The organism is Pedococcus sp., assembly GCF_036000045.1.
Taxonomy (GTDB): domain Bacteria; phylum Actinomycetota; class Actinomycetes; order Actinomycetales; family Dermatophilaceae; genus Pedococcus.
In genome coordinates, this window is the sequence record NZ_DASYGF010000060.1 from 1 (window position 1) to 57671 (window position 57671).

Annotated in this window: 50 protein-coding genes (1 of these 50 running past the window's edge); 16 read left to right on the top strand and 34 right to left on the bottom strand. The window is 71.6% G+C overall.

Features of this window, described 5'->3' with window-relative positions; translation table 11 throughout:
• Nucleotides 1-174: 174 nt before the first annotated feature.
• Nucleotides 175-2385 (top strand): NADP-dependent isocitrate dehydrogenase, encoded by a 2211-nt coding sequence (locus VGN50_RS09200; protein ID WP_327444455.1) that lies wholly within the window; start codon nt 175-177, stop codon nt 2383-2385.
• Between the two features lie 76 nt (nt 2386-2461).
• Nucleotides 2462-2872 (top strand): nitroreductase family deazaflavin-dependent oxidoreductase, encoded by a 411-nt coding sequence (locus tag VGN50_RS09205; RefSeq protein ID WP_327444456.1) that lies wholly within the window; start codon nt 2462-2464, stop codon nt 2870-2872.
• An 8-nt stretch (nt 2873-2880) separates the two neighbouring features.
• Here VGN50_RS09205 and VGN50_RS09210 read toward each other — a convergent pair whose 3' ends face one another.
• Nucleotides 2881-3357, bottom strand: a complete 477-nt coding sequence (locus VGN50_RS09210) for an NUDIX domain-containing protein (protein ID WP_327444457.1) — start codon at nt 3355-3357, stop codon at nt 2881-2883.
• 101 nt (nt 3358-3458) lie between these two features.
• Here VGN50_RS09210 and VGN50_RS09215 point away from each other — a divergent pair, with 101 nt between their 5' ends.
• Nucleotides 3459-4451 carry a malate dehydrogenase gene (locus VGN50_RS09215; protein WP_327444458.1) on the top strand — a complete coding sequence of 331 codons (993 nt, stop codon included), beginning with the start codon at nt 3459-3461 and terminating at the stop codon, nt 4449-4451.
• Nucleotides 4452-4550: 99 nt separating this feature from the next.
• Here VGN50_RS09215 and VGN50_RS09220 read toward each other — a convergent pair whose 3' ends face one another.
• Together VGN50_RS09220 and VGN50_RS09225 are read right to left on the bottom strand one after the other, a co-directional pair.
• A complete protein-coding gene (locus VGN50_RS09220) occupies nt 4551-4820 on the bottom strand; it encodes a DUF3017 domain-containing protein (protein ID WP_327444459.1) in 270 nt (89 codons plus the stop codon).
• Between the two features lie 16 nt (nt 4821-4836).
• Nucleotides 4837-5718, bottom strand: a complete 882-nt coding sequence (locus VGN50_RS09225) for a bifunctional methylenetetrahydrofolate dehydrogenase/methenyltetrahydrofolate cyclohydrolase (protein WP_327444460.1) — start codon at nt 5716-5718, stop codon at nt 4837-4839.
• Between the two features lie 114 nt (nt 5719-5832).
• Here VGN50_RS09225 and VGN50_RS09230 point away from each other — a divergent pair, with 114 nt between their 5' ends.
• Nucleotides 5833-7014, top strand: coding sequence for a CoA transferase (locus VGN50_RS09230; protein ID WP_327444461.1), 1182 nt, complete (start codon nt 5833-5835; stop codon nt 7012-7014).
• 44 nt (nt 7015-7058) lie between these two features.
• Here the strand turns inward: VGN50_RS09230 and VGN50_RS09235 are convergent, their stop codons facing one another.
• The 4 genes from VGN50_RS09235 to VGN50_RS09250 all read right to left on the bottom strand — a co-directional run bounded on the left by VGN50_RS09235 (nt 7059) and on the right by VGN50_RS09250 (nt 10670).
• Nucleotides 7059-7223, bottom strand: coding sequence for a hypothetical protein (locus VGN50_RS09235; protein WP_327444462.1), 165 nt, complete (start codon nt 7221-7223; stop codon nt 7059-7061).
• Between the two features lie 35 nt (nt 7224-7258).
• On the bottom strand, nt 7259-7834 hold the full coding sequence (locus VGN50_RS09240; RefSeq protein ID WP_327444463.1) for a hypothetical protein: 576 nt from the start codon (nt 7832-7834) through the stop codon (nt 7259-7261).
• A gap of 421 nt (nt 7835-8255) precedes the next feature.
• Nucleotides 8256-9560, bottom strand: a complete 1305-nt coding sequence (locus tag VGN50_RS09245; protein WP_327444464.1) for an acyl-CoA desaturase — start codon at nt 9558-9560, stop codon at nt 8256-8258.
• 9 nt (nt 9561-9569) lie between these two features.
• Complete coding sequence (locus tag VGN50_RS09250) at nt 9570-10670, bottom strand: ferredoxin reductase (protein WP_327444465.1); 1101 nt, start codon at nt 10668-10670, stop codon at nt 9570-9572.
• A gap of 85 nt (nt 10671-10755) precedes the next feature.
• Here VGN50_RS09250 and VGN50_RS09255 point away from each other — a divergent pair, with 85 nt between their 5' ends.
• Entirely contained in the window at nt 10756-11970 is a 1215-nt protein-coding gene (locus VGN50_RS09255) for a helix-turn-helix domain-containing protein (protein WP_327444466.1), read from the top strand.
• A 54-nt stretch (nt 11971-12024) separates the two neighbouring features.
• Here VGN50_RS09255 and purH read toward each other — a convergent pair whose 3' ends face one another.
• The 7 genes from purH to VGN50_RS09290 all read right to left on the bottom strand — a co-directional run bounded on the left by purH (nt 12025) and on the right by VGN50_RS09290 (nt 20083).
• Entirely contained in the window at nt 12025-13659 is a 1635-nt protein-coding gene (purH, locus tag VGN50_RS09260) for a bifunctional phosphoribosylaminoimidazolecarboxamide formyltransferase/IMP cyclohydrolase (protein WP_327444467.1), read from the bottom strand.
• Complete coding sequence (gene purN, locus VGN50_RS09265; protein WP_327444468.1) at nt 13656-14303, bottom strand: phosphoribosylglycinamide formyltransferase; 648 nt, start codon at nt 14301-14303, stop codon at nt 13656-13658. The genes purH and purN overlap by 4 nt, the downstream gene beginning before the upstream one ends.
• A 57-nt stretch (nt 14304-14360) precedes the next feature.
• Nucleotides 14361-15596: a DUF6350 family protein gene (locus VGN50_RS09270; RefSeq protein WP_327444469.1), complete on the bottom strand. Its 1236-nt coding sequence runs from the start codon at nt 15594-15596 to the stop codon at nt 14361-14363.
• A 196-nt stretch (nt 15597-15792) separates the two neighbouring features.
• Nucleotides 15793-16686: a succinate--CoA ligase subunit alpha gene (sucD, locus tag VGN50_RS09275; RefSeq protein ID WP_327444470.1), complete on the bottom strand. Its 894-nt coding sequence runs from the start codon at nt 16684-16686 to the stop codon at nt 15793-15795.
• Between the two features lie 19 nt (nt 16687-16705).
• Nucleotides 16706-17899, bottom strand: coding sequence for an ADP-forming succinate--CoA ligase subunit beta (gene sucC, locus VGN50_RS09280; RefSeq protein WP_327444471.1), 1194 nt, complete (start codon nt 17897-17899; stop codon nt 16706-16708).
• Between the two features lie 155 nt (nt 17900-18054).
• A complete protein-coding gene (locus VGN50_RS09285; protein ID WP_327444472.1) occupies nt 18055-19065 on the bottom strand; it encodes a DUF3048 domain-containing protein in 1011 nt (336 codons plus the stop codon).
• Nucleotides 19066-19111: 46 nt separating this feature from the next.
• A complete protein-coding gene (locus tag VGN50_RS09290; protein WP_327444473.1) occupies nt 19112-20083 on the bottom strand; it encodes a threonine dehydratase in 972 nt (323 codons plus the stop codon).
• 44 nt (nt 20084-20127) lie between these two features.
• On the opposite strand from VGN50_RS09290, the gene VGN50_RS09295 reads away from it, so the two are divergent.
• Nucleotides 20128-22041, top strand: coding sequence for an alpha/beta fold hydrolase (locus VGN50_RS09295; protein WP_327444474.1), 1914 nt, complete (start codon nt 20128-20130; stop codon nt 22039-22041).
• Nucleotides 22042-22047: 6 nt separating this feature from the next.
• Here the strand turns inward: VGN50_RS09295 and VGN50_RS09300 are convergent, their stop codons facing one another.
• Nucleotides 22048-22449 (bottom strand): cobalamin B12-binding domain-containing protein, encoded by a 402-nt coding sequence (locus VGN50_RS09300; RefSeq protein ID WP_327444476.1) that lies wholly within the window; start codon nt 22447-22449, stop codon nt 22048-22050.
• A 164-nt stretch (nt 22450-22613) separates the two neighbouring features.
• Here VGN50_RS09300 and VGN50_RS09305 point away from each other — a divergent pair, with 164 nt between their 5' ends.
• Both VGN50_RS09305 and VGN50_RS09310 read left to right on the top strand, forming a co-directional pair.
• Complete coding sequence (locus VGN50_RS09305; protein ID WP_327444477.1) at nt 22614-23615, top strand: lipase family alpha/beta hydrolase; 1002 nt, start codon at nt 22614-22616, stop codon at nt 23613-23615.
• Between the two features lie 102 nt (nt 23616-23717).
• Nucleotides 23718-24557, top strand: coding sequence for a M23 family metallopeptidase (locus VGN50_RS09310; RefSeq protein WP_327444478.1), 840 nt, complete (start codon nt 23718-23720; stop codon nt 24555-24557).
• Between the two features lie 60 nt (nt 24558-24617).
• On the opposite strand, the gene pcrA is transcribed toward VGN50_RS09310, so the two are convergent.
• Nucleotides 24618-27053 (bottom strand): DNA helicase PcrA, encoded by a 2436-nt coding sequence (gene pcrA, locus VGN50_RS09315; RefSeq protein WP_327444479.1) that lies wholly within the window; start codon nt 27051-27053, stop codon nt 24618-24620.
• A gap of 45 nt (nt 27054-27098) precedes the next feature.
• On the opposite strand from pcrA, the gene VGN50_RS09320 reads away from it, so the two are divergent.
• From VGN50_RS09320 to VGN50_RS09330, 3 genes are read left to right on the top strand one after another with little or no spacing between them, the layout of a single operon-like run.
• Nucleotides 27099-27920 (top strand): uracil-DNA glycosylase, encoded by an 822-nt coding sequence (locus VGN50_RS09320; protein WP_327444481.1) that lies wholly within the window; start codon nt 27099-27101, stop codon nt 27918-27920.
• Between the two features lie 36 nt (nt 27921-27956).
• Nucleotides 27957-28937 carry a quinone oxidoreductase gene (locus VGN50_RS09325; RefSeq protein WP_327444482.1) on the top strand — a complete coding sequence of 327 codons (981 nt, stop codon included), beginning with the start codon at nt 27957-27959 and terminating at the stop codon, nt 28935-28937.
• Nucleotides 28938-28962: 25 nt separating this feature from the next.
• Nucleotides 28963-30054 carry a DNA polymerase IV gene (locus VGN50_RS09330; protein ID WP_327444483.1) on the top strand — a complete coding sequence of 364 codons (1092 nt, stop codon included), beginning with the start codon at nt 28963-28965 and terminating at the stop codon, nt 30052-30054.
• A 34-nt stretch (nt 30055-30088) separates the two neighbouring features.
• On the opposite strand, the gene VGN50_RS09335 is transcribed toward VGN50_RS09330, so the two are convergent.
• The 4 genes from VGN50_RS09335 to VGN50_RS09350 all read right to left on the bottom strand — a co-directional run bounded on the left by VGN50_RS09335 (nt 30089) and on the right by VGN50_RS09350 (nt 35088).
• Nucleotides 30089-30445 carry a hypothetical protein gene (locus VGN50_RS09335; RefSeq protein WP_327444484.1) on the bottom strand — a complete coding sequence of 119 codons (357 nt, stop codon included), beginning with the start codon at nt 30443-30445 and terminating at the stop codon, nt 30089-30091.
• Between the two features lie 34 nt (nt 30446-30479).
• Entirely contained in the window at nt 30480-32975 is a 2496-nt protein-coding gene (locus VGN50_RS09340; RefSeq protein WP_327444485.1) for an ATP-binding protein, read from the bottom strand.
• An 81-nt stretch (nt 32976-33056) separates the two neighbouring features.
• Nucleotides 33057-33734, bottom strand: a complete 678-nt coding sequence (locus VGN50_RS09345) for a response regulator transcription factor (protein ID WP_327444486.1) — start codon at nt 33732-33734, stop codon at nt 33057-33059.
• A complete protein-coding gene (locus VGN50_RS09350) occupies nt 33724-35088 on the bottom strand; it encodes a PspC domain-containing protein (RefSeq protein ID WP_327444487.1) in 1365 nt (454 codons plus the stop codon). The genes VGN50_RS09345 and VGN50_RS09350 overlap by 11 nt, the downstream gene beginning before the upstream one ends.
• Before the next feature lie 125 nt (nt 35089-35213).
• Here VGN50_RS09350 and VGN50_RS09355 point away from each other — a divergent pair, with 125 nt between their 5' ends.
• Nucleotides 35214-36473 (top strand): PspC domain-containing protein, encoded by a 1260-nt coding sequence (locus tag VGN50_RS09355; RefSeq protein WP_327444488.1) that lies wholly within the window; start codon nt 35214-35216, stop codon nt 36471-36473.
• A 5-nt stretch (nt 36474-36478) separates the two neighbouring features.
• The gene (locus VGN50_RS09360) at nt 36479-36865 is read left to right on the top strand and encodes a hypothetical protein (RefSeq protein WP_327444489.1); all 387 of its coding nucleotides are present in this window, start codon (nt 36479-36481) and stop codon (nt 36863-36865) included.
• Here VGN50_RS09360 and VGN50_RS09365 read toward each other — a convergent pair.
• Both VGN50_RS09365 and VGN50_RS09370 read right to left on the bottom strand, forming a co-directional pair.
• On the bottom strand, nt 36862-37587 hold the full coding sequence (locus VGN50_RS09365) for an NUDIX hydrolase (RefSeq protein WP_327444490.1): 726 nt from the start codon (nt 37585-37587) through the stop codon (nt 36862-36864). The two genes, VGN50_RS09360 and VGN50_RS09365, sit on opposite strands and share 4 nt — an antisense overlap.
• Nucleotides 37584-38729, bottom strand: a complete 1146-nt coding sequence (locus VGN50_RS09370; RefSeq protein ID WP_327444491.1) for a glycosyltransferase family 4 protein — start codon at nt 38727-38729, stop codon at nt 37584-37586. The genes VGN50_RS09365 and VGN50_RS09370 overlap by 4 nt, the downstream gene beginning before the upstream one ends.
• Before the next feature lie 35 nt (nt 38730-38764).
• On the opposite strand from VGN50_RS09370, the gene VGN50_RS09375 reads away from it, so the two are divergent.
• Nucleotides 38765-39592, top strand: a complete 828-nt coding sequence (locus VGN50_RS09375) for a PIG-L deacetylase family protein (protein ID WP_327444492.1) — start codon at nt 38765-38767, stop codon at nt 39590-39592.
• The gene (locus VGN50_RS09380; protein ID WP_327444493.1) at nt 39589-40638 is read left to right on the top strand and encodes a lysylphosphatidylglycerol synthase transmembrane domain-containing protein; all 1050 of its coding nucleotides are present in this window, start codon (nt 39589-39591) and stop codon (nt 40636-40638) included. Before VGN50_RS09375 ends, VGN50_RS09380 begins: the two co-directional genes overlap by 4 nt.
• Before the next feature lie 30 nt (nt 40639-40668).
• Here the strand turns inward: VGN50_RS09380 and VGN50_RS09385 are convergent, their stop codons facing one another.
• Together VGN50_RS09385 and VGN50_RS09390 are read right to left on the bottom strand one after the other, a co-directional pair.
• Nucleotides 40669-41364 carry a response regulator transcription factor gene (locus VGN50_RS09385; protein ID WP_327444494.1) on the bottom strand — a complete coding sequence of 232 codons (696 nt, stop codon included), beginning with the start codon at nt 41362-41364 and terminating at the stop codon, nt 40669-40671.
• On the bottom strand, nt 41361-43940 hold the full coding sequence (locus VGN50_RS09390; protein WP_327444495.1) for a sensor histidine kinase: 2580 nt from the start codon (nt 43938-43940) through the stop codon (nt 41361-41363). Before VGN50_RS09390 ends, VGN50_RS09385 begins: the two co-directional genes overlap by 4 nt.
• Nucleotides 43941-44073: 133 nt before the next feature.
• Between VGN50_RS09390 and VGN50_RS09395 the strand changes: the two genes are divergently transcribed.
• Nucleotides 44074-44808, top strand: coding sequence for a DUF4118 domain-containing protein (locus VGN50_RS09395; protein WP_327444496.1), 735 nt, complete (start codon nt 44074-44076; stop codon nt 44806-44808).
• Here the strand turns inward: VGN50_RS09395 and VGN50_RS09400 are convergent.
• The 10 genes from VGN50_RS09400 to VGN50_RS09445 all read right to left on the bottom strand — a co-directional run.
• A complete protein-coding gene (locus VGN50_RS09400) occupies nt 44795-45538 on the bottom strand; it encodes a cobalamin biosynthesis protein CobB (RefSeq protein ID WP_327444497.1) in 744 nt (247 codons plus the stop codon). The genes VGN50_RS09395 and VGN50_RS09400 overlap by 14 nt on opposite strands.
• Nucleotides 45535-46836, bottom strand: a complete 1302-nt coding sequence (locus VGN50_RS09405; protein WP_327444498.1) for a MurT ligase domain-containing protein — start codon at nt 46834-46836, stop codon at nt 45535-45537. Before VGN50_RS09405 ends, VGN50_RS09400 begins: the two co-directional genes overlap by 4 nt.
• Nucleotides 46837-46930: 94 nt before the next feature.
• On the bottom strand, nt 46931-47626 hold the full coding sequence (locus tag VGN50_RS09410) for a lysophospholipid acyltransferase family protein (RefSeq protein WP_327444499.1): 696 nt from the start codon (nt 47624-47626) through the stop codon (nt 46931-46933).
• Between the two features lie 31 nt (nt 47627-47657).
• Complete coding sequence (guaA, locus tag VGN50_RS09415; RefSeq protein ID WP_327444545.1) at nt 47658-49268, bottom strand: glutamine-hydrolyzing GMP synthase; 1611 nt, start codon at nt 49266-49268, stop codon at nt 47658-47660.
• A gap of 75 nt (nt 49269-49343) precedes the next feature.
• Nucleotides 49344-49682 (bottom strand): DUF3817 domain-containing protein, encoded by a 339-nt coding sequence (locus VGN50_RS09420; RefSeq protein ID WP_327444500.1) that lies wholly within the window; start codon nt 49680-49682, stop codon nt 49344-49346.
• Nucleotides 49675-50415, bottom strand: a complete 741-nt coding sequence (locus tag VGN50_RS09425) for an SURF1 family protein (RefSeq protein ID WP_327444501.1) — start codon at nt 50413-50415, stop codon at nt 49675-49677. The genes VGN50_RS09420 and VGN50_RS09425 overlap by 8 nt, the downstream gene beginning before the upstream one ends.
• A 233-nt stretch (nt 50416-50648) precedes the next feature.
• A complete protein-coding gene (locus tag VGN50_RS09430) occupies nt 50649-52382 on the bottom strand; it encodes a GMC family oxidoreductase (RefSeq protein ID WP_327444502.1) in 1734 nt (577 codons plus the stop codon).
• Nucleotides 52379-53971, bottom strand: a complete 1593-nt coding sequence (locus VGN50_RS09435; protein WP_327444503.1) for a succinic semialdehyde dehydrogenase — start codon at nt 53969-53971, stop codon at nt 52379-52381. The genes VGN50_RS09430 and VGN50_RS09435 overlap by 4 nt, the downstream gene beginning before the upstream one ends.
• A gap of 43 nt (nt 53972-54014) precedes the next feature.
• On the bottom strand, nt 54015-56774 hold the full coding sequence (locus tag VGN50_RS09440) for a penicillin acylase family protein (protein WP_327444504.1): 2760 nt from the start codon (nt 56772-56774) through the stop codon (nt 54015-54017).
• A gap of 80 nt (nt 56775-56854) precedes the next feature.
• Nucleotides 56855-57671, bottom strand: the 3' portion of a protein-coding gene (locus tag VGN50_RS09445; RefSeq protein WP_327444505.1) for a GuaB3 family IMP dehydrogenase-related protein. It continues 305 nt past the right edge of the window; only the last 817 of its 1122 coding nucleotides appear in the window; its start codon lies off the right edge, out of view; it ends in the stop codon at nt 56855-56857.

Below are 57671 nucleotides of genomic sequence, written 5' to 3' on the forward strand. Positions count from 1 at the left end.
GATTCGTCCTCCATCAGCCGCCGTATCCGCTGAGCCGGCCCTCGTCCTTTCGACCGAGCGCAGCCCCGGCCTGGACGGGACGTGGACGTCGAGCGCCGGCGCCGGTTCGATAGCCTGAGCACGCTTGCGCCCGACCGCCCAGGGCGGTCCACATCTCAGGGAAAGAGCCGCTCCATGGCCAAGATCATCTACACGCTCACCGACGAAGCGCCGATGCTGGCGACCTACTCGTTCCTGCCGGTGATCGAGGCCTTCGCCAGAACGGCCGGAGTCGAGGTCGAGACCCGCGACATCTCGCTCGGCGGTCGCATCATCGCGGCGTTCGACGACCTGCTTCCCGAGGACCAGCGCATCGGCGACGCCCTGGCCGAGCTGGGCCAGCTGGCGACCACGCCCGAGGCCAACATCATCAAGCTCCCCAACATCTCCGCCTCCGTGCCCCAGCTGAAGGCGGCCATCGCCGAGCTGCAGGCGCAGGGCTATGCGCTTCCCGACTACCCCGACGAGGCGACCACCGAGGAGCAGCGCGACGCCCGCACGCGATACGACAGCGTCAAGGGCAGCGCGGTGAACCCCGTTCTGCGCGAAGGCAACTCAGACCGCAGGGCCCCCGCCGCCGTCAAGAACTACGCCCGCCGGCACCCGCACTCCATGGGTGCGTGGTCGCCCGACTCCGCGACCAATGTGGCCACCATGGGCCAGGGCGACTTCCGCTCCAACGAGCAGTCGGTCGTCATGCGCAGCGCCGACACCCTCACCATCCAGCTCGTCGGCGCCCACGGCACCACGGTCCTCAAGGACGGCCTGACGGTCCTCGAGGGCGAGGTCGTCGACGCGACCGTCATGCGGGCCGCCGCCCTCGACGCGTTCCTCACCGCGCAGATCGCGCGCGCCAAGGCCGAGGGTGTCCTGTTCTCGGTGCACCTCAAGGCGACGATGATGAAGGTCTCCGACCCGATCATCTTCGGCCACGTCGTGCGCGCGTTCCTGCCCGAGGTGTTCGCCAACTACGGCACCCAGCTCGCGGCGGCCGGCCTCTCCCCCAACAACGGCCTCGGCTCGATCCTCGACGGCCTCGACGGCCTCGACAACGGCGCGGAGATCCGTAGCGCCATCGAGGCCGGCCTCGCGGCCGGCCCTGAGCTGGCGATGGTGAACTCCGACAAGGGGATCACCAACCTCCACGTCCCCAGCGACGTCATCGTCGACGCCTCGATGCCCGCCATGATCCGCACGTCGGGCCACATGTGGGGCGCCGACGGCGAGGAGCACGACACCCTGGCGGTCATCCCCGACAGCTCGTATGCCGGCGTGTACCAGGCCGTGATCGAGGACTGCCGCGCGCACGGCGCCTTCGACCCGACCACCATGGGTTCGGTGCCGAACGTCGGGCTGATGGCCCAGAAGGCCGAGGAGTACGGCAGCCACGACAAGACGTTCGAGATCTCCGAGCCCGGCACAGTGCAGGTGGTCAACGCCGCGGGCGAGGTGCTCATGGCGCACGACGTCGCGCCCGGAGACATCTGGCGCGCCTGCCAGACCAAGGACGCCCCCGTCCGCGACTGGGTGAAGCTCGCCGTGACCCGGGCCCGCGCCTCACAGACCCCCGCGGTCTTCTGGCTCGACCGCGAGCGCGCCCACGACGCCAACCTCATCGCCAAGGTCGAGGCCTACCTCGCGGACTACGACACCGAGGGCCTCGACCTCCAGATCATGTCCCCGGTCGACGCAGCGACGTTCTCCGTCGAGCGCATCCGCAAGGGCGAGGACACCATCTCGGTGACCGGCAACGTGCTGCGCGACTACAACACCGACCTGTTCCCCATCCTCGAGCTCGGCACCAGCGCCAAGATGCTCTCGGTGGTGCCCCTGATGAACGGCGGCGGCCTGTTCGAGACCGGCGCGGGCGGCTCCGCTCCCAAGCATGTCCAGCAACTGCTCAAGGAGAACTACCTGCGCTGGGACAGCCTCGGCGAGTTCCTCGCCCTGGCCGAGAGCCTGCGGCACATGTCCGCCACGACCGGCAACGCCCGCGCCGCGGTCCTCGCCGACACCCTCGACCGCGCCACCGAGCGGCTGCTCAACGAGAACAAGTCCCCGGCCCGCAAGGTCGGCCAGATCGACAACCGTGGCAGCCACTTCTACCTGGCGCTGTATTGGGCCCACGAGCTCGCCGACCAGAGTGAGGACGCGGCGCTGGCCGGGGCGTTCGGCACGGTTGCGCGCACGCTCGCGGAGCAGGAGGACACCATCAATGCCGAGCTCCTGGGCGTGCAGGGCTCGCCGGTCGACCTGGGCGGCTACTACCGGCCCGACGAGGCCAAGGCGAGCGCCGTGATGCGCCCGTCCCCGACCTTCAACTCGGCCCTCGCCAGCCTGACCTGACAGGGGCGGCGGCTTCGCGCCGACCCGGAGCGGCCCGCGCTGGAATGCGGGCCGCTCCGGGCAGGTTGCAGCAGGCATGAGCGACTGGAACGACGGCGTCATCCGCGAGTTCCGAGCCAACGGCGGCAAGGTCGGGGGGTACTTCGAGGGCGCGCCGATGATCCTGCTCCACCACGTGGGCGCCAAGAGCGGCACCACCCGGGTGTCGCCGCTGGTCTACTTTCCCCAAGCCGACGGCACGATGCTCGTCGTCGCCTCCAAGGGCGGTGCGCCGAGCAACCCGGACTGGTACTACAACCTCAAGGCCCACCCTCGGTTCGAGGTGGAGGTCGGCACCGAGACCTTCCCCGTCGAGGCGCGTGAGCTGACGCCCGAGGAGCGGGCTGAGGTGTGGCCCGGCATCGTCGCGGAACGGCCCGGCTTCGGTGACTACGAGACCAAGACGACGCGCGTCATGCCGGTCTTCCGGCTCAGTCGCGTGTCCTGAGGCTCAGCTCACGCCTCCTGGAACCACACGCTGCCGTCGTAGGACAGGGCCCGCTCGAGCCTGACCCGCGACCGCTCCACGAGCCCCGCTGGCAGGGCTTCGGGGGCGAACCAGCCGACCTCCAGCGACTCGTCGTCGTTGACCCGGGCCTCCCCCGAGATGTGCCGGGCGAGGAAACAGAGGTCGAGGTACTGCGCCCGGTCGCCGTTCGGGTACGTCACCTCCGGCAAGCTCCACACCGCGGTCAGCGCCTCGATCTCGGCGGTCACTCCGGTCTCCTCCTCGATCTCGCGCAGCAGCCCCACCGCAGGCTGCTCCCCCGGCTCGAGGATGCCGCTGACCAGGCTCCAGTGCCCGAAGTCCGCTCGCCGGACCAGCAGCACCTCGCCATGCTCGTTGCGCAGAACCGCCGTCACCCCGGGCATCCACAGCGGCTCGTGGCCGATCCGTTCGCGCAGGGCCAGGACGAAGTCAGGGGTCGGCATGTCACGACCCTAACCACCTGGAACCAGGGCCCTGAAGCCCTGCTAACGTCGCCGGTAGCTGTCCTGACCCGTACTGCCACACCCCGAGTGGAGGGCCCATCGTGAGCACCACCCCCGTCAAGGTCGCCGTCACCGGCGCCGCCGGCCAGATCGGCTACAGCCTGCTGTTCCGCATCGCGAGCGGCTCGCTGTTCGGCCCGGACACCCCGGTCGAGCTGCGGCTCCTGGAGATCACCCCGGCGCTGAAGGCTCTCGAGGGCGTCGTCATGGAGCTCGACGACTGCGCCTTCCCGACGCTCGCCAAGGTCGAGATCGGCGACGACCCGGCCAAGGTCTTCGACGGCGTCAACCACGCGCTGCTCGTCGGTGCCCGCCCGCGTGGGCCCGGCATGGAGCGTGGCGACCTGCTCGAGGCCAACGGCGGCATCTTCGCCCCCCAGGGCAAGGCCCTCAACTCCGTCGCCGCCGACGACATCCACGTCACGGTGACGGGCAACCCGGCCAACACCAACGCCCTCATCGCCATGAGCAACGCGCCCGACATCCCCCGGGAGCGGTTCGCGGCCCTCACCCGGCTCGACCACAACCGCGCGATCAGCCAGCTGGCGGCCAAGCTGGGCGTGCCGGTCACGGAGATCCGCAAGATGACGATCTGGGGTAACCACTCGGCCACCCAGTACCCCGACCTGTTCCACGCCGAGGTCTCCGGCCGCAACGCCGCCGAGGCCGTGGGCGACCAGGACTGGCTCGCGAACACCTTCATCCCCACCGTGGCCAAGCGCGGCGCCGCGGTCATCGAGGCGCGGGGCGCGTCGTCGGCCGCCTCGGCCGCCAGCGCCACGGTCGACCACGCCCGCGACTGGGCGCTGGGCACCCCCGAGGGTGACTGGGTCTCGATGTCGGTGTGCTCCGACGGGTCCTACGGTGTGCCCGAGGGCCTCATCTCCTCGTTCCCCGTCACGGTCAAGGACGGCCGCTGGGAGATCGTCCAGGGTCTGGAGATCGACGACTTCTCGCGCGCCAAGATCGACGCCTCCGTCAAGGAGCTCGAAGAGGAGCGCGAGGCCGTCAAGGGGCTCGGGCTCATCGGCTGACCCGGCTCTCCGGCATACGTCCAGCGGCCGCTCCCCCAGAGGGGGCGGCCGCGTCGTATGCCGGTCGGGCGCCAAGGTCGCCCCGAACCCCAGCGTCGATCAGCCGCGCGGGCTCAGGTCCAGCAGCGCGGTGATGACGGCCAGTGCCACGCCGAGGGCGGTCATGCTGACGACGTCCACCATTCGCGACCGCACGGCAAGGCCACCACTGCGTGCGGTCGGCAGCACGAGCCGCAGCAGGGCGCCGAGGAGCAGACCCGCCGCCATCGCGTAGCCGGCCAGCCGCACATGGTCGGTGGCGAACAGCACGACCCCGCCTGCGAACACGGGTGTGGCGGCCCACCACCACCCCAGGCGCGGCGTGGTCATCGGAGCCCCGCCGCCGTCAGGCCGAGGTCGCGGAGGTCTGGGCGAGCTGCCGTTCGGCTGCCGCCACGATGTTCGACAGGAGCATGGCCCGGGTCATCGGGCCGACCCCGCCGGGGTTGGGGCTGACCCAGCCGGCCACCTCTGCCACGTCGGGTGCGACGTCTCCGGCCACCTTGGAGGTGCCGTCCTCGGCGATGATGCGGCTGACGCCGACGTCGAGGACGGCCGCGCCAGGCCTGACCATGTCGCGGGTCACCAGGCCGGGAACTCCCGCCGCGGCAATGACGATGTCCGCCTCACGCAGCTCGGCGCCCAGGTCACGCGTGCCCGTGTGGCAGACGACGACGGTGGCGTTCTCGCTGCGTCGCGTCAGCATGAGGCTGAGGGGCCGGCCCACGGTGATGCCACGGCCGACCAGGGCCACCCTGGCGCCCGCGATCGGCACGTCGAACCGGCGCAGCAGCTCGATGCAGCCTGCGGGGGTGCACGGCAGCGGCGCCTCCTTGCCGAGCACGAGCCAGCCGAGGTTGGTGGGGTGCAGACCGTCGACGTCCTTGAGCGGGTCGACCCGGGACAGCAGCGCGAACTCGTCCAGCCCGGTGGGCTGCTGCACGAGGAAGCCGGTGCAGTCCGGGTCGGCGTTGAGCTCATCGATGACGCTCTCCACCTCCGTCTGCGTGGCGCTGGCCGGCAGGTCACGCCGGATACTGGTGATCCCGATCTCGGCGCAGTCGCGGTGCTTGGCGCCGACATACCACTGGCTGCCCGGGTCCTCCCCCACGAGCACGGTGCCGAGGCCGGGCACGACGCCCTGCTCCCGCAGGGCTGTCACCCGGTCCCGGAGCTCGCCCTTGATGGTCGCCAGGACCGCTTTGCCGTCGAGGATGCGTGCCGTCACGGTCCCGTATCCTGCCACGCGTCCCTCTCCGCCGACCCGCCCCCCGCGCGAGCCGGTCGCCACGCCCGTGGTCCCTCACGATCCTCGGGCCGACGGCACGCCTAGGCTGCGACCGTGGACGCACCGCTCGAGGGCATCACCGTCATCGACCTCTCGCGCGCCCTGGCAGGTCCCCACGCGGGAATGATGCTGGGAGACATGGGTGCTCGGGTCATCAAGGTCGAGACACCTGGACACGGCGACGACACCCGCGGCTGGGGACCGCCGTTCGTGGGTCCCGAGGACGACCCGATCTCGACCTACTACCTGTCCTGCAACCGCAACAAGGAGTCGATCACCCTCGACCTCAAGTCCAACGACGGCTGCGACGTCCTGACCCGCCTCGTGAGGCAGGCGGACGTCCTCATCGAGAACTTCAGGCCGGGCGTGCTGGCGCGGCTCGGCTTCGACACCGAGCGCCTCCACGAGCTGAACCCGCGGCTCGTGGTCCTGTCGATCAGCGGTTTCGGCCACGACGGGCCCGAGGGCGGCCGCGCCGGCTATGACCAGATCGCCCAGGGCGAGGCCGGCCTGATGTCCGTCACCGGCCCCGACGCCGGCAGCCCGACCCGCATCGGGGTCCCGATCGGCGACGTGCTCGCCGGGACCTACGGCGCGTATGGCGTGATGGCGGCACTGCACGAGCGGAGCCGAACGGGCCGCGGGCGGGTGGTGCGCACCTCGCTGCTGGCCGCCATCGTCGGGGCGCACGCGTTCCAGGGCACGCGCTATACGGTCGCAGGCGAGGTCGGCCACCCCGAGGGCAACCACCACCCGTCGCTGTCGCCGTACGGGCTCTTCCACTGCAAGGACGGCGACGTCCAGGTGGCGTGCGGGAGTGAGGCGCTGTGGGTGCGGCTCGCAACGGCCTTCGGGATCGACCCGGCCGCCGAGGGTATGGCCACCAACCGGCAGCGAGCCGTGAACCGCGAGCGGGTGACGGACGCGCTCAACGCCGCGTTCGCGGCATACGACCTCGAGGAGCTCCTACCGAGACTGGCCGAGCTCGGCATCCCCGCAGGCGAGCTACGGACCATCGACCGCGTCTACGACTGGGAGCAGACCCGGTCGCAGGGTCTGGTGCTATCCGTCGACCACCCCGTGCTGGGTCCGATCGAGCTGCCGGGGCCGCCGATCCGCTTCGACGACCTCCCGTATGCCGGCGGCAGGGCCGAGCACCTCGCCCCACCCACACTCGGGCAGCACGACGAGAGCGTGCGGGCGTGGCTGGACGCTCAGGACGGCCCCGCGGGTTGACCAGCCCGCACTGTCGTCCGGCTGGGTCACCTTGTGCAGGCGGGCTAGCCAGAGTCCCGCTTCATCGATCGCTTCCGACGAGCCGCGAGGACCGCATGGATTGCCAAGCCGAAGATCGCCCAGAGGACGAACAGCTTGCGCTCATCCATCGTTCCCTGGACGACAAGGGCAAAGACGGCGAGGAAGAATGCCACGAACAGGATCGTCATGGTTCTCAGGACTGAGGTCATCAGAGATCTCCGCATCAGCCGGTCGTACGGCGCGATATCGCGTTCGTTCCGTTTCCATATTGGATGATCTGCGCCGACGGATACATGCCTTCGATGCAGCCGTACTTGAGAACACAGAACTCCATCTGGCTCTGCTTGAAGTCCTGAAGCTGCCATCCACCGGCGGACCCGACCGATGACGATACTTCTCCGCGGTAGTTCCACCCGGTCTGGATATGGTTCACATAGACATAGGCCGAGTTCAGTTGCGTCACCGTCGAGCCGTTCCAGCACGTGTCAAGATGGTTGTGCCAGCTGTACTCCCAGCTGTAGTCCGGCCACCCGGCATACCGGTTCTCGGTCGCCTCAACCCACCCACAGATGGTCGACGCGGCGGTCAGGGCGACCTGCGCCGACGCTCCCTTTCGCGAAGGCATGGGGCCGAGCTGCGAGGTCTGACCCGTCGTGACGGTGAGTCGCACGGTCGTGCGGGAGATGGCACTTGCAATGTCCCGATATGGCGCAACGACGGCCTGGTCCGTCAAGGAAGGAGGCGCTTGGGCGTGCTTCAGTCTGGACAAGGCCGCGAGCGCCTCGGTGGGGATACGCATGCGCGCACCGCTTTGGGCCTGCGTCGGCTGAGACCAACCCGCAAACACCTCTCGCACCAGAAGGTCCCTTTGTGAGGGGCTCGTCGCTTGCGATCCGCTGGCCCCTACCAATGCTGTAGTGACGACAACCGCCGCCATTGCGGCGCTCATTCGGTAGCTGGTTTTTGACATCCCCATCCCCTCCCTGCCAAGGGTCATCGGGCGCGCGTCAGCCCGTTGCATCACCGTCCTGCCGCGCGCCCATGGGGCACAAGGGCATATTCCGATCCCGAATACCGGCTTGCTCTCTACCGCGACAACGAGGTACACGCGGGGACCCGACGGTCTCGCGACGCCATCGAGCCCCGCACCGGGGAGGCGCGGGGCTCGACGAGTGCGCGGCTTCGGCTCCCGATGAGGAGCCCTCCGCGGAGGCAGTGCGTCAGGCGGTGCGCACCGCGCGCTTGGTGCGCAGCGAGCGTCGCAGCTGCTTGCCGATCGTCTCGGCGGCGATGCCCAGGCGGTTGCGGCCAGGCTGGGGGTTCGGCAGTGACAACGCGATGACCTGGCCCCAGGCGGAGGCGACCTGCTTGTAGAGCGGGCCCGTGGTGTAGGTCAGGCCGTAGCGCTCGCAGATCTCCTGGACCCGAGGAGCGATCTCGCCGTAGCGGTTGCTCGGGAGGTCGGGGAACAGGTGGTGCTCGATCTGGTGGCTCAGGTTGCCGGACATGATGTGCATGGCCTTGCTGCCGGAGATGTTGGCCGAGCCGAGCATCTGGCGCAGGTACCACTCGCCACGGCTCTCGCCGTCGATCGAGGCACGGGCAAAGGTCTCGACACCGGCCGGGAAGTGGCCGCACATGATGATCGAGTGCGTCCAGACGTTGCGGACGAAGTTGGCGGTGGCGTTGGCCGCCATCGTGTGCAGGAACGACGGGCCCGACAGCAGCGGGTGGATCAGGTAGTCCTTGCGAGCCTGACGGCCGACCTTGCGCAGGACCAGCTTTCCGTTGCGGCGGAACGTCGCCTTGTCGCCGCGACCGGCGAGCTGCTTGCCGATCTCGAGGTCGTAGGCGGCGATGCCGTACTGGAAGAAGCACATGTTGAGGAAGTTGTAGAGCGGCTGGCCGAGGTAGGCCGGCACCCAGCGCTGGTCCTCGTCGACGCGCATGATGCCGTAGCCGAGGTCGTTGTCCTTGCCGAGCACGTTCGTGTAGGTGTGGTGCAGCTCGTTGTGGCTGTGCTTCCACAGCTCGGCGGGGGTAGCGCTGTCCCACTCCCACGTCGTGGAGTGGATCTTGGGGTCGCGCATCCAGTCCCACTGGCCGTGGAGGATGTTGTGGCCGACCTCCATGTTGTCGAGGATCTTGGCGACGGACAGCCCCGCGGTGCCGAGGACCCAGGCCGGGGGAAAGATCGAGAACAGCAGCACGGCGCGGCTCGCGAGCTCGATCTTGCGCTGCACGTCGATGACCTTGCGGATGTATGCCGCGTCTCCGGCCCCGCGCGAGGCGAGGACCTCCTGGCGCAGGGCGTCGAGCTCCATGGCGAGAGCCTCGACGTCCTCTGCCGTGAGGTGTGCCGTCGGGTCGGACTTGCCGGAGCGCTTGGGAACGTGGCGGCGCTCGGCGATCGCCGTGGACAGGCGGCTGTTCGTGGTGCGGGCCGAGGGGGTGCCGGGAGCCTTGGGGGTGGATGCGGCGGAACCGTCGATGGTGAGGTCGAACTTCTCTGCGGTGGCAGTCATGGGTTCTCCTTAGAGATCGATCTCGCAGTGGCCGGCAGCGGCCGACACACACGTCTGGATGCGGATGCCGTCGCCCTTGGCGGCAATGGTGAGGTCGCCGTTGCGCAGGTCGCGCACGGCGCCTTCCTTGAGGGGTACGACGCAGCCGAAGCAGATGCCCATGCGGCATCCGGACGGCATGAGCACACCGGCGGCTTCGCCCGCGTCGAGAATGGGGGTGGCACCGTCGGCGTCGACGGTGATGGCTTGCCCGGCGAAGGTGACCGTGCCGCCCTCGCCCTCGGCGATGACGACCGGGCGGAAGCGCTCGGTGTGGAGGCGGTCCGCGAGGCCGGCGTCGGCCCAGGCGGCCTCGAAGGCGTCGAGCATGCCGGTGGGTCCGCAGGCCCAGGTCTCGCGGAAGCGCCAGTCCGGCACCAGCTCGTCGAGGTCGGCCGTGCCGACCATGCCATCGAGGTCGGTGTGGCGCTCGACGAGGCGGACTCGGCCGTCCCGCGCCCACGCGCGCAGCTCGGCGGCAAAGATGACGTCAGGCTCGGTCGGCGCCGAGTGCACCACCACGACGTCCTGGAGCTCGTCGAGGTGGTTGCGCAGCATGCCCATGACGGGGGTCACGCCGGACCCTGCGGTGACGAACAGTGCCCGGGCGGGGCGCGGCGACGGCAGCGTGAACTCGCCGGTCGCCTGGTCGAGGTGGATCAGCGTGCCGGGCTGGAGGGCGCGCACGACGTGGTTGCTGACCTTGCCATCCGGGATCGCCTTGACGGTGATCGAGATGATCCCGTCCGGCGCGGTCACCGGTGAGGTGAGCGAGTAGGCACGCCAGTTCCGCACGCCGTCGACGTCGACGCCGATGCGGATGTACTGGCCGGGGACGTGGCCGCGCCAGCCACGGCCGGGCTTGATGTGCACGGTGGCGGCATCACGGGTCTCGGGGGTCACCGACACGACTCGACCGCGCAGGTCAGCGCCCGCACGCAACGGTGCGACGAGGTCGAGGTAGTCGTCGGGGAGCAGCGGGGTCACCGCTGCCTCGGCGACCCGCCGGAGGGCAGAACGCAGCGACGGCCGGATGGGGCCGGTCGCGCGAAGTGGGAGAACTGCGGTCATGGTTCCATGATGGATGCCCGGGTAGAGTAACTACCTGACCGTGGTGGGTGAGCCTGCGCCCGTCATTTGTTCGTAAGGAACAAACATGAGCCCCGAGCCCCGCTCCACCCCCACCGAACGTGCAGCCGCCGTCCAGTTCTCCCCCGACGTGCTCGCCCAGCTCAAGGGAGCCCTGCCCGGCGTCGCCACGCACGCCGTCGAGGCCATCATCGAGGAGGTGCCGAGCTATGCCAGCGCGCGCGAGTACCTCGTGGGCAACATCGAGTCCGCCGTCCGGGTCGCGTTGGGCACGTTCCTCAACATCGTCGCCCGCTCCGACGACCCGAGTATGCCGCTGGGACCGGCGCGCGAGGCGTCCTACAGCCTGGGTCGCGGAGAGGCCCGCAGCGGCCGCAGCATGGATGCACTCCTGTCGGCCTACCGGATCGGCGCCCGGGTCTCGTGGCGCGGGCTCAGCGAGGAGGCCGTCAAGGCCGGCATGAGCGCCGCCCTCCTGGCGCAGTTCGCTGAGCTGGTCTTCGCCTACATCGACGAGCTGTCGGCCGCCAGCGTGGCCGGCCATGCCGACGAGCTGGCCACGGCCGAGCGGGCGCAGCAGCGCCAGCTCGAACGCCTGGCCCTCGACCTGCTCCGGGGCGCGTCAGACGACGCCGTGACGCGCCGGGCCGACGTCGCCGGGTGGGACCTGCCCAAGACCCTGACGGTCCTGCTCGTCCCCGAGCGCGAGCTGCACCACGCCCGCAGCCAGGTCGACCCGAGGTCCCTGGTGCTGGCGGAGGACGTCCCGGGCGTCGACAGCGCCGAGGAGGTCGCCGCCGTGATCATCCCGGGTCTGAGCGACGCCGCCCGCCCGCGGCTGATGCGAGCTCTGGAGGACCACGACGCCGTCCTCGGACCGACCCGTCCGTGGTCAGAGGCCGCCGCCTCGCATGCTCGCGCCCTGCGGGGGCGGGCCACTCGCGGCGAGCACCGCGCGGCATACGACACCGAGGCGCACCTGGCCGAGATCGTCCTGGGGGCCGACCCCCAGGCCCTCGCCGACCTGCGCGCCCGCGCGCTCGCTCCCATGACCGAGCTCACGCCGGCCGCCCGGGAGCGGTTGGAGGAGACCCTGCGGCTATGGCTGCTCCATCGCGGGCGGCGCGAACCCGTCGCCGAGGCGCTCTACGTCCACGCGCAGACGGTCCGTTACCGCGTCGGGCAGCTGCGGGAGCTGTTCGGCGAGACCCTGGACGACCCGCGGGTGGTGGCCGATCTCGTCGTCGCCCTCGGCGTCCCCCCTGCCCCTCCCCGCCCCTAGGAGCGGACAGCGGTGGGCGAGAGGTACGCCGCGACGCGCGACGCGCGTGGCGGGTCAGTGGGCGAAGTGGCGGGTGCCCGTGAAGTACATCGTCACGCCCGCGGCCTGGGCAGCGTCTATGACGTCCTGGTCGCGCACCGACCCGCCAGGCGCCACGACGGCACGCACGCCCGCGTCCAGCAGCACCTGCAGACCGTCGGCGAACGGGAAGAAGGCATCCGACGCGGCCACCGACCCCGTCGCCCGCTCGGCTCCGGCCCGTGAAACGGCGAGGTGGCACGAGTCGACCCGGTTGACCTGCCCCATGCCGATCCCGACCGCCGCCCCGTCGCTGGCCAGCAGGATCGCGTTGGACTTCACCGCGCGGATCGCCCGCCACGCGAACTGCAGGTCGGCCAGCGTTGCCTCGTCGGCGGCCTCGCCCGACACGAGCCGCCAGCGCGCCGCGTCGTCACCGCCCGGCTGGTCGCCCTCGACGACGGCGTCGACCCGGTCGACGGTCTGCATGAGCAGCCCACCACTGATCGGCCGGGTCTCGACCCGGTCCGCCGAGTGCGTCAGGTCGGCAGGCAGCCGCAGGATCCGGATGTTCTTCTTCTGCTGCAACAGCTCCAGCGCGTCATCCTCGAAGTCCGGCGCCACGATCACCTCGGTGAACACGTCCTTGACGCGGCTCGCCATCGCGAGGTTCACCGGGCGGTTGGCCGCGATGATGCCGCCATACGCGGACACCGGGTCGGTGGCGTGCGCCGCGGCATACGCGTCCTCGATGGTGCTGCCCACGGCGATGCCGCAGGGGTTGGCGTGCTTGACGATCGCCACGGTCGGCTGGTCGCCGTGGTCGTGCGCGGCGCGCACGGCTGCGTCGGTGTCGACGTAGTTGTTGTAGGACATCTCCTTGCCGTGCAGCTGCTCGGCAGACGCGACGCCGGGGCGCCAGTGGCGGTAGAGCGCGGCGCGCTGGTGCGGGTTCTCGCCGTAGCGCAGCACCGCCGCGCGGGTGAAGGTCGCACCCGTCCAGGCCGGGAAGCCTGACCCCGACGAGGTGTCGGTGTAGACGTTGCCCATCCAGCTCGCGACGGCGGTGTCGTAGTCGGCCGTGTGCACGAAGGCCTGCGCGGCGAGCAGCTTGCGCTCTGCGAGGGTGAACCCACCGGCTGCGACCGCCTCGAGCACCGCGCCGTATGCCGCCGGGTCGGTCACCACCGCAACGCTCGGGTGGTTCTTCGCGGCAGCGCGGACCATGGACGGACCACCGATGTCGATCTGCTCGATGACCTCGTCTGGGCTGGCCCCCGAGGCGACGGTCTCGCGGAACGGGTAGAGGTTGACGACGACCAGCTCGAACGGCTCGATCCCCAGGTCGGCCAGCTGACGAACGTGGTCGTCCTTACGGGTGTCCGCGAGGATTCCCGCGTGGACCCGCGGATGCAGGGTCTTGACCCGGCCCTCGAGGCACTCGGGGAAGCCGGTGAGGTCCTCGACCTTTGTCACGGGCAGGCCGAGCCGCTCGATGAGGGCCGCCGACCCGCCGGTGGAGACGACCGAGACGCCCGCCGCATGCAGCCCGCGGACCAGCTCCTCGAGCCCGGTCTTGTCGTACACGGAGACGAGGGCGCGCCGCACGGGGCGCCGCCCGGACGAGGGCTCGTCGGTCTCGACGGTCTGGTCGCTCGACTGCTGGGTCACGGAATGGTGGCCTTCCCCTGGGTGACGGTGATTCCTTCGCGGGCCGCGCGGCCCACGATCTCGACGAGCAGCGGGTGCTCGACTGCTTTGATGCGCTGGTGCAGCGCATCCTCGGTGTCCCCGGGCCGGACGTCCACGGCGACCTGCGCGAGGACCGGCCCCGTGTCGACCCCCGAGTCGACGACGTGCACCGTGCAGCCGGTGGTCGCGACCCCTGCCGCCAGCGCGTCGCGGACTGCGTGGGCGCCGGGGAACGCGGGCAGCAGCGCCGGGTGGGTGTTGAGCACGGTGAACCGGCCGAGGACCTGCGGGCCGAGCAGCTTCATGAACCCCGCCGACACGACGAACGCCGGACCGTGGTCACCGATCAGCTCGGCGAGTGCGGCGTCCCACTCGCCCCGGGTCGGGTGGTCCTCGACCCGGCAGACGAAGGTGGGGACGCCCGCGGCCTGCGCGCGCTCCAGACCCGCGATGCCGGTGCGGTCCGCTCCCACGGCAAGGATGCGGACGCCGTACGCCGGGTCGGCGGCGGCGTCCAGGAGGGCCTGGAGGTTGGTTCCCGAGCCGGAGACGAGGACGACGACCCCCGTGCTTCCCTTGATGCCGGCGGACGCCAGGGTCCCGGTCGGCGCAGGCGAGGTCACTCCTGAACGATACCGAGTGCGCGGGTGCCGGCCGCATCGGCGTCCGGCCTGAGGGCCCTAGCGCCGAAGCTTCCAGCGGTCCCACGCCAGCACAAGAGCGGCGCCGACGCCGAGCTCGACCAGCAGCGCCAGCGTCATCGACCCGGCCGGGGCGCCGATGTGGGAGAGGCGGACCGACCCGAGAGACGACCCACCGACGACATCGAGGAGCCCCACGGCGCACGCCGCGACCACGACTGCCGCCGCCGTGACGGCAACCTTGGTGCGCCCCGTGGACAGCCGTGCGACGGATCGCAGCGAGCGCCACCCGACCAGCACCCCGACGCCCACCGGGAGGAGCGCCACGACAGGCAGGTAGCCGGGGAAGGCGCCCGGGTCGGGAAGGGCGCCGAGGACCGGGACCATCGGCAGGAGCGAGGTCCGGCTGCCGGTCCAGGTGGCCGAGGCGCCCTGGACCGCGCTGAACCCGGTGCCGGACACGAACGACACCGCCCAGAGAGCGAGGTTCGGCAGCACCAGCACCTGCGCGAGGAGGAGGACGAGGCCGCCGAGCAGCCCCGGCGCCAGCGTGGACTGCAGGTGGGACACGCGGTCGTACCTGAGCACGACCATCAGGACCACGACCACGATGCCCGCAGTCAGCAGCACGCCTGCACCCTCCAGCCCCGGGCGCACCGCCCGCCGCACGACATCGGGGAGCCAGTCGGGCCGGCGGGCGCCGGGGCCGAGCAGGTCTCGGCGCCTGCGGACCAGCCACCCGAGCGCCAGGCCGGCGGCGAGGGCAGGCACGACGACCACCGGCATCAGGAGGCTGAGGACGGACGGGCTGGGGCCGGCCACCAGGGCGACCACCGACCACAGGAAGGCGCAGGCGGCATACCCGGCGGTCCAGGCGCCCAAGGCGTGGGCCACCGGCCGGTGCACGAGGTCGGCTGCGTAGGACAGGCGGGTCTCCTGAGCCGCCGGCCGGGCCGCGCGGACGGCGCCCCAGGCCGCGCCACAGACCGCCAGCGCCAGGAAGGCCAGCGGCACCACGGTCACGTGAGCCGCCCCGACCGTGAGGTGAGCGCCGGTGCCCAGGAGCCACAGGCTCGCGCCCACCCCGAGGGCCGTGGTCCAGTCGACGGTGCTCTGCGGACTCGCGACCCAGACCAGCAGGGCGGGCAGGACGACAGCGCACGCGGAGGCGGCCGCCGCTCCGGCGCCTGCGAGCAGGGCCCGTTGCAGTGAGCGGCGGTCGGTGCCGCCCCCCGTGGACGATGACTTCGCGCGCAGCAGCTCGGTGACACTCATGACTGCTTCATGGTCGCCGACCGAGGGCGTCGATCGCTCGTGCAACGCCGAGCGCCGCCGAGAAAGGTCGAGAAAGGTGCGTCGCGGCGCGGGCCCCCCCGGCGGTCGAGGCCCCCCTGTCGAGCCACCCCTCAACGTGAAGGATCGTCCGGGTCACGACCCGGACGATCCTTCATATGCGTGCGGAGCAGGCTGGCTACTTCTGCAGGCCCTTCATGATCTCGCGCATCAACTCGGCCGTCGCAGACGGCGTCTTGCCGACCTTGACGCCCGCGGCCTCGAGGGCCTCCTGCTTGGCCGCGGCGGTGCCGGCGGAGCCCGACACAATGGCGCCGGCGTGGCCCATGGTCTTGCCCTCGGGCGCGGTGAAGCCCGCGACGTAGCCGACGACGGGCTTGGTGACGTGCTCCTTGATGTATGCCGCCGCGCGCTCCTCGGCGTCGCCACCGATCTCACCGATCATGACGATGGCGTCCGTCTCGGGGTCCTTCTCGAAGGCCTCGAGGCAGTCGATGTGGGTGGTGCCGATGATCGGGTCGCCGCCGATGCCGACTGCGGAGGAGAAGCCGAAGTCCCGCAGCTCGTACATCATCTGGTAGGTCAGCGTGCCCGACTTGGAGACCAGCCCGATGCGGCCGGGCCCGGCGATGTCGGCGGGAATGATGCCGGCGTTGGACTTGCCGGGGCTGATGAGACCGGGGCAGTTCGGGCCGACGATGCGCGTGGTGCCCTTGGTGCGCGAGTACGCGTAGAACTCGGCCGAGTCCTTGACGGCGATGCCCTCGGTGATGACCACGGCCAGCGGGATCTCGGCGTCGATCGCCTCGACGACCGCGGACTTGGCGAACGCCGGCGGGACGAAGATGACCGAAACGGTGGCGCCGGTCTGGGCGATGGCCTCGGCCACCGTGCCGAACACCGGGATGGTCACGCCGCCCTCGAAGCCCACACTCTCGCCCGCCTTGCGCGGGTTGACGCCGCCGACGATCTGGGTGCCCGACCGCAGCATGCGCTGGGTGTGCTTCATACCCTCGGAGCCGGTCATGCCCTGGACGATGACCTTGGAGCTCTCGTCGAGAAAAATAGCCATTGGTATGCCGTTCCTTAGGTCAGTTCGTCTGGCTGGCGGCCGAAGCCAGCTCCGCGGCCTTGCGGGCCGCGCCGTCCATGGTCTCTTCGATGGTCACGAGCGGGTGGTTCGCGTCCGCGAGGATGCGACGACCCTCCTCGACGTTGTTGCCGTCCAGCCGCACGACGAGCGGCTTGGTCGCCTCGTCGCCGAGGTTGTTGAGGGCGCCCACGATGCCGTTGGCGACCGCGTCACACGCGGTGATGCCGCCGAAGACGTTGACGAACACCGACTTCACCTGCTCGTCACCGAGGATGATGTGCAGGCCGTTGGCCATGACCTCGGCCGACGCGCCGCCGCCGATGTCGAGGAAGTTGGCGGGCTTGGGCGAGCCCTGGAACTCCTCACCGGCGTAGGCAACGACGTCCAGCGTCGACATGACGAGCCCGGCCCCGTTGCCGATGATGCCGACAGAGCCGTCCAGCTTGACGTAGTTGAGGCCCTTGGCCTTGGCCGCGGCCTCGAGCGGGTCGGCAGCAGCCTTGTCCTCGAGCGCCTCGTGGTCCGGGTGGCGGAACCCCGCGTTCTCGTCGAGCGTCACCTTGCCGTCGAGCGCGACGATGTCGCCGTCCTCGGTCTTGACGAGCGGGTTGACCTCGACGAGCGTGGCGTCCTCGTCGCGGTAGACCTCCCACAGGCGCTGCAGGACCGGAACGATCTTGGCGCCGGTCTCGGCGTCGAAGCCGGCGGTCTCGACGATCTCCTGGGCCTTGGCCTCGTCGATCCCCGTGTTGGGGTCGACCTCGACCCGGGCGAGGGCGTCGGGGCGCTCGACCGCGAGCTGCTCGATCTCCATGCCGCCCTCCTTGCTGCACATCGCCAGGTAGGAGCGGTTCGCCCGGTCGAGCAGGACCGAGAAGTAGTACTCCTCGGCGATGCGCGCTCCCTGGGCGACCATGACGGTGCCCACGGTGTGGCCCTTGATGTCCATGCCGAGGATGGCCGCGGCGGCCTGCTCGGCCTCGTCTGCGGTCTTGGCGACCTTGACGCCGCCGGCCTTGCCGCGACCCCCGGTCTTGACCTGGGCCTTGACGACGGTGACCCCGCCGCTCCTGGGGCCGATCTCCTCGGCGGCCGCGCGGGCCTGCTCGGGAGTGGTGGCGATCGCACCGGCGAGCACCGGCACGCCGTGCGCCTCGAACAGGTCTCGAGCCTGGTATTCGAACAGATCCACGTCTGACGTCCTCGTCTACGGAAGGGGTGTGGTTCGGCCCCGAGACTAGTCCTGTCGGCCACCCACAGAGCGCCCGGGTGTCGCAGGCTGAGCACAATGGGACCAATCTCACCGTGACCTCATCGGCCCCCGAGGGCTGCCGTGAACGACGGCCGTCAGCTCACCGTGACGCGGTCCCCCGCACTGACCAGCAGCACCCAGACGGTGCCGGTCGGCGCGAACGTGACCTGCGTCCCTGCCGCGCTGAACGCGGTGGGCGCCGTCGCCGAAGGCCTGGTCCAGGTGCCCCGCCAGACCCGACCGTCGCGCAGGACGGTGGCCGCCCCGTGGCCGATGACCTCCGCGAGGGGGGTGTGGACCCCGTTCACGTCGCGGTTCGCCGTCAGGTGCGTCTGGACGTACTGCACGACCACAGTCGTGGCGCCGTACTGCTGGCCCGTGGGGCTGACGTCAGGCTGACCGTTGCTGGTCACGAGGTACTGCCGGCGGGCGGCGTTCCAGACCAGCGACTCCGTCGAGGACGGCCACGCGGCGGCGACGGAGGTGGCGGGCGCTCCGGGCGACGCCGGTGGGCCGTACCGGAAGCCGATGTCGCGGGCCGGTACGCCGCCGCCCGCTCGAGCGAGCAGCTGGCCGGTGTTGCCGATGACGTTGTATGGCGCCGGGCGTGAGTGGTCGCGGTAGAAGCCGCGGCTGCCGTAGTCGAACACGAGGTTGACCTGGTGTCCCGTGGCGAGCACGCCCACGGTGTAGCTCGACGCACCCGAGTAGGCCAGCGCGACCGGCCCGTAGTTGGCCAGGAGGTCCTTGTCGGTCTCGCGGCCCGAGCGCACCGGGCCGACCAGCGGCGGCAGCTGTCGGCTGAAGACTGCCATCAGACGGGTCAGGCCGCCCTCGACCGGCTCGACGTAGACGATGTCGGCCTGGGCCAGCCCGATGCGCGGACGGCCTGCGGGGGTGTTGTCGATCTTCACGGCGAGCACGGCGCGTCCGCTCAGCGGCACACCTGGCAGCGCCGGGGCGCTCGGCTTCGCCACCGGTGCGGAAGCCTTGGTCGCCGACGTGTGGGCGGGGACGGCCGGCTTGCCCGAGCACGCGGCGGCGAGCGCGACGGCGGTCAGGCAGGCAGCGAGGCCGCCCACAGTCCGAGGGGCGCGGGACGACATGCGCCGAGGATAGGACTGCCTGGCCCCCCGCGGCCCGCATTGCCGCTCACGGTCGGGGTGTCGACCCGGCCAGGACCTCGGCGAGGACCGACGCGTCGCAGTTGCCCCCGCTGTGGACCACGGCGACCCGGGCTCCTGACACCCGGTCGCGTTCGGACAGGAGCCCGGCCAGGGCGATGGCGCCCGCCGGTTCGGGCAGCTGGTGAGTGGTGCGCAACATGACGCGCATCGCCTCGGCCGATGCATCCTCAGGGACCGCCAGCACCCGGGCAGCCCCCCGGACGATGCGCTCGACCGCCTCGGGCACGGGGGCGCGGCAGGCCACCCCGTCGACGAACGTGGGCGCCTCCGGCGTGGTGCGGACCTCGCCGGCGACGAAGGACAGAGCGGTCGCCGGTGCCGCCTCGGAGACGACGCCGACGACCTCCGTGGAGAGCCCCAGCAGGTCGCGCACCCCGATCAGGCCGCAGATCCCCGAGCCCATGCCGACCGGGACATAGACGGCGTCCAGCGGTCCCGCCGCGTCGAAGAGCTCCTTGGCATAGGTCGCCACGCCGACCACGAGATCGGGGTGGAAGGCGGGCACCGGCTCGAGGTCGAGCTCCTCCCCCAAGCCCATGGCGTACTCGCGGGCCTCCTGGAAGTCGCGCCCGTGGACGATCAGCTCGGCCCCGAACCCCTTCATCGCGGCGTTCTTGTCGGGGCTGTTCCCCTCCGGCACCACGATCACGGCCCGGAGCCCGGCCGCGCGCGCGGCATACGCCAGCGACTGTCCGTGGTTGCCCCTGGTCGCCGAGACGAAGCCCTTGACCCAGGGCCGCTCGTGCCTGGCCCGCTCGACGTAGACCAGGCCACCCCGCACCTTGAACGCCCCCGTCGGGGTCTGGTTCTCGTGCTTGACCCACACCTGCGCGCCGACCTCGCGACCCAGCAACGGCCAGGAGTATGCCGGCGTCGGCCCGAAGTGCCGGCGCACCACCTCGGTGGCCCGGTCGAGCTCGGCCCTGGTGAAGGTCATGCTCGCGAGCGTAACCGCGGACCACGGGGCGTCGTTGAAGGAACATGTCGCCCCTGCGCCGGTCCTGGCCCGCCGTCCCCCTCGTCACGGCCGTTGCGGCCCTCGCCGCAGCCGGCCTGTTCATCGCCGGTCAGCCGGCCTCTGCGCAGACGACAGCGCAGACTTCGGCGCAGACGACCCAGACCCTCGACACCGTCGACACCTACACGGGGCTGACGTTCTCGGTGCCGGCCGGCACCGACGACCTGGGGCGGCCCCAGACCTGCACGATCGACGCGGACCTCTACAAGCCGCACAGCGCCAACGCCTCCTCGCGGGTGCCCTCGATCCTCACGACCAACGGCTTCGGTGGCAGCAAGAGCGACCAGGCGGGGCTCGGCCAGGCCTTCGCCAAGCGCGGCTACACCGTCCTGTCGTACACCGGCCTCGGCTTCCCGAACAGCGGCTGCAAGATCTCCCTCGACGACCCCGGCCGCGACGGCGTTGCGGCGAGCGTGCTGGTCACGTTCCTGGGCGGGGGCGGATCCGCGGCATACACCTCGTCGTCGGTCGGCGGTGTCGCCGGCGGAGCCGGCACGCTCAGGGCGGACTTCACCCAGCTCGACAACCCGGCCACGCACGACCCGCGCATCGGGATGATCGGCGGTTCCTACGGCGGCCAGATCCAGTTCGCCACTGCGGCCGTCGACCACCGGGTCGACACCCTCGTCCCCCTGATCACCTGGAACGACCTGCGCTACTCCCTGGCACCGAACAACACGAGCTTCAGCCAGGGCGTGACCTACGCGGACTCCAACCCGGGCACCGAGAAGATGGGCTGGACCGACCTGTTCTTCGGCGTGGGCATCGAGGATGGCATCCAGGGAGCGAGCTACGACCCGACCCGCGACGTCGGCTGCCCGAACTTCGTGCAGGAGGCCTGCGCCGCCAAGGCCACGCTGGACACGCTCGGCTACCCGACTGCCGACACCTACGCGCTGACCAACCGGGTCTCGGTGGGGCACTACCTGGACAAGGTCACCATCCCGACCTTCCTCATCCAGGGCGAGAACGACACCCTCTTCAACCTCCAGGAGGCCATCGCCACGTACCGCGGCCTGAAGGCGCGCGGTGTGCCGGTGAGCATGGCGTGGCAGTCCTGGGGGCACTCGGGTGGGGTCAACGGCAACAGTGGCGCCGCTCCGGGTGAGCTGGACCTGACCGGCCAGCACATCGAGGACACCTATCTCGGCCTGCGCATCAAGAACTGGTTCGACCACTACCTCAAGGGCGCGAAGGTCTCGACCGGCCCGCAGTTCGCGTACTTCCGCGACTGGGTGTCCTACACCGGCAGCGCCGCACCCGCCTACGCAAGCGCACCGGCCTACCCGACCGGCACGCACCAGACCTGGTACCTCTCCTCAGCCGACTCCCTCGTGTCGTCGAAGGCGGCGATCCTGCCCGGCTCGACCAGCTGGTCCAACCCCGGCGGCGGTGCAGCGGCCTCGTACTCGGAGATCTCGGGCCTGGAGGGCCGGGTCTCCCTGCCCCCCGGCGTCACGGCCCCCTACGACACCCCCGGGACGTTCGGGGCCTGGTCGACGCCGGTGCTGACGAGCCCGGTGACCGTCGTCGGGCCGCCGACGCTGGACGTCCGGTTCGACTCTCCCGCGGTCGCCGCGGCCCAGAGCGCCGGTCCGAGCGGCCAGCTCCAGGTGTTCGCCAAGATGTACGACATCGCGCCCGACGGGACCAAGACCCTGGTCAACAAGCTGATCAGCCCGGTCCGCGTCGCCGACGTGACCCAGCCGGTGCACATCGAGCTGCCCGCGATCGTGCACCTCGTGCCGGCGGGTCACCGGGTCGAGCTGGTGCTGGCCAGCACCGACGCGGCGTACAAGAACGCGTATGCCGTGCAGCCGGTGACGGTCCACGCCTCTCCGACCGAGCCGGCAGCGTTCACGCTGCCGGTCGGCTGACGGGTGCTACTGCGGGGAGACGTTGCCCCGGACCCACTCGACGATCTCCGTCGTGGTGGCACCGGGGGTGAACACCTTGGCGACACCCAGCTTGTCGAGCTCGGGGATGTCGGCCTCGGGGATGATGCCGCCCCCGAACACCACGATGTCGGCCGCGTCGCGCTCCTTGAGCAGCTCGACGACCTTGGCGAAGAGGGTCATGTGGGCGCCCGAGAGGACGGACAGGCCGATCGCGTCGGCGTCCTCCTGGATGGCCGCCTCGACGATCTGCTCGGGGGTCTGGTGCAGGCCGGTGTAGACGACCTCCATGCCCGCATCACGCAGGGCGCGGGCGACGACCTTGGCGCCACGGTCATGTCCGTCGAGCCCGGGCTTGGCCACGACGACGCGCAGAGGAGAGTCAGTCATGCGCGCAGACTAGCCACTGGCGGCCATCGCTCGGCGGCCTGGGTGGGATCCGCCACAGTGAATGCCGCACGGGCCGCGGTAACCCGACATACCGACACGCCGGGTTGTGGTCCGCATCACGCGCGCGGCACCGGCACGCAGGCTAGGTTCGCCCTGATATGTCCGTGAGCGTTCCGCGCCCCTGTCGACCCACCGCACTGTCGCGGTCCGCGTCGGATGCCGCCTCGCGCCCGCTGGGGCTGGTGGGCCGGTTGGCTCGGCAGGCCCTGGGCACGGTCAAGGGGGCCACGGTGGCCGCCAACGACGTGGTCGGCGGCGGCGCCCGCGCACTCGCGACCCCGACCGGCCTCGTCGGCGCAGCAGTCGAGGTGGCCTGGGTCACCACCCACCTGGCGCTGTACCCCTGGGGCCTCGTGGAGCGCCAGAGCCTCGACACCCAGCTGGGGTACCGCGTCGAGCACCTCCCGCCGATCCAGCGCGGGCTGCTCATCTCGGACGTCGAGGCGGCCGGGACCCCGATCCTGCTGGTGCATGGCATGGTCGACAACCGCTCGATCTTCACCCTGCTGCGACTGGGTCTGCGCCGGCGCGGCTTCGGACGCGTCACGAGCATGAACTACTCGCCGTTCACCGCCGACGTGCGAGTGGCGGCCGCGCGGCTCGCCGAGGAGGTGGAGGCACTCGTGGCCGAGACCGGCTACGAGCGGATCCACGTCGTCGGGCACTCCATGGGCGGCCTCATCGCCCGCTACTACGTCACCCGGCTCGGGGGCGACGAGCGCGTCCACACCCTCGTGACCCTTGGGACGCCCCACCAGGGCACCTACACGGCATACGGGTGGCACAGCCAGCTCACCAAGCAGCTGCGACCCGGCAGCGGGCTCATGCGCGAGCTCGACCAACCGGTGCCCCACTGCGCGACCCGGTTCGTCGTCTACTGGTCTGACCTCGACCAGATGATCTTCCCCCAGCGCAACGCCGGCCTGGAGCACCCGGACCTGAGCGTCCGCAACATCGGCCTGCACGCGGTGGGCCACATGTCGCTGCCCATCCTCGGGAGCGTGGTCCACGGAATCTCCACGACGTTGGCCCACCTCGACCACGACGGGCACACCGTGACCCCCGGCGTGACCGAGCTGCGGCCCGAGCCCTCCCAGGCGTCCTGACGCCCGCCTCCGCCTTGGCGGCCGATTTTGGATCACGAACAGGTCACGCTAGCCTCGGACTCCCGTGTTTCCTCGGTTTCTCCCGCGCGCGAGGTCCTGCTCTTGAGTTCCGCTTCCTATGACGGGCGACACCGCCCCCCGGGCCGCCATCGCGCCCCGGCCAGGCGGTTGCACCTCCCCGTCGGCCTGCGGACCGGCTTCGTCCTGCCGAGCGCTGCCGCGGCCGCACTCGTCGTCTCGGCCACCGGCGCCACCGTCGTGCAGTCCTCGCCCACTTTTTTCGACCTCACCGGCTCGATGAGCACGACCCTTGCCGAGGACGCCGCAGCCGCGCAGTACGCCCGGATCGACGCCCAGCAGCAGCGCGAGCTCCAGGCTGGTGCGCTCCCGGGGGCGAGCGGGTTCGGCGGATCGAGCCCCGCTTCGACCCCCACGGCCGCCGGGACGGTCGCGGCGCAGCGGGTCGCCCGCAGCGCAGACCGCACCGCCCTGGCCAACCAGACTGCCGCTGCCGCCGCCGCACGTCAGCGGGCCTCGGCAGCTCTCGCGGCAAGCCAGCGCTGGGTCATGCCCATCCAGGGCGCGACCTTCACCTCCGGCTTCGGCTGGCGCTGGGGCCGCATGCACCAGGGCAACGACTTCGGCACCCCCGTCGGCACGCCCGTCGCGGCCATGTCCACCGGCACGGTTGTCTCGACGGGCTACGAGAGTGGCTACGGAAACCAGATCGAGATCAGGTACTGGGACGGCACGGTCTCGCTCTATGCCCACCTCAGCGAGATCAAGGCGTCGGTGGGCGACCTGGTCGCTCCCGGCCAGATCGTGGCGCTGTCGGGCAACACCGGCCATTCCACGGGGCCGCACCTGCACCTCGAGATCCACCCGAACGGCGGGGCGCCGATCAACCCCGCCCCCTGGCTGCACGCCCACCACCTGCAGTAGTAGCCGGCTCCGCTGCCTCCCGCAGCCCCCTCGCGCGCCCAGGCTTGATGGGTTGCGCGGTCAGAGCTTCTCGAGCGGGGCATACCTCAACAGGAACCGCTTGACGCCGGTCTCGCCACCGAAGTCGACGTGCGCCTGGGTCTTGTCCCCCTCGCCCTCGGTCTTGACGACCGTGCCGAGGCCATAGGAGTCGTGGGTGACCCGGTCACCGGCGTGCAGCGAGACCAGCGGCCGGTTGCCCGGCGAACGCACGCCGGGACGGGCGGCCAGCGTCGCCACGGCGGGAGTGCCGGGGCGGCGAGAGGTGGTGGCGGCCTCCGCGCGCTGCCACTGCACCAGATGGCCGGGGATCTCGTCGAGGAACCGGCTCGCCGGGTTGTACTGGGGAGCGCCCCAGGCCGAGCGCACCGCTGCCCGCGACAGGTGCAGCCGCTCACGGGCCCGGGTGATGCCGACATAGGCGAGGCGGCGCTCCTCCTCGAGCTCCTTGGGGTCGCCCAGCGCCCGCAGGTGGGGGAACGTGCCGTCCTCGAGCCCGGTGAGGAACACCACCGGGAACTCCAGCCCCTTCGCGGTGTGCAGCGTCATCAGGGTCACGACGCCGAGGTCCTCGGCCTCCTCGGAGTCGGGGATCTCGTCAGCGTCGGCCACCAGCGACACCTGCTCGAGGAAGTCCTCGAGGGAGGCCACCTCGCCGGTCGCCGCCCGCGTCTCGTCGAACTCCTGGGCCACGGCCACGAGCTCGGCGAGGTTCTCGATGCGGGTCTCGTCCTGGGGGTCGTGGCTGGCGCGCAGCTCGGCGAGGTAGCCGGACTTGTCGACGACGGCCTCGAGGAGGGCGCCGACACCCCGCTCGTCGTCCTCGTGGATGCGGCCCAGCTCCTCCAGGAGACCGGTGAACGCCTTGATCGCCGCGACCGAGCGGGTGGCGATGCCGGGGGCGTCCTCGGGCCGGCCGAGTGCGGCGATGAACGGGATGCGCTCCCGCTCGGCGAGGGCCGCCACGCACGCCTCAGCGCGGTCGCCGATCCCGCGCTTGGGCACGTTGAGAATCCGACGAAGGTTCACGGTGTCGGTCGGGTTGGAGATGACGCGCAGGTACGCCAGTGCGTCCTTGACCTCGCGCCGCTCGTAGAACCGGGTGCCGCCGACGACCTTGTAGGGCAGCCCGACCCGCACGAAGACCTCTTCGAGGGCACGGCTCTGGGCGTTGGTGCGGTAGAAGACCGCGACGTCCTTGGGCTTGACCCCCGCCGTGTCGCCCAGCTCGTCGATGGTCTTGGCGACGAACGCCGCCTCGTCGTGCTCGTTGTCGCCGACGTAGCCCACGATGAGGGCCCCGTCACCGCTGTCGGTCCACAGGTTCTTCTTACGGCGCTCGGGGTTCTTGGCGATGACCGAGTTGGCGGCCATCAGGATGGTCTGGGTCGAGCGGTAGTTCTGCTCGAGCAGGATGGTCCGGGCGTTCGGGTAGTCCTGCTCGAACTCGACGATGTTGCGGATCGTCGCCCCGCGGAAGGCGTAGATCGACTGGTCGGCGTCGCCGACCACCACGAGCTCGGCAGGGTCGACCACCGGCCCGTCGCCGACCGCCAGACCGGGTGTGCCGGCGGTACCACCGACCAGCTCGCGCACCAGCTGGTACTGCGCGTGGTTGGTGTCCTGGTACTCGTCGACGAGGACGTGCCGGAAGCGGCGCCGGTAGTGCTCGGCCACGTCGGGGAACGCCTGCAGGATGTTGACCGTCGTCATGATGAGGTCGTCGAAGTCGAGCGCGTTGGCCTGGCGCAGCCGCCGCTGGTAGCCGGAGTATGCCTCGGCCAGCATCCGCTCCTGATGGGTGCCCTCGACCACCTGGGACGCGAAGGTCTCCTCGTCGACGAGCTCGTTCTTGAGGTTGCTGACCTGGTGGCTGAAGGACCGCGGCGGGTAGCGCTTGGGGTCGAGGTCGAGGTCGCGCATCACCATGGCCATCAGGCGCTGGCTGTCGGCGGCGTCGTAGATCGAGAACGTGGACTTGAGCCCGACCTTGCCGGCCTCGCGGCGCAGGATGCGCACGCACGCGGAGTGGAACGTCATGACCCACATCGCCTTGGCCTTGGGTCCGACGAGCGCCGCGACGCGCTCGCGCATCTCGGCGGCGGCCTTGTTGGTGAAGGTGATCGCGAGGACCTGGCCCGGCTGCACGCCTCGAGCAGCCAGGAGGTAGGCGATGCGGTTGGTGAGCACGCGAGTCTTGCCCGAGCCCGCTCCGGCGACGATGAGCAGCGGGCTGCCCTCGTGGAGGACCGCCTCGCGCTGTTGGGGGTTCAGCCCCTGCAGCAGCGACTCGGGATCGGTGGGCTGCCCGCTCCCCTCCTCGGGGCCTCGCCCCTGCGCGGCGGCCTGGGCCCACGTGGGGACGCCGCGCTCGTCGACGGCAGTCGCGCGGGCAGCCGCAGCCGACGGCCGCTGGCCGGGCTCGGGGAAGGAGAGGTCGTCGAACAGCGTGCTCATATCGGCTCCAGCCTACGTGGCCCGGCCGACAGATAGGTTCAGCCCATGACCTGCGCCCACCCGGTCACCGGCCGGCCGTTCCCCTCACCGGTGCCCCCGGGCACCGGGTGGCCCGGGGACCCGGCCACCGCCGCCACTGCGGTCGCCGGCACGCCCGGCGAGGTCGTGGAGCTCGCACGGTCGGCGTCGGACGTCGCCGAGCTCGACGCGCGGGTCAGCGTCTGTCGCGCCTGCCCACGGCTCGTCGAGTGGCGCGAGTCGGTGGCGGTCACCGGCCGCCGGGCGTCGTTCGCCGACCAGCCCTACTGGGGGCGGCCCGGGCCTGGCTTCGGCGACCCGGCGGCCGAGCGTCTCATCGTGGGGCTCGCGCCGGCGGCCAACGGCACCAACCGCACGGGCCGGATGTTCACCGGTGACCGCAGCGGCGACTGGCTGTATGCCGCGCTGCACCGCGCCGGGTACGCCACCCAGCCACAGTCCTGGGCCAGCGGGGACGGCCTCGAGCTGCGCGGCATACGGATCGTGGCGGCGGTCCGGTGCGCCCCTCCGGCCAACAAGCCGACCCCGCAGGAGCGGGCGGCCTGCGCGCCCTGGCTGGACCGAGACCTCGAGCTCGCCACGCCACGGCTGCGCAGCATGCTGGCCCTGGGCTCGATCGCCTGGGACGCCTCGCTCGCGGCCGCGCGGCGGCTCGGATGGGCGGTGCCACGGCCCAAGCCTGCCTTCGGGCATGCCGCCGAGGCGGTGCTGACCACCACGGGTGGACGCGAGGTGCGCCTCGTCGGGTGCTACCACGTGAGCCAGCAGAACACCTTCACCGGCAAGCTGACCGAGGCGATGCTCGACGCCGCCATCGCCCGCCTCTGACGCGAGACAACCAGCCTCGGACCGTAGGGTGGCACGGTGACTATCGCGCGCAGACTCGTCGTCCCCCGCACCGGTGACTCCTCCGTCCTGGAGGTCCAGGACTACGACGTGAGCCCGCCCGGGCCCGGCGAGGTCACGGTCGAGGTCGCCGCTGCCGGGGTGAACTTCATCGACGTCTACCAGCGGCAGGGCGTCTATCGGCTGCCCACCCCGTTCGGCTGCTGTTCCGAGGGCGCCGGCACCGTCGTGGCCCTCGGCGAGGGCGTCGACAGTGTCGAGGTCGGCGACCGCGTGGCCTGGGCCCAGGGACTCGGTGCGGCCGCGACGCTCACCAACCGTGCGGTCGACACGCTGGTTCCCGTCCCGGACGGGCTCGACCTGGAGATCGCGGCGGGGGCGATGTTGCAGGGCATGACCGCGCACTACCTGGTCAACTCCACCTTTGCCGTCGGCCCGGGCACGGTCGCGCTCGTGCACGCCGCCGCGGGCGGCGTCGGGCAGCTGCTGGTGCAGATGGTGACCGCCAAGGGAGGCCGCGTCATCGCGACCGCCGGCTCCCCCGAGAAGCTCGAGATCGCTCGCCGTCTCGGTGCCAGCGCCGCGATCGACTACCGCGAGAGCAGCGACCTGGCAGCCGAGGTCCGTGAGGCCAACGGCGGCCAAGGCGTGGACGTGGCCTACGACGGGGTCGGCAAGGCGACCTTCGACGCGTCGCTGGCGTCGCTGCGTCCCCGCGGCATGATGGTGCTCTTCGGTGGAGCGAGCGGTCAGGTGCCACCGTTCGACCTGCAGCGGCTCAACGCCGGCGGGTCGCTGTTCGTCACCCGCCCCACCCTGGTGCACTACACCGCCACCCGCGGTGAGCTCCTCGAGCGCGGCACCTCGGTGCTCGGGGCACTGGCCACCGGAACGCTGACGCTCGAGGTCGGTGGCCGCTACGCGCTCGAGGACGCGGCCGCGGCCTACGACGACCTCGAGAGCCGCCGCACGACGGGCAAGCTGCTGCTCATCCCCTGACACCGCCGACCGGCATGATGGCGCCATGACGCAGCCCTCACCGTGGGTCCTGCACGTCGACCTCGACCAGTTCATCGCGGCTGTCGAGATCCTGCGGCGCCCCGAGCTCGCCGGGCTGCCCGTCATCGTCGGAGGCCGCGGCGACCCCACCGAACGGGCGGTCGTGTCCACCGCGTCCTACGAGGCCCGCGCGTTCGGGGTGCGCTCCGGCATGCCCCTGAAGACCGCAGTGCGACGCTGTCCGGAGGCGGTGCTGCTGCCCGTCGACGCGCCGGCCTACGACGCCGCCTCGGCGGTCGTGATGCAGACGCTGCGGGGTATGCCGGGGGCAGTCGTCGAGGTGCTGGGCTGGGACGAGGCATTCGTGGGAGTGAGCACCGACGACCCGGTGGCCTATGCGCATCGGATCCGGGCGGCCGTCCTCGACGCCAGCGAGCTGCACTGCTCGGTCGGCGTCGGCGACACCAAGGTCCGCGCCAAGATCGCGACCGACTTCGGCAAGCCTCAGGGCGTCTTCGTCCTGACGCGGGAGAACTGGTTCGAGGTGATGGGCGAGCGCCCGACGATCGCACTGTGGGGGGTCGGGTCGCGGATCTCCCAGCGGCTGGCGGCTCTGGGCCACACGACGGTGCGCGAGCTGGCCGAGGCCGACGAGAGCGCGCTGGTCGCCGAGTTCGGGCCGGCCATGGGTCCGCACTACCGGCGGCTGGGCCGCGGGGTCAGCTCTGCCACCGTCGACGACACCCCGTGGGTCGCCCGGGCGCACGGCCGCGAGACGACCTACCAGTCGAACCTCGTCACACCACAGGAGGTGTCCGACGCCGTGCGAGCCCTCGCGGCCCTGGTCGTCGCGGACATCCGCAACGAGGGCCGGGCCTGCGCCAGGGTGTTCCTCAAGGTGCGGTTCGCGCCCTTCTTCACGACGAACCGGGTGCGCAAGCTGCCGGAGCCCACCTTCGACGTCGACACGATCGCCGAGACCGCGCTCGACCTCCTGCGCGAGCTCGGCGACGAGCGGCCCATCCGGCTGCTGGGGGTCCGGGCGGAGATGGTGCCGCCCGAAGGCGGGTATGCCGCGCCTCGCACCACCGGCCGGGGCGGACCGGCGGCCGGCTGACCGGTCAGCCGGGCCTCGGGCCCGGAACGCGCTCCTACAGCCAGAGGGCGGCGACGAGCACGTTGAGCGCACCGAGCGCGCCGCCGGCCGTGACGAGGGTCTTGGGGTCCTCGCCGCGGCGGGCCCGGGCCCGGGCGATCTCGAGGCAGGCGACCGCCGCGAGCGCGACCACGAGCTTGACGCCGACCGCGGCGTGGTTGAGGTGCTTGTCGAGCGAGTGCACCGACTCGGCCAGCCCCACGAGGACCAGGCCCGTCACGATCTGGGCGCGCGCGCCGTTGACCATGACCTCGAGGGCCGTGAACCCACGCAGGGAGGCGAACCACCCTCCGACGAGGGCGGCCATGCCGAGCAGGTGCAGGACGACGATCAGGTCGTAGACCACGTTCATGAGCGCGAGCCTACCGAGCGGGCATCTCAGGACCTCAGAGGCCCAGCTCACCGGTGAGCAGGACGTCCTCCGCGAGGTCACGCAGCTTGATGTTGTGGTTGGCGCTGTGCCGCCGCAGCCGGTCGAAGGCCTCGTCGCTGGAGATGCCGTGGCGAGCCATGAGGATGCCCATCGCCATGCCGATCCGCCGGCTCGTCCGCAGGGCCACCTTGAGCGTGTCGGCGCGCGCCTCGGCCTCGTCGAGTGCCTGGGCCCGCTGCTGGGCCAGCTCGTGGTGGACGCGCAGCCTGGAGAGCAGCTCGACCGGCTCGAACGGCTTGACGACGTAGTCGTCCGCGCCCGCGGCCAGACCGGTGGCGGCAGCACGAGACCCGGCGCGAGCCGAGAGCAGGATGACGGGGACCGCCGCCAGCCGGGGGTCCTGCCGGACCAGGCGCACCAGGTCCAGACCGCTCTGTCCCGGCAGCATGATGTCGGACAGGATCAGGTCCGGAGGCTGCTGGACGGTCAGCGCCGACGGCACGTCGGCGACGGCGGTGACCTCCCAGCGGTCGGAGGTCAGCAGCCGGGTGAGGTAGCCGCGCAGGTCAGCGTGGTCCTCGACCAGCAGCAGCCGAGGCGCCGCGGCGCCCGAGGACGGGGTGCCGGACGGCTGCGTCGCACTGTGCACCGTCGCCTGGGCTGCCCCGTTGGAGGTGGCCCGGGGGGTCCGTGCTCGGGCGCTCCGCGCGTCGTCGAGCTCGTCGGTCGTCCGTGGTGTGGCCGCTGCGCGTCCCGACGGGGCGTCGCTGCCGCGTCCGACCGGCGCACCGACCGGAAGCACCACCCGGAACGTGCTGCCGCGCCCCAGCTCGCTCTCGAGCCCCACTCGGCCGCCGTGGGCGCGCACCAGATCCGCCACCAGAGCCAGCCCGATACCGGCGCCAGGAACTCCGGGCCGCACCTCGTGGCGCACCTGGCGGAACCTCTCGAAGACGTGCTCCTGCTCGTCGACGGGGATGCCGCACCCGGTGTCCGCCACGGTGAGCTCGAGCTCGTCGCCACGACGTCGCAGGGCCACCGAGACGGTACCCGCGTCGGTGAACTTGAACGCGTTGGACACCAGGTTGACGACGACCTTGGCCCAGGCCTCCTGGTCGAGCCAGGCCGCGCCCACCTCGGGCAGGTCGATCTCGAGCACGAGGCCGGCGCTCTCCATCGCGCTGCGGAACATGCTGACCAGCTCGGCGGTGTAGGCGGTGACGTCGACCGCCTCCAGGACCGGCACGAGCGTGCCGGACTCGGCCCGGGCGAACTCCAGGAGCGCGTCGACGAGGCGGTTCAGCCGACCGGCCGCCCTCTCGACCGCGTCCACGTGCGGCTCCTGCTCGGTGTCCAGGCCGAGCTCGCGGAGCTCACGGGCGGCGGCCATGGCGATGGTCAGCGGGGTGCGGAACTCGTGGCTGACGTTCTGGAAGAAGGTCGTCTTGCTGGCGTCGAGGTCGGCCAGCGCCGCTGCGCGCTTGCGCTCGTAGTCCGTCGCTCGGGCGTCGGCCAGCAGCGTGGAGACCTGCCGGGTGATCAGGTCCATGAACGCGGTGTAGGAGTCGTCGAGCTGCCGGTAGGGGTTGAGTCCCAGCACGACCACTCCGGCGACCCCCGCCGCCAGCCCGCCCCGCAGCGGCTCGACCATGGCGCTGTGCGGAAGCAGTGGCCCCAACGGGCCCGCAGCGGCGCGCAGGTCGTCGTCCGGACCGAAGGTCAACAGGCGCTCACGCCGGTGGGCCGCGACCGAGGCATACGGATGGTCCGAACCGCGCCTCACCCGCACCGGCATGGCGCGCTCCGAGGGCTCCACGCCGTAGGACGCCGACAGGACCAGGTCGCCGCTGGACTCCTCCTGCAGGTAGACCGCGGCGAAGGGCAACGCGTGGCGGTTGCCGCTCATGATGGTCATCACGTGCTGGCAGAGGTCGTCGGCATCGCCCAGCTCGGCGCTGGACACCACGGCCAGGGCGTGGACGATGTCGAGCCGCCGTGACTCGATGACCGGCTTGGACACGTCCGTGGTGGCGACGAACACGCCGAGCACCTCACCCGACGCGTCGCGGATGGGGCTGTAGGAGAAGGTCCAGTAGGTCTCCTCCGTGTAGCCATGGCGCTCGAGGAAGAGCAGGTGCTGCTCGGCATAGGTCGACTCGCCCCGCTCGAACACGTCGGTCGTGAGCGGGCCAAGCTCCTGCCACACCTCTCCCCAGCAGTCCGCTGCGAGCTGTCCCATGGCCTCGGGGTGCTTGGAGCCCAGCAGGGGCCGGTAGGCGTCGTTGTAGATCTGCACGAGGTCGGGCCCCGACCAGATGAGCATCGGCACCTGCGAGGGCATGACGGTGCGGATCGCGGTGCGCAGCGCCTCGGGCCACGTCTGGGGTTCCCCGAGCGAGGTGGCCGCCCAGTCCGTCGCCCGCGCCAGGGTGGCTGCCGCGTCATCTCCCGGAAACAGGCTGGCGAGCACCTCGTCAGTCCCGGGCTCGCCCGGAAGGAAGATGGTCACGTGCTGAACTTATCGGGACAACCACACCGTTTGGCAACCCCCGCCCCGACGTATAACCGCAGGTCAGGCATGGTATGCCGGTCACATGAGCCGTCTGCCCATGGCCCAGGCAGTCAGCTCGTGACGGGACGAGAGCTGGAGCTTGCGCAGCACCGAGGAGACGTGCGTCTCGACCGTCTTGACGGAGATGAAGAGCTCCTTGGCGACCTCCTTGTACTGGTAGCCGCGGGCGATGAGCCGCATCACCTCGCGCTCGCGTGCGGAGAGCCGGTCGAGCTCCTCGTCGACCTCGGCCAGCTCACCGGCGGCGGCTCCGAACGCGTCGAGGACGAAGCCGGCCAGCCGCGGAGAGAACACCGCGTCGCCATCGGCCACCCGGTGGATGGCCCGGGTGAGGTCGGCCGCGCCGATGGTCTTGGTCACGTAGCCGCGAGCCCCGGCCCGGATCACCGCGATGACGTCCTCAGCCGCGTCCGAGACCGACAGAGCCAGGAACCGCACGGGCCGGCCGTCGGTGGTCTCCAGACCGCGGCAGCCATGCAGCACGTCGACTCCGCCGTGGCCGTTCCCGCCGGGCAGGTGCACGTCGAGCAGCACGACGGCAGGCCGGTGCTGGCGGACCAGCGCGACGGCGGTGTCGACGTCCGGCGCCTCGCCCACGATGTCGACGGCCTCCCCGATCTCGGCGCGCACGCCGGAGCGGAACATCCGGTGGTCGTCGACGAGGACCACGGTGACCAGCGGCGAGTCAGGCGTCATGGGTCTCCTCTGAGGGCAGGGCCGGACTGGTGGCCGCCGGCAGCGTCAGCTGGACCTCGGTGCCCTGGTCGAGCCGGCGCACCCGAGCCTGCCCACCGTGGCGGGTCATCCGTCCCATGATGGACTGCCGCACGCCGAGCCGGTCTCCGGGCACCTCCTCGAGGTCGAAGCCGGGGCCGTGGTCGCGGACGAACGCCTCGACCCCCTCGCGGCCCGCCTCGACGTAGACGGACACCGGCGGCGCTCCGTGGCGGACCGCGTTGAGGACCGCCTCGCGGACGGCCCGGACGAGGGCCATCGCCCCGTCGTCCAGCGGCCGGTCACCGGTGCAGACCACCTCGACCGGTATGCCGTGCAGGTCCTCCACCTCGTGGGCCGCCTGGGCCACCGCGGCGGCGAGGGTGTCGTCGGAGCCGGCCGGCCCGGCATACAGCCAGGCGCGGAGCTCGCGCTCCTGGGCCCGGGCGAGAAGGGTCACCGCCGAGGGGTCCTCGGCCTTGCGCTGGATCAAGGCCAGGGTCTGGAGCACGGAGTCGTGCAGGTGCGCCGCGATGTCGGCGCGCTCGGTCGCGCGAGCCCGCTCGGCCTGCTCGTGTCGCAGGTCCGACCAGAGCCGCAGCCCCCAGGGGGCGGCGATGAGGACGGCACCGGCGAGCACCGCGAGCGCGGCGGCACCGATGTCCCAGATCGCCGTGAGCGACTGGCCGCGCGTCGCCAGGACGATCAGCCCGACCACCGCCAGCACGGCCCCGAAGCTCAGCCGCGCGATGCTGAACCGTCGCGCGCCGTTCTCGGAGCCCAGCCAGCGCCCGCGCTGCGAGTCGTCCAGCTGGGACCAGGCGATCACCGCGCCGACCGCCACGACGAGCAGGGGGGCGAGCAGACCCAGGCGGGCGTTGAGGCCCGCGTTCTGTGCCACGACCACGATGCCGACGAGCAGGAGGGCGCCTCCACCGACCAGGAGCCGGGTGGACTCACGGTCCGTGCTGTCCGCAGTCTGCCGGGCCTGCTCCTGGGGAGCAGGGTCGTCGCCGGCCGGCGAGGCGGCAGGGTCGACTGGCGCGCCCGCACTTCGCGGGTGGCCTACGCGTCGCGAGGCGGCCGTGCCCGCGACGGTCTGGGGCGACAGCGCCCAGAGGAACACATAGGCCACGATCCCCGCGCCGGTCGGGAAGCAGGACAGCACCATGGCGATGCGCACCACTCGCACCGGCCAGCCCAGGTGCTCGGCCAGCCCCGCACAGACTCCGGCGAACACCCTTCCCTCGACCGGCCGCCCGTACGGAGGCCGCATCGGCGCTCGAGGCACCGCCAGGGTCTCGTTGGCGGCGGCCCGCTCGTAGGGAATCGGCATGTCCTCATCCTGACGCACGCCCCGACCGATTCCTACGGCGCTCAGGGTGCTGGGAGAGGACTTCAGGGTCCGGTCAGGGTCGACCCTCATAGCAGGCAGGCGGGCCCGCGGACAGCATGGTCGCTATGACGCAATCCCCAGGGCCCACCCAGGACCCGACCCCGAACGACGCGACCCCCGGCAGCGGACTCGACCGGTTCTTCGACTGGCTCCGGTCCCTGGACATCCGGCGCGACCCCGACGACAAGTGGCTGACCGGCACCTCCGCCGGCCTGGCCCTGCGCCTGGGGGTCGACCCACTGGTCGTCCGCGCGGGCTTCGTGCTGCTGGCGCTGCTCGGCGGCGTCGGCGTCACGCTCTACCTCATCGCCTGGGCCCTCCTGCCCAACGGCCGCGACGAGATCCTCGCCGAGCGCGCCGTGCGGCAAGGCGAGTTCTGGCCGATCGTGCTGCTCGCCGCGATCGTGCTGTCGCTGCTCGGTGGCACCGGTTTCGCCCACGACGGCACGGGCCTGTCGTGGTTCTGGTGGGTGGCCGTGCCCGTCGCGGTGGTCTTCTGGGCCCTGCGCCGCAACCGCCGGGGCGAACCGGTCGGCCCACCCCTGGCGTATGCCGCGCCGTCCGGTGCCGCCCCTGCCGCCCAGCCCCTCGCGTATGCCGCAACGCCCGGCACGGGCACCATGACCGCGTCGACCACGTCGTCTCCGTCGTCGTCGCCCCGCCCACCGCGTCGCCGCGGACCCGGCTTCGCCGGTCTGGTGCTGGTCGGTGGGCTGGCCCTCGCGGCATACGGTCTGGGGCTGTGGGCCCACGACACCTTCGGATGGCGAGGCAGCGGCGGTGTCGTCGGTCTCGCGGCAGCGCTGGCCGTGACCGGGCTCGGGGTGCTCGTCCTCGGTCTGACGGGCCGGCGGGCCGGCCTGGTGGGGTTCCTCGCCGTGCTCCTGGCCCTCGCCACCTGGACGGCCTCCGTCGTCCCGACGCTCAGCGTCGGCGGCGGAATCGGCGACCGGGTCTGGCGGCCGAGCGTGACGGACACGGCCCAGCGGTACCGGTTGGGCATCGGCGCCGCCGAGCTCGACCTGACCCAGCTGACCCACGGGACGGGCACGCCACGGGCGGTGGACGCCGGCATCGGCGTCGGCGAGCTGCGGATCCGGGTCCCGGCAGGCCTCACCGTCGAGGTACGCAGCTCGGTCGGCGCGGGCGACGTCGGCCAGTGGGTGCCCAGCAGCGGGGGCAGTGGCAGCTCCGACACCTCGAGCTCGAGCAGCGGTCCTGGTGGCCGCAACATCAGCACCGTCGAGACCCTGGGCAGCGGCGCACCTGATGTCGTGGTGACCGCCCATGTCGGGCTCGGCCAGATCCTCATCGGCAAGGAGTGACCGCCATGACCAGCGACCAGACCAGCGACCAGTCCCCCGACCAGCCCACCGCAGAGATCACCGACCAGCCCACGGCGGAGATCACCGACCAGCCCACGACGGAGGTCCCCCCGACCACGGCCGCGGCGCCGGCGGGGGCGCCCGCGAGCCGCCCGAGGGGAGCGCACTGGCCCGCCATCATGCTCGGGCTGGTGTGCGTCGCCATCGCCGCGCTCGCGCTCGGGCAGGAGCTCGGCGCGTTCACGGTGGACTGGGGCCACCTCGGACCCCTGGGGATCGTCCTCGTCGGAGGCATTCTCGTCCTCGTCGGACTGCTCGGTGTGCTCGGACGCCGCCGCGACGACACCCGCGGCGACGCCGGCCACCAGGCCGACCACGGACTGGGGTCCTAAGGCACGTCGTCCAGCCAGCGCCGGACGTGCGGGGCGAACGACTGTCCGAGGTGGTAGCGCGCCACGGCCTCCCGAGGCACCCACCGCACCGACGCCGTCGATCCACCCACGTCGTGGACGACGGGGTCGGTCGGCTCGGGGCACCACGCGGCATACACGATGCGCACTGCGTGGAAGTCCTCGACCCGACCCGAGGGTGCGCGCCCGATCCAGTGGGAGGTGTGGGCCTCGAGCAGCCGCACCCGCTCGATGCGCTGCCCGCTCTCCTCCCACACCTCGCGATGCAGGGCCTCGACCGGCGACTCACCCGGGTCGAGACCGCCACCCGGCAGGGTCCAGCGCCCCGGGGCCGAGGTGCGCTCGGAGAGCTCGGTCAGGAGCATCCCCCGCGCGCTGGTCACCACGCCGTACGCGGCCGTGCGCTGGTAGGGGTGCACGAGCTCACCCGGCTCGAGCACGAGGCCGGCATCGCTGGGTACCTGCGACGGCGGGTGGTGCTCGGGCGTCGACGGGACGACCGTGAAAGCGAGCACGAGGGCTCCGTCCTCGGCCAGGGAGGCCTCCACCAGCCGGGCGCCGCCCCAGCCGAGCCCGGCCAGCTCACGAACCGGGTCGGCTCCGTGCGCCACGACGAACCGGGCCACTTCGCGGCCACCGGGGGCGGTGGCCTGCACACGGATCTCCGCTGGGCGCCCCTGCTCTCCTGCCGGCGTGGGGGTCATGTCGCACCCGCCCGCCGGTACTCGCGCTCGGCCAGGGCGGCCACGGCGTCCCAGCTCTGGGCGGGGGGCACGGAGGCGTTCTCCTTGGCGATCCGGTGACGCAGCGCCCCATCGGTGACGAGCGTCGCGAGCGCCTCGGCGAGCGCCTGGTCGTCACGCCCGAGGATGCCGTTGACACCGTCGGTGACGAAGTCCGCGACACCGGTGTCCTGGCGGGCCAGCACGGGCAGCCCCGCGGTCCGGGCTTCCAGGGCGGCGATACCGAAGGCCTCGAGGCGCGCGGGAGTGAGGTAGACGTCGCTGTCCCAGTACCGGGCGCGCAGCTCCTCCCGGGTGGCACGCCCTGGCATCGACACCCAGTCGGCCATCTCGTGCCGGTCGACGAACCGCTGCAGACGTCGCCGCTCGGGCCCGTCGCCGAACAGGTCGAGGTGCATGCCCACCCCAGGCGGAACCAGGTCACGAGCGGCACGCACGATCTCCAGCACGGCCGCGGGTCGCTTGCGGCGGGCGAAGCGCATGGCTGCGACGACGCGGACGAACTCGCGCTCAGGAGCGGCGGCACGCTCGGCTTCGGTGACACGGTCGGGGGGAGCCCAGGTCGCGACGTCGATGCCGTTGGGCAGCACCTCGACGAGAAGGCCCTCCCCCGCCACCTGCCGCACCTGTGCGGCCGCGATGCCCGACACGGCCGACAGCGTCGCGCCGCGCTGGGCCCACCGACGCGCGTGCCCGAGGGCGCGGAAGACCATCGCGGAGCGGGCCATCAGACAGTGCCAGGTGATGGCGGTCGGCAGCCCCAGCCCGAGGGCGACGTCGGCCAGGTCGGAGGCGAAGGGGCTCACCACCCCCATGTGCAGGTGGACGACGTCGAAGCCGCCACGCCGCAGCCGGCGCCGCACCTCCGGAGGCGCCAGCGGGTTCACCGGCAGCTCCCACGGCAGCCGCAGCGCCATCCGGTGCACGGGAATCCCGTCGACCTGTTGGACCACCCCCCACCGTTGTCCCTGGTCACCGGGTGTCGCGGTGAACACCTCGACGTGGTGGCCACGCGCCTGGAGGCGCGCCGCCAGGTCGTGGGTCTGGACCTCGATCCCGCCCAGCCTGGGCAGGTAGCAGTCGGTCAACAGCGCCACCTTCACGGGCTAGAGCCTGCCATGCGGAAGGATGGCTGGTGATGACCCGCACCCTCGTGGCGTTCCACGCCCACCCCGACGACGAAGCCCTGCTCACGTCGGGGACGATGGCGCGCGCGGCCGCGGAGGGGCACCGGGTCGTGCTCGTGGTGGCCACCGACGGCGAGCTGGGCCTCGCCTCGGGCACGTATGCCGCGGACGGTCACCTGGGCTCCCGGCGTCTCGACGAGCTGCGCGTGTCGGCCGGTGCGCTCGGGGTCGCCCGGCTGGTCTACCTCGGCTATGCCGACAGCGGGATGACCGGCGAGCTGCTCCCCGACCCGCCCGGCCGCACCCGCTTCCTGCGGGCACCGCTCGACGAGGCCGCCGGGCGCCTCGAGGCCGTGCTGCGCGAGGAGTCCGCCGACGTGCTCCTGACCTACGACGCCAACGGCGGCTACGGGCACCGCGACCACGTGCGCGTCCACGAGGTGGGGGCGCGTGCAGCCGAGCTCGCGGGCACCCCCCGCGTGCTGCAGGCGACCGTGCCGCGGGACACGCTCCTTCGGGGGCTCGACCTGGCGGCGCGCGTCTACCACTTCCCTCCCGACTTCGACCGGGCGGCCTTCGCCCGCGCCTACAGCGCGCGGCAGGACATCACCCACCGCGTCTCGGTCATCCGGTATGCCGCCGCGAAGCGTGCCGCGATGCGCGCGCACGCCTCGCAGGCCAGCGCCGAGGGCGGCGCCGACCGGACGCTGGCCGCTTTCCTGCGGATCCCGCGGCCGTTGTACGACCTGGTCTTCGGCCGCGAGTGGTTCGTCGACCCGGCGCGTCGCCCAGGGCAGCCGGGGCCGGTGTCGCGTGACATCTTCGAGGGTCTGCCATGACCGTCGACCCACGACGCCGTTCGCACCCACGGACCGTCGTGCAAGGCGTGGTCGGGCTCGGCCTGGCCGCCGTCCTGCTCGTCTGGGGACTCCCCCACTTCGGGCACACCACCTGGGGGGCGGTCTGGCACATCCTGCGCCAGGTCCCGCCTGCGACGGATGCCCTCATGGTGGTCGGCGTCATGGTCGGGCTGTACTGCTACACCCTGACGCTCACCGGCTCGATGCCCGGCCTGCGGCACTGGCAGGCACTGGTCGTCAACGTCGCGGGCTCCGCGGTCGGGAACCTGCTGCCCGGTGGCGGCGCCGTCGGGCTGGCAGCGACCTACACGATCTGCCGTTCGTGGGGCTTCTCCCGCCGCGACATCTCCACCTCCGCCATCGTCACCGGGGTGTGGAACGTCCTGTCGCGGATCGCGTTGCCACTGCTGGCGATCGTGGGACTTCTCGCCGGAGCGGGAGGCGTGCCCAAGCCGCTGCAGGATGCCGCGGTCGCCGCAACGGTCACGGGCACGCTCATTCTCACCACCTTCGTCGCGGTGCTCGTCTCGGAACGAGCCGCGGTCGCCATCGGGAGCAGCATCGACGCGGTGGCCGGTCGGCTCTGGCACCGCCGGTCGATGAGCGTCGAGGCACTGGTCAGGGACCTGCGCGGGCGGATCAACGAGGTCGTCCGCCATGGCTGGCTCAAGATGACCATGGGGCTGGCCGGGTACTTCGGCGTCTACTACCTGCTGTTCCTCCTGTGCATGCACACCACCGGTGTCCATCTGCACTACGGCCAGCTCTTCGCGGCATACGCCATCGGCAGGCTGGCCACCGCGGTGGGGGTGACTCCCGGCGGGCTGGGGGTGACGGAGTCCGTCACCGTCGCGACGCTGGTGGCGTGGGGCGCCGGGCACCCCGAGTCGGTGGCGGGCGCGGTGATGTTCTCGGTGTTCACGCACGTCATGGAGGTGCCCCTGGGGGCGCTCGGCTGGCTTGCCTGGACGCTCAGCCCCAAGAGCACTCCCGATGACACGTCGGCCGCCGAGCCGGTCGGCTGACTCACCGAAGCCGACTGTCTCCGGGGGGCCTCAGCCAGCAGGCGGGTCGCCGATGAGCCGGTAGCCCTGACCGGGGTCCGTGAGCAGGTACCGCGGCCGCGCCGGGTCGGGTTCGAGCTTGCGACGCAGCTGGTTGGCATACACCCGCAGGTAGTTCGACTCGCGGCCGTAGCGCGGACCCCACACCTCGCGCAGCAGCTCCTGGTGCGCGACCAGGTGGCCCGGCTCTCGGGCGAGCACCTCGAGCAGCCGCCACTCGGTCGGCGTCAGGCGCACCTCGGCACCGTCGACGACCGCCTGGCGCTCGTCGAAGTCGAGGGTGAACCGCGAGGTCCGGAACGGCGGTAGCGCGGCATCGGCCGTCTCGCGGTCACGCCGCAGGGCGACCCGGACCCGCGCCAGGAGCTCCTCCATCGCGAACGGCTTCGTCACGTAGTCGTCTGCGCCCTCGTCGAGCGCCTCGACCTTGTCGACGGAGTCGGTCCGGGCTGACAGCACGATGACCGGAACGTCTGACACCTGGCGGATGCGGCGCAGCACCTCGACCCCGTCGAGGTCCGGCAGCCCCAGGTCGAGCACCATCAGGTCGGGCCGCGAATCGTGGAAGGCGACCAGGGCCGAGTGCGCGTCCCCGGCCGTCTCGACGGAGTAGTTGCGGGCCCGCAGGTTGATGGCCAGGGTGCGAACCAGGTGCGGCTCGTCGTCGACCACCAGGATGGAGCTCACGGGCTCATCCTGTCAGCGAGCCGAGGGGACCCCGGAGCGCTCGCCGGCTGTGTGAGGAGGGGCAGCTCGATGACGATGGTGAGGCCGCCACCGGGGGTGTCCTCGGCCAGGATCGTCCCGCCCATGGCCTCCATCAGTCCTCGGGCGACGGCCAGCCCGAGGCCCACGCCGGTGCCCGCCTTGGGTGCGTCGCCGAACCGCTGGAACGGCGCGAAGATCAGGTTCTTGGCCTCCTCGGGCACACCGACGCCCCGGTCCACGACCCGCAGCTGGACCCGGTCCGCGACCGGCGATGCGTGGACCACCACCTCCTGACGGCCGGGCGAGTGTCGCAGGGCGTTCTCCAGGACGTTGGCCAGGACCCGGTCCAGCAGACCTGAGTCGGCCACCGCCTGCGGCAGGTCGGGGGCGACGACGAGCCGCACGCGCCGACCCTCGGGGAGCTGGCCCGCCGACAGCGAGATGGCCGCCTCCACGTCGACCGGCCCCACGCGTGGGGTGATCGAGCCGCTCTGGAGCCTCGACATGTCCAGGAGGTTGGTCACCAGCGCGGTGAGCCGGTCGGTCGACTCCTCGATGGTCTCCAGGAGCGAGGCCTCGTCCTCGGGCGTGAAGGACACCTCACCCTGGCGGAGCCCGGACACCGCTGCCTTGATGCTCGCCAGGGGCGTGCGCAGGTCGTGCGAGACGGCGGCGAGCAGGGCGGTCCGGGCTCGGTTGTCCTTGGCGAGGGCCGAGGCCCGCCTGGCCTGCTCGACGAGCTCGTCCCTGCGGACCAGCGCGGCGGCGCGGGAGGCGAAGGCGGAGACCAGCCTCCGGTCAGCGCCGGTGAGCACCCGGCCGAGCAGCACCAGCGAACGCTCGTCGTCGACGGTGGCCAGCACCGACGCGCGCGGGATGCCCTCCACGTCGAAGCCCTCTGTGGCGCACCACACCTGCCATGGGTCGCGCACGCTGGGCCGGCTGACCACCGCAGCACCGTCGACGCCGAAGAACTCGACCGCCTGGCGCAGCAGCGCCGGCAGCTGGTCCCGCTCGCCGAGCAGGGACTCCGCCGACGCCGCCAACGCGGCCGCCTCACGTTGGGCGGCCCGCGCGGACGCCGCCCTGCGCTCACTGACGTGCACGAGCGAGGACACCGACACGGCCACGATGACGAACACGAGCAGGGCGACGAGGTCCTGCGGGTCGGCGATGGTCAGCGTGTGCAGCGGCGGCGTGAAGAACCAGTTGAGCGCCACGCTGCTCAGCAGGGCGGCGAGCAGCGCGGGCCACAGGCCACCGGCCAGCGCGGCGAGCACGGTGAGGAGCAGGAACAGGAGCACCTCGAGCGGCAGGTCGTGCCACCCGGGGGTCGCCTTGAGTATGCCGGTGAGGCTGAGCGTGCCGAGCGTGGCCAGGACCCAGCCGACCGTGGTCCGGGCGAGTCCCAGGTCGGGTCCGAACCGCAGCGGGGGCCGGACGCTGCGGGTCAGCTCATGGCTCACGAGGTGGACGTCGATGTCGCCGGAGCCGTCCACGACGCGCTGCCCCACCCCGGGGGAGAACAGCGCCTGCCAGCGCAGCCTGCGCGAGGCGCCGATGACGATCTGGCGGGCGTTGACGCTGGCGGCGAAGTCGAGCAGGGCCTGCGCCACGTCGCCGCCCTTGATGACGTTGAAGGTGCCCCCCAGCTCCGTGGTCAGCCGGCGCAGCTCGGCGATCCCTTCGAGCCGGGCGTCGACCAGCCCGTCGGGCGGCGTCACGTAGACCGCGACCAGCTCGCCGCCAGCACCTCGCGAGGCGATCTGCGCGCCCCGGCGCAGGAGGGTGCGGCCCTCCGGGCCCCCGGTCAGGGCCACGACGACGCGCTCCCTGGTGGGCCAGGACTCGGCGATGGAGTGCTCGGAGCGGTACTGCCCCAGTCCCTCCTCCACCCGGTCGGCCACCCACAGCAGGGACAGCTCGCGCAGGGCACCGAGGTTGCCCTCGCGGAAGTAGTTGGCGAGGGCGGCGTCGACCTTGTCGGCGCTGTAGACGTTCCCGTGCGCCAGGCGCCTGCGCAGCGCATGGGGCGACATGTCCACGAGCTCGATCTGGTCGGCGCGGCGCACGACGTCGTCCGGCACCGTCTCCTGCTGTCGCAGGCCGGTGATCGACTCCACGACGTCGTTGAGTGACTCCAGGTGCTGGATGTTGACCGTCGAGATGACGTCGATCCCGGCCTCGATGAGCTCCTCCACGTCCTCCCACCGCTTCGCGTGCCGGCTGCCCGGGGCGTTGCTGTGTGCCAGGTCGTCGACGAGCACGACCTCGGGTCGGCGCGCGACCACGGCCAGGGTGTCCAGCTCCTCGACGGTGGCAGAGCCGTCGGGCCCGTCGACCGCGCGGTCGACCGCGCCGTCGAACCGGCGGGGCGGCACGCGCTCGAGCGGTGCCGCCAGGGCCTCCGTGAAGTCGCGCCCCCGGCTGTCGACGACCCCGATGACCACGTCCGTCCCGCGTTCGAGCCGGCGGTGGGCCTCGGAGAGCATGGCGACCGTCTTCCCCACGCCGGGCGCGGCACCCAGGTAGACCCGCAGCGCACCTCTGCTCATGGTTCGATTCTGGCCCAGTCCTGGGCGCGTGGCGGCGCGACGGGCGCGACGCGGCATACAGATCGCGTCAAGACCCTTGACCCCACCTGGGCTCCGGTTGCCTGATGGCTTCATGGACGTGCAGAGGATTCTGGTGGATCGACGGCCGGTGGTGGTGGCGGCGGCGGGGCTGGTCCCGCTGGTCGTGTGTCTCGTGCTCACGGTGGTGTGGAGCTCGGTCCCCGCTGTGTCCGCGGCCCTACTGCTCGTGCTCGCGGTGGTCGCGGCCGCTGCGACCGGGATCAGGGCGGCCGGGGTGGTGGCCGCGCTGTCCAGTGCGCTGTGGTTCGACGTGCTGCTGACCGAGCCGAGGGGCCAGCTGGCGATCACCAGCCCAGCCGACGTCGAGGCCACCGTCCTGCTCGTCGCGGTGGGTGTCGCGGTGAGCGAGCTGGCACTGTGGGGCCGGCGCCAGCAGGACCGCGCCAGCCGCACCACCGGCTACCTCGCCGGGCTGGTCGACACCGCAGTGTCGGCCATGGCGGTCTCGGCGCCGGACACCGCCGAACTGACCACGAGCGTCGCCCTACGGCTCACCGAGGTGCTCGGCCTCGACGGATGCCGATACCTGGCGGGTCCTCCGGGCGACGTCGCCGAGCCCCTGCTGATGGCCGACGGCACGGTGCTGCGGACCGGTCGGGTGCTCGACGTCAGCCGTCACGGCCTGCCGGTCGACGCCGAGACGGCGCTGCTCGTGCGGAGCGGGGGGTATGTCGTGGGCCATTTCCTACTGACGGCTGCCACTCGCGTGGTGCGCCCGAGTGCCGACCAGCTCAGGGTGGCGGTGCTGCTCGCTGAGCAGGTCGGCGCGGCGCTCAGCCCCGCTTGACGAGCCGGCGCACCTGACGGCTGCGCGCCTCGTCGGCGAAAGCGTCGTCCTGGGCCAGCGGCTCGAACGGGGCCCCCGTCGCGAGCTCGGCCGCGAGCGCGACCAGGGCGTCCGCCAGGGCCGGGTTGGCCGGGAGGATCGGGCCGTGCAGGTAGGACCCGAAGACGTTGCCCGACCGGGCGCCCTCGGTGCCGTCGGTGCCGTTGTTGCCGTGCCCGGCCCGGACGGTCCCGAACGGCGCCTGGCCGGCACCCAACGTCGTCGAGCCCGAGTGGTTCTCGTAGCCGACGACGTCACCGAACTCGGTGTCGAGCACGACCGGTCCGATCATGCGCTTGGCGTTGCCCTGGGTCGTCACGTCGAGGATGCCGAGACCCGGCAGTCGCTTGCCCTCCACCGTGATGAAGGCGTTGCCGAACAGCTGGTACATGCCGCAGATCATCAGCATCGGGGTGCCGGCGTCGAACAGCGAGCGCAGCCGGTCGGCGATGCGTTCGAGGTCGGCCTCCACCCGGACCTGACCCGAGTCCTGCCCACCGCCACCGACGACGAGGTGCGCCTGCTCGGGGAACGCGGCCCCTGGGTGGTGCTGGTGGACGACGGGCGTGTAGCCGTGGCGGCGGATGCGCGAGGCGAGGCACCGGGTGTTGCCCAGGTCGCCATAGATGCTCATCTCACGGGGATAGAGGTGGACGACGTGGATCTCGCCCTTGCTGGGGACGTCGCTCATGACGCCTCCTCACCGATGTCGGGCAGGTCGTAGCGCGCGGCGAGCGTGCGGCGCAGCGCCATCATCGCCGTATAAGTGCAGAAGATGCGCTTCGGCTCGTCGGGGTGGCGGGCGAGGAACTGGTCGAGCGCGCGGTCCAGGTCGGTCTCGACGGCCTCGACCGGCACGTCGTCGTACTGCAGCCGCAGCGCCATGTCGTAGCCGCGCACGCCACTGGTGACCGCGACACCGCGCTGGCGCAGGCTCTCGAAGCTCACGTCGTAGAGCCAGGACACGTCCCGGCCGTCGGCGTAGTTGTCGTTGATGGCGATCATCGTCGCGACCGGGGTCGTGCCATAGGTGCCGAGGGCCACAGTGAAGCCCGCGGGGTTCTTGACCAGCACCAGCTCGAGGGGCTGGCCCTCGGCCATGACCACCTCACCGCGGCCGAAGGGCGGCGTGACGGCGCGCAGGGCGGAGGCCGCCAGCTCGGCGTCGAACGCGGGCCCCAGCAGCGTGCGGGCCGCCGTGGTGGCCGCCGTCGCGTTGATCATCGCCGCCAGCCCTCGCTGCTGCAGCTCCAGGGGACCCACCGCGGACTCGCCGAACAGCACCTCGAAGGTCCGCTCATCCGACGGCTTCAGCAGCCCGTCGTCGGGACCGGGCTCGGGGGCGGTGAAGCCGTCGTCGAACCGCACGTCCTGCTCCTGGAGCTCCGGCAGCCGGTCGGCGATGGAGGCGTCGACGCCGAAGTACCGCACCTGCACGCCGTCGGCGACGCGGTCGCGGATGCGCGAGACGAAGGAGTCGTCGAGGTTGAGCACGACACCGGTGGTGGTCTGCTCGGCCAGCGTCGCCAGCAGCTGGGCGGTGTGGTCGATCTCGGCGAACCGGTCGAGCTGGTCCCGGGCGACGTTGAGCAGCAGGCTGTGGGTCGGGCGTACCGCCTCGGCGAACCTCAGTGCATGGGCCTCGTCGAGCTCGAGCACCGCCATGTCGGCGCGCAGGCGACCGCCGATCGGCAGCTCGCCCAGCATCGAGGAGATCACTCCGCGGGTGAAGTTGCTGCCGGTGGGGTTGGTGAACACGGTGCGGCCATGGGCACGCAGGACGGCCACGAGCATCTTGGTGGTCGTCGTCTTGCCGTTGGTGCCGCTCACCACGACGATGCCGCCGCGCACCTCGGCCAGGGCGTGGGCCAGGAACCCGGGGTCCACCCGCTCGGCGACCAGCCCGGGCAGCGCAGAGCCTCCGCCGCGCAGCCGTGATGCGGCGCGCGCGGCCTTGCCTGCGACCACGGCCGCCGTCGTCCTCAACACGGCACAAACCCTAACCGGCAGCGCTTCGCCGGCGGCCACGCGGCATACGGGTGGGTGTGCCGAACCACCCCAGCAGGTATGCCGCGGCGCTCGGTCATGCGCCCAGGGCGGACTTCACGTCGGAGGCGTACTGGCCCGACCGCTCCTGGCCGGACAGGTCGCCGATGGCGTCCATCACCGCGTCGGTGACTGCGCGAAGCAGCGCGGCCTTCTGGTAGCGGGCCTGGAGGGCGGCCACGTCGACCGGGGGCCCGAAGCGGACGACCACCTTGGCGGGCCGGAAGCCGTTGGACCCCGGCGGCTGGACCTTGTCCGTGCCGATGACCGCGCACGGCAGCACGGTGGCCCCCGTCGCGAGCGCCATGCGCGCGACCCCGGTGCGGCCCCGGTGCAGCCGGCCGTCGGGCGACCTCGTGCCCTCGGGATAGACGCCGAACGCATCACCCCGGCGCAGGACCGCCTCGGCGACCTCGAGGGAGCCGGCGGCGGCGCGCGGGTCGGCGCGGTCGACCGGGATCGTGCCGGCAGTGGTGTGGAACCAGCGCACGGCTGCCCCCTTGAGCCCCCGGCCCTGGAAGTACTCGGCCTTGCCCAGGAAGTGCACCTGCCGACCCGAGGCCAGCGGGATGACGATGGAGTCGAGGAACGACAGGTGGTTCGAGGCGACGATGAGCGCGCCGTCACGCGGCACGTGAGCCCGGCCCTCGACGCTCATCCGCGTGGCCAGCCGCAGCGGCGGCCCGATGAGGACGTGACGCATCACGGCGCGGCTGACCGCGTCGGTGCTCATCAGCTCAGCCCCACCGGTTCACTCTCACTGGTCACTCCCACTCGATCGTGCCCGGCGGCTTGCTCGTCACGTCGAGAACCACGCGGTTCACCTCGCGGACCTCGTTGGTGATGCGGGTCGAGATCTTGGCGAGCACGTCATAGGGCACGCGGGTCCAGTCGGCCGTCATGGCATCCTCGGAGGACACGGGGCGCAGCACCACAGGGTGGCCGTAGGTGCGGCCGTCGCCCTGGACGCCGACCGAGCGCACATCGGCCAGCAGCACGACGGGGCACTGCCAGATGTCGCGGTCGAGCCCGGCGGCGGTGAGCTCCTCACGGGCGATCTGGTCGGCTGCGCGCAGCACCTCGAGCCGCTCGGCGGTCACCTCGCCGACGATGCGGATGCCGAGCCCCGGGCCGGGGAAGGGCTGCCGCCACACGATGGCCTCGGGCACGCCGAGCTGGAGGCCGACCTGGCGCACCTCGTCCTTGAACAGCGACCTCAGGGGCTCGACGAGCTTGAACTGGAGGTCCTCGGGGAGCCCGCCGACGTTGTGGTGGGACTTGATGTTGGCCGCGCCGGTGCCACCACCGGACTCGACCACGTCGGGGTAGAGCGTGCCCTGGACGAGGAACTCCACGGGGTGCTCGTCGTCACCGCGCGAGCCGACGACGTCGCGGGCCGCCTGCTCGAACACGCGGATGAACTCGCGGCCGATGATCTTGCGCTTCTCCTCGGGGTCGGAGACGCCGGCCAGCGCGGACAGGAACCGCTCGCGGGCGTCGACGACGACGAGGTCGACGCCCGTCGCCGCGACGAAGTCCTTCTCGACCTGCTCGGCCTCGCCCGCACGCAGCAGGCCGTGGTCGACGAAGACGCAGGTGAGCTGGTCGCCGACCGCCCGCTGGACGAGGGCCGCAGCGACCGAGGAGTCCACGCCACCAGAGAGCGCGCAGAGCACGCGGGAGGCGCCGACCTGCTCGCGGATCGCGTCGACGAGCTCGTCCACGACGTGCGCCGCGGTCCAGTCACCGGTCAGACCGGCACCGCGGTAGAGGAAGTTCTCCAGGACCCGCTGGCCGAACGTCGAGTGCATCACCTCGGGATGCCACTGCACGCCGTAGAGGTGCCGCTCGTCGTCCTCGAAGGCGGCGACCGGGGCGCCCGCGGTGGAGGCGGTCACCCGCATGCCGTCGGGCGCCTGGGTCACCGAGTCGCCATGGCTCATCCACACGGACTGGTCGGTGGGCTGGCCGTTGAACAGCGTTGAGCTGGGGTCGGAGATGGCGGCCGGCGTCGAGCCGTACTCGCCGAGACCCGTGTGGGCGACAGTGCCACCCAGCGCCTGCACCATGGACTGGAAGCCGTAGCACATGCCGAACACAGGCACGCCGGCCTGCAGTAGCGCGGCGTCGAGCTCGGGCGCCCCCTCCTCGTAGACCGACGAGGGTCCGCCCGAGAGCACGATCGCCGCCGGGTCCTTGGCGAGGAGCTCGTTAACCGAGGCGGTGTGGGGCACGACCTCGCTGTAGATGTTGGCCTCGCGCACGCGGCGCGCGATCAGCTGGGCGTACTGGGCGCCGAAGTCGACCACCAGGACCGGCCGGGCCTGCAGGGGGGTGGTGGGCGGCTCCGCGCGGTCGGCCGCGGGGGCCTCCACCCGGTCGTCGTCCTGGGCCTGAGTCACGTCACTGGTCACCACGTCGGCGGCTGCGGGGTCGCTCACAGATGAAGGCTACCGGCGTGCGGGAGCCAGCCGAGCCTCGACCTCGGCGACGAAGCGGCGCTCAGCCCAGAACGGGAGCAGCGGAACGAACCCGGTCAGCATGATGCCGACCATCTTGGGCAGGCTCCAGCCGACCTTGAAGCCGAGGTTGGCGATGGAGATCACGTAGACGAAGTAGATCATCCCGTGGATCGGGCTCCAGACGGCCGAGGCGCCGCCCTTGCCGAAGCCGCCGTTGAGGATGATGATCGCGATCAGCACGAAGAGCGCCAGGCCCGACATGATGGCCATGGTCTTGAACAGGGTGAGGGCCTTCGTGGTGCCCGCGGGGTCTTTGATGTCAGTCACGCCGCGCATCATCGCGCACCATCCTGAACCACATGAACACGGCGAAGGCCGCGAACATCCACCACTGCACCGCGTAGGCCGCGTTGCGCCACTGCAGACCCCCGCTCACCTCCGGCGGTGGCACCCGCTTCAGCCCGGCGGACGGGGCCACGGACGCGCCCGTCGAGGTCTTCTCGCCCTGGGCGAAGACGAACGCGTTGTAGAGCGGGCCGGGCCAGCGGTTGACCAGGATCGACAGGTCGACGGAGCCGAGCCCGGGTGCCGTGCCTGCCGGTAGGGCGGGTGGGTCCGCCGGCGACTCCCCCGGCGCCAGCGAGCCGTCGAGCGAGATCGCTCCGCTGGGGGGCGCCTGCACCGCTGCGGGGTCGGTCACGAAGCCGCGCACCACGGGCAGCACGGTGCGGTTCGCGGTGAGGGTGAGGGGCGTCAGCACCCAGTACCCCGTGCGGCCGTCCAGGCGACGCGGCCCGACGATGACCTGCCCTGAGGCGGCATACGTGCCGACGGCGGTGACGGGGCGCCCCGACTCGGAGTTCGGGAAGGGCTGCTGCGGGGTGAGGAGGGTCGCGACCGCCATGGGCTGCGCCTCGTGGGCCTGCCGGAGGGCGGCTGCCAGGCCCTTGTCCTGGGCGACGTGCAGCTGCCAGAGCCCGAGCTCGACGCATGTGACGACGATGACCACGACGATCAGGAACAGGCCCAGCCAGCGTGGCTTGAGCGCGGTCCGGAACACCCGGTCAGGCTACGTGAGCGGCACTGTCGTGCCGCCCGCAGGGCCCGGGCCGACCGCACCAACCGAACCAGAAGACTCGTGAGACATCGCGCGTAACGAACCGTCTCGGCTGTCGTTGTCTGGGTGGTGCGGCTGGAGACCCACCCCCGGCTCGTCTCCAGCCGCACCCACCGAAGGCGGTTTGCCGCCAGGTCGCAGGGGACACAGCCGCAGACCGCCTTCCACGTGGCCGGTCAGACCTGCGCGCTCTCGTGCGTATAGCGCGTGACGGCGGGGTGGGCCGCCTTCACCGGTTCCAGAGCGACGTAGGGGGCGCCCTGGACCGGCCGCAGGTCGGCCTCGCCCTTGTTGGGCCACAGGGACATGGCGCGCTCGGCCTGGGCGGTGATGGTCAGCGAGGGGTTGACGCCGAGGTTCGCCGAGACCGCCGACCCGTCGACGACGTGCAGGTCGGGGTAGCCCCATAGACGGTGGTAGGCGTCGACGACGCCGCGCTCGGGGCTCGAGCCGATCGGCGCCCCGCCCAGGAAGTGCGCGGTCAGGGGGATGTTGGCGATCTCACCCAGGCTGCTGCCGGCGAAGGCCCGCAGGCCGGTGGCCTCGCTGAGCCGCCGCGCCAGGGCCTGCATGGCCGTCTGCCCGGCGGGGATGTAGGTGGGGTTCGGCTCGCCGTGCCCCTGCCGCGAGGTGAGCCCGCGCCCGCCGAAGGGACCGACGGTGCCGCGCACGTGCAGGGAGTTGTCCCTGGACTGCATGACGAGCCCGATGACCGTGCGCTCGCTCCAGCGGTACTGCGACAGCGACCGGAAGAAGATCACCGGATGCTTGACGACCTCGACGACGAACTGGAGGGGCCGGGGCAGCCGTCCACCCGGAACCAGGATCGTCGCCAGCACCCCCATGGCGTTGGAGCCCTTGCCGTAGCGCACGTTCTCGACATGGGTGTCGGCGTCGGGGTGGAACGACGAGGTGATGGCCACGCCCTTGGACAGGTCCATGCCCGGCTTGACCTTCTCCATCATCACGCCGTTGAGCGCCTCGGAGTTGGTCCGGGTGAGGTATCCCAGGCGTGCCGAGATGCGGGGCAGCACTCCGGACTGCCGCATCGCGTGGAGGAGCTTCTGGGTTCCCCAGGTGCCCCCGGCGAAGACGACCTGGTCGGCTGTCACAGTGCGACGCGACCGCCGGACCCATGACCCGCTGGCCTCGTGGGTCACGGCATACCCGCCCCCAGGGCGCGGGGCGACGCGCACGACGGTGCGCAGCGGCTCGATCGTGACACCGAGGCGCTCGGCGAGCGCGAGGTAGTTCTTGACGAGCGTGTTCTTCGCGCCGACGCGGCAGCCCACCATGCAGTTGCCGCACTCGGTGCACCCGGTGCGCTCCGGCCCCACGCCGCCGAAGTACGGGTCGGGGACACGCCTGCCCGGCATGCCGTAGAACACGCCGGTGGGCGTCTTGCGGAAGGTGTCCTCGACACCGAGGTCGCGCGCCGTGGCACGCATGACGTCCTCGACGACACCCTCGCAAGGGTTGGTGACCACGCCCAACATGGTCGAGGCCATCGCGTAGTGCGGAGCGAGCTCGGACTGCCAGTCGGTGATATCGGCCCACTGGCGATCCTCGAAGAACTGCCGCGGTGGAACGTAGAGCGTGTTGGCGTAGTTCAGCGAGCCACCGCCGACGCCGGCACCCGCCAGGACGACCACATCAGGCAGACGGTGAATCCGTTGCACGCCAAAGCATTTCAGCTTGGGCGCCCACACGTAGCTCCGGACATCCCACGAGGTCCTGGCGAAGTCCTCGTCCCGGAAGCGGCGTCCTGACTCGACGACGTGGACGCGGTAGCCCTTCTCCGCCAGGCGCAGCGCCGTCACCGAGCCGCCGAACCCCGAGCCGACGACCAGCACGTCGTAGTGGTCGTCCCGCACAGGTTCGGCGGCCGACACAGCCGTCGTCCCGGTCACCGGCGCCCCATGGCCTTGAGCGCCCGAAGGGCACCCGTCAGCAGCCGGGCGTAGGTCTCGTCGGAGACACCTCGCGGGGGAGCAACCGGCAGGAGGTACTGCGCGGTGACGTTCTGGGACTCGGTGTACTTCAGGATGCCTTCGGCGCCGTGCCGACGGCCCATGCCGGACTGCTTCATGCCGCCCATCGGGGCCGCGACGCTGCCCCAGGCCGCGGCATATCCCTCGTTGACGTTGACCGTCCCTGCCTGGATGCCCGCGGCGATGCGGCGGCCACGCGCCACGTCGCGGGTGTAGACCGCCGCGTTGAGGCCGTAGTCGGTGTCGTTGGCGAACCGGACCGCCTCCTCGTCCGTCTGCACGCGGTAGATCGCGACCACGGGACCGAACGTCTCGTCGTCGCGCAGGTCCATGGCCGCGCTGACCCCCTCGAGCACGGTGGGCTCGTAGAAGTACGGGCCGAGGTCCGGACGCGGACGGCCACCGGTGAGGACCCTGGCACCCTTGGCCCGGGCGTCGTCGACGTGCGCGGTGACCCGTGCCAGCTGAGCGGCCGACACCAGCGACCCCATGTCGACGCCGTAGGCGAGGTCGGCCCCCAGCCGCATCGCCTTGACGGCCGCCACGAAGCGCCGGGTGAACTCGTCAGCCACCGACTCGTGCACCAGGAGCCGCTCCACCGAGATACACAGCTGACCGGCCGAGGAGAAGCACGCGCGGACGGCACCCTCCACCGCCTTGTCGAGCGATGCGTCCTCGGCGACATACATCGAGTTCTTGCCGCCCAGCTCGAGGGAGAACCCGGTCAGCCGGCTGGCCACCGAGGTCGCCACGCGGCGCCCGGTGGCTGTCGAGCCCGTGAAGCAGACATAGTCAGCGAGGTCGACCACGGCCTGTCCGACCGTCGGCCCGTCACCGAGCACCACCTGCAGCACCGACTCGGGCAGCCCGGCCTCGGTGAGCAGCTGCACGCCTTGCAGCGCGGTCAGCGAAGCCTGCAGGTCGGGGCGCAGCACCACCGCGTTGCCCGCCATGAGGGCGGGGATGGCGTCGGTGATGGCCAGGCTCAGGGGGTAGTTCCACGGGCTCACGATGCCCACCACTCCTCGGGGGTGGTGGTGCTCGACGCTCTGGGTCAGGACCGGGAACAGCCCACCCCGGCGCCGGGGACGCAGGTATGCCGCCGCGCTGCGCGCATAGTGCCGCGCCACGAGGGCGACGTCGGCCACCTCCTCGAACGCCTGGAGGCGGGTCTTGCCGGACTCCAGCTGCACGGTGTCCAGAAGCTGCACCTGACGCTCGAGGACCAGGTCGTGGTAGCGCAGGAAGATCCGCTCGCGCAGCTCCATCGGCGTCCGAGCCCAGGAGCGCTGGGCCGTGCGTGCGGCGTCCACGGCCATGACCACATCGGCCGCGGTCGACAGCGGCAGGGTCGCCAGTGGCGCGCCGGTCAGCGGGGTGTGGCTCGTATGCTGCTCGGCCCGCGGGCCCGCGACCACCCGCCGAGCAAGCCGGCGCACCAGAGCCGGGTCCACGGCATACGTCGCGGTGGGGTCGGTCTCGGGGTCGGCGATGAGGTCCGGAGCCATGGAGGAAGCCTAGGCGGGCGACGGCTTTATTACCAGTAGTAAGTTACGGGCGGGGCCGATGTCCCGTGAAGGCCACGACCTGCTGGAACGTCGGCCGGTTCTGCCAGTCGATCGGTCGCACGCCCACCACCCCGGCGGTCGCCGAGCGGATGTCGTCCTGCGTCTTGTCATAGGTGAGCTGCTGGACGCCCGTCACGCCCTCGTCGCTCATCGCGCGCCTCACCGCATCGGCCAGCGACGTGGCGAGGGTGGCCTGGCAGACGGCCGCGTCCCCGTCGCCGCAGTAGTGGTTCGCATAGGGCGACGCGAAGGTTGTCCCGGCCAGCTGACGGAGGTCCTTGTTGACGTAGCCGTACCAGGCGATCTCGTTCCAGCTGGAGCCACGCCCCAGACGTGGATGGTCGTCGATCGGCTGCGGCAGCTCGCTGGTCAGGGTCTCGCCCAGCTTGCCCGCGACAAGATCCCGCGCCACGGCAGCCCCGCCCCCGTCCCACCACTCGTCGAAGATGCGGATGGCCTGCTCATGGGCATAGTGGCCGGTGCGGGCCCGGTCGACGCGGTGCGCACCGTCCGCAAGCCAGGACTGGAGCAGAGCCCGGGCCGGCGCCGTGGCAGGGTCGTCGCCGATCGCCTTGAGCAGCGCGGGAAGGGTGTAGAACGCGCGGCTGTCGACCGTGGCCGAGTCCGCGAGCAGTCCCGTCAGCCTCCCGATGTCGAGCTTGCCGCCGTGGGCGATGGCGGCCTTGACGCGGTCCTCGAGGGCCAGACTGCGATAGACGGTGCCGTAGCCCCACACGCTGTCGGCCGCCGAGAAGCCGGGCGCCGTCTTGTTGTTCCACGAGACCAGGTAGCCGCGGCTCGGGTTGATCTGCTGGGGATGCGCTGAGTCGGGCAGCCACCCGGTCCAGTCGTACTTGGCGTCGCCCCACCGCGGCAGGTCGAAGTCGGTGCCGGCGGCGCGCACCGGGAGCCGCCCCGAGGAGAAGTACGCGATGTCCCGGTCGTCGGTGTAGAACCAGTTGAACGTGTAGTCGATGGCGGATGCCGCGGCCTTGAAGGTCGTGGCGTTGGTGGTGTAGCCGGGGTCGTTCAGCCGGGCGAACCCGGCGAGGGAGTCCACCTCGTGCTGGTACGTGCTCCGCTGGCTCACGATGGCCACCGGGACGCCCTTCACCGTGGTCCGCAGCTGGACGATGCCATGGTTGCTGCGCAGCACGAGGTAGGTGTACCGCTGCGGCGGAGAGGGCGAGCCCGCACTGGGCATGGCCAGGTACGAGGGCTCGAACCGGTCGAGGGGCACGCAACGGCCGTCTCGCACGTATGCCGTGGAGCTCACCGTGGCCGGGGTCCCGTCGGTGTTGCACAGTCGCTCGGCCACGGTGTCAACGAGGTCGTTGGAGGCACTGGTGGCGGACCAGGCGTAGTCGACGCCACGGCCGAGCTGGACGACGAGGTTGGTCCCGGCAAAAGCGACGCCACGCGCCTTCACACCCGGGCCGTCGAGCACCTCCTCGGTGAGGAGCTGCGGGGTGTAGTAACCCGTCTGCGGTCCGAACACGGTGATGGGATGACCGGTGGTCGAGTGTTTGGCATCCACCAGCACTGCGTTCGACATCCCGTGGCTCACGATCGGCACGTCGATGGAGCCCTGGGGGGTGTTCATCGACAGGTTGGAGGTCGGCCCGCCTGGCACCAACGCGGGTAGCCCGGAGGGCAGCGTCGTCCCGTTGATCGGCTCGCCCGTTCCCGGTGCCTGCGGACCGTGGAGATCCGGCAGCGCGACGCCGGGCTGACGCTCGTTGATCGCGCCCCCTCCGTAGGGGAACCTCGTCTCGGCCGTGGTGGGAGCGTCGGCGTCGTTCTTCTCCCGGAGGTCGTTGTAGATCGAGCGCCCTTGCACCGCACCGAACTTCGCCTGCACCTGCTGGAGCCAGAGGGCGTTCTCGTACTCGTGGCCGCCCCCCTTGCCGAAGATCCCGCCGACCAGAGATGCCACGTAGGTGACGTCGGCTCGCGTCCACGGCTGCGGGGTCTTGCCGAGGGCGGCATACTCCGCGGGGCAGCTGGGTCCGGTCGGGACACCGCCGGGACACATCTCGTTCTGGGCGGCGTTGATGCCCGCGATGAACGCGTCGGCGCCGTGCATCAGACGCTGCCCCTCGGCGCCGAACCGGATGGCCGCGTTGCCGATCTGGGCCTGGGCCTCCGCCTCGGTGTAGAAGGCCGACCGCAGCTGCTCCCGGTCCATCTGGAGGTTGTCGGGCGTCGCCCCGGCGAACTCGGCCAGGCGGGCCCGGCCGGCGTGGCGCAGCACGTCCATCAGGAACATGCGGTCCTTGGTGCCGGCATAGCCGGCGCCCCACATCGTGTCGTCATACGTTGCGCCGGTGATGTAGGGGACGCCATAGCTGTCCCACTTCACCGACACCCCGGCCTTCGGCTGGGCGCTGCGCACCACGGTCTGGGGGGTGAAGTCGCTGCGCTTGTAGTACGTGCCGATGTCAGCCGTGGTGATGCTGGCGGGGTCCCTACGGTTGAGCGCGTCGTACATCTCCAGCTGGTCGGCGAAGTTGGGCGGTGCGTTCGTGCCGTCGACGGCCACGCGGTTCGGGTCACCTGCCAGGACCTGCAGCAGCCCCGCCGCGGTGATGGTGCCGGACTGCCCCGGCGGCAGGATGTTCCACAGCGTGCCGTACGGGTCACCCGCGGCCCCGCTCGCGGGAGCGGCGAGGATCACCGCCAGGACGGCCGCGCAGGCCCCCGTACCGACCAAGACCGATCTGCCGCCGATGGACGCGCGCATACCTGTTCTCCCTCACCGCCGTTGGTGTGCGGCCTGAGAACGAGGGTGATGGCAGGAAGTTACTGCCGGTAAGGAGAAACCTAGCTGCGCTGGTAGGGCGCGACCACGACCTCGACCCGCTGGAACTCCTTGAGGTCGCTGTAGCCGGTCGTGGCCATCGCACGCCGCAGGGCGCCGATGAGGTTGCCCTTGCCGTCCGCCGTGCGGCCGGGACCGAACAGGACCTGCTCCAGCGGAGCGATCGCGCCGACCTCGACGCGCTCGCCGCGCGGCAGGTCGGGGTGGTGCGCCTCCGGGCCCCAGTGATGACCGCGACCCGGAGCATCGGTGGCGCGGGCGAGGGCGGCGCCCAGCATCACGGCGTCGGCGCCGCACGCTACGGCCTTGACGATGTCGCCGCTGTCGCCCATGCCTCCGTCGGCGATGACGTGGACGTAGCGGCCACCCGACTCGTCGAGATAGTCACGCCGGGCGGCAGCGACATCGGCGATGGCGCTGGCCATCGGCGCGTGGATGCCCAGGGTGCGCCGCGTGGTGTGGGCCGCTCCCCCACCGAAGCCGACCAGGACGCCTGCCGCGCCGGTGCGCATGAGGTGCAGCGCCGCGGTATAGGAGGCGGCGCCGCCGACGATCACCGGAACGTCGAGCTCGTAGATGAACCGCTTGAGGTTGAGCGGCTCGGCCCGCCCCGAGACGTGCTCGGCGCTGACCGTCGTGCCGCGGATGACGAAGAGGTCGACGCCGGCGTCGACCACGGTCTTCCAGAACTGCTGGGTGCGCTGCGGGCTGAGCGCCCCCGCCACCGTCACGCCGGCCTCGCGGACGTGCCGCAGTCGCTCGGCGATCAGCTCGGGCTGGATCTCGGCGGAGTAGATCTCCTGCATCCGCGCCGTCGCC

Bases quoted from the DNA above. Each gene is read 5' to 3' on its own strand.
- VGN50_RS09410 (WP_327444499.1), bottom strand. From the start codon at position 47,626: ATGAGCACCGACGCGGTCAGCCGCGCCGTGATGCGTCACGTCCTCATC.
- VGN50_RS09300 (WP_327444476.1), bottom strand. From the start codon at position 22,449: ATGACTGACTCTCCTCTGCGCGTCGTCGTGGCCAAGCCCGGGCTCGAC.
- pcrA (WP_327444479.1), bottom strand. From the start codon at position 27,053: ATGAGCACGCTGTTCGACGACCTCTCCTTCCCCGAGCCCGGCCAGCGG.
- VGN50_RS09200 (WP_327444455.1), top strand. From the start codon at position 175: ATGGCCAAGATCATCTACACGCTCACCGACGAAGCGCCGATGCTGGCG.
- VGN50_RS09220 (WP_327444459.1), bottom strand. From the start codon at position 4,820: ATGACCACGCCGCGCCTGGGGTGGTGGTGGGCCGCCACACCCGTGTTC.
- VGN50_RS09335 (WP_327444484.1), bottom strand. From the start codon at position 30,445: ATGAACGTGGTCTACGACCTGATCGTCGTCCTGCACCTGCTCGGCATG.
- VGN50_RS09295 (WP_327444474.1), top strand. From the start codon at position 20,128: ATGTCGCCCCTGCGCCGGTCCTGGCCCGCCGTCCCCCTCGTCACGGCC.
- VGN50_RS09240 (WP_327444463.1), bottom strand. From the start codon at position 7,834: ATGCGTATCCCCACCGAGGCGCTCGCGGCCTTGTCCAGACTGAAGCAC.
- VGN50_RS09375 (WP_327444492.1), top strand. From the start codon at position 38,765: ATGACCCGCACCCTCGTGGCGTTCCACGCCCACCCCGACGACGAAGCC.
- VGN50_RS09290 (WP_327444473.1), bottom strand. From the start codon at position 20,083: ATGACCTTCACCAGGGCCGAGCTCGACCGGGCCACCGAGGTGGTGCGC.
- VGN50_RS09270 (WP_327444469.1), bottom strand. From the start codon at position 15,596: ATGAGTGTCACCGAGCTGCTGCGCGCGAAGTCATCGTCCACGGGGGGC.
- VGN50_RS09235 (WP_327444462.1), bottom strand. From the start codon at position 7,223: ATGACGATCCTGTTCGTGGCATTCTTCCTCGCCGTCTTTGCCCTTGTC.
- VGN50_RS09320 (WP_327444481.1), top strand. From the start codon at position 27,099: ATGACCTGCGCCCACCCGGTCACCGGCCGGCCGTTCCCCTCACCGGTG.
- VGN50_RS09360 (WP_327444489.1), top strand. From the start codon at position 36,479: ATGACCAGCGACCAGACCAGCGACCAGTCCCCCGACCAGCCCACCGCA.
- VGN50_RS09380 (WP_327444493.1), top strand. From the start codon at position 39,589: ATGACCGTCGACCCACGACGCCGTTCGCACCCACGGACCGTCGTGCAA.
- VGN50_RS09250 (WP_327444465.1), bottom strand. From the start codon at position 10,670: ATGACCGCAGTTCTCCCACTTCGCGCGACCGGCCCCATCCGGCCGTCG.
- VGN50_RS09330 (WP_327444483.1), top strand. From the start codon at position 28,963: ATGACGCAGCCCTCACCGTGGGTCCTGCACGTCGACCTCGACCAGTTC.
- VGN50_RS09365 (WP_327444490.1), bottom strand. From the start codon at position 37,587: ATGACCCCCACGCCGGCAGGAGAGCAGGGGCGCCCAGCGGAGATCCGT.
- VGN50_RS09205 (WP_327444456.1), top strand. From the start codon at position 2,462: ATGAGCGACTGGAACGACGGCGTCATCCGCGAGTTCCGAGCCAACGGC.
- VGN50_RS09245 (WP_327444464.1), bottom strand. From the start codon at position 9,560: ATGACTGCCACCGCAGAGAAGTTCGACCTCACCATCGACGGTTCCGCC.
- VGN50_RS09435 (WP_327444503.1), bottom strand. From the start codon at position 53,971: ATGGCTCCGGACCTCATCGCCGACCCCGAGACCGACCCCACCGCGACG.
- VGN50_RS09350 (WP_327444487.1), bottom strand. From the start codon at position 35,088: ATGCCGATTCCCTACGAGCGGGCCGCCGCCAACGAGACCCTGGCGGTG.
- VGN50_RS09355 (WP_327444488.1), top strand. From the start codon at position 35,214: ATGACGCAATCCCCAGGGCCCACCCAGGACCCGACCCCGAACGACGCG.
- VGN50_RS09400 (WP_327444497.1), bottom strand. From the start codon at position 45,538: ATGAGCGACGTCCCCAGCAAGGGCGAGATCCACGTCGTCCACCTCTAT.
- VGN50_RS09440 (WP_327444504.1), bottom strand. From the start codon at position 56,774: ATGCGCGCGTCCATCGGCGGCAGATCGGTCTTGGTCGGTACGGGGGCC.
- VGN50_RS09390 (WP_327444495.1), bottom strand. From the start codon at position 43,940: ATGAGCAGAGGTGCGCTGCGGGTCTACCTGGGTGCCGCGCCCGGCGTG.
- VGN50_RS09345 (WP_327444486.1), bottom strand. From the start codon at position 33,734: ATGACGCCTGACTCGCCGCTGGTCACCGTGGTCCTCGTCGACGACCAC.
- sucD (WP_327444470.1), bottom strand. From the start codon at position 16,686: ATGGCTATTTTTCTCGACGAGAGCTCCAAGGTCATCGTCCAGGGCATG.
- VGN50_RS09285 (WP_327444472.1), bottom strand. From the start codon at position 19,065: ATGTCGTCCCGCGCCCCTCGGACTGTGGGCGGCCTCGCTGCCTGCCTG.
- VGN50_RS09255 (WP_327444466.1), top strand. From the start codon at position 10,756: ATGAGCCCCGAGCCCCGCTCCACCCCCACCGAACGTGCAGCCGCCGTC.
- VGN50_RS09210 (WP_327444457.1), bottom strand. From the start codon at position 3,357: ATGCCGACCCCTGACTTCGTCCTGGCCCTGCGCGAACGGATCGGCCAC.